This is a genomic window from Klebsiella sp. 28 (genome assembly GCF_018223905.1).
GTDB lineage: Bacteria > Pseudomonadota > Gammaproteobacteria > Enterobacterales > Enterobacteriaceae > Klebsiella > Klebsiella pneumoniae.
Genome location: NZ_JAGRQY010000047.1, coordinates 1 through 44,322, shown reverse-complemented (window position 1 = coordinate 44,322; position 44,322 = coordinate 1). Strand labels below are relative to the sequence as shown.

General features: G+C 48.5%; 52 protein-coding genes, 2 tRNA genes and 1 pseudogene. 14 read left to right on the top strand and 41 right to left on the bottom strand.

Annotation, left to right across the window (positions count from 1 at the left end; all coding sequences use genetic code 11):
- From KHQ28_RS08775 to KHQ28_RS08595, 38 genes and pseudogenes are all read right to left on the bottom strand, one after another.
- Positions 1-426 (bottom strand): annotated as a pseudogene (locus tag KHQ28_RS08775) (hypothetical protein); the annotation flags it as partial.
- Between the two features lie 61 nt (positions 427-487).
- Positions 488-3,571: a host specificity factor TipJ family phage tail protein gene (locus KHQ28_RS08770; RefSeq protein ID WP_032418750.1), complete on the bottom strand. Its 3,084-nt coding sequence runs from the start codon at positions 3,569-3,571 to the stop codon at positions 488-490.
- Positions 3,568-3,948, bottom strand: a complete 381-nt coding sequence (locus KHQ28_RS08765; RefSeq protein ID WP_021313617.1) for a hypothetical protein — start codon at positions 3,946-3,948, stop codon at positions 3,568-3,570. Before KHQ28_RS08765 ends, KHQ28_RS08770 begins: the two co-directional genes overlap by 4 nt.
- Before the next feature lie 9 nt (positions 3,949-3,957).
- Positions 3,958-4,443: a DUF1833 family protein gene (locus KHQ28_RS08760; protein ID WP_021313618.1), complete on the bottom strand. Its 486-nt coding sequence runs from the start codon at positions 4,441-4,443 to the stop codon at positions 3,958-3,960.
- Positions 4,430-4,903 carry a hypothetical protein gene (locus KHQ28_RS08755; protein WP_023301979.1) on the bottom strand — a complete coding sequence of 158 codons (474 nt, stop codon included), beginning with the start codon at positions 4,901-4,903 and terminating at the stop codon, positions 4,430-4,432. Before KHQ28_RS08755 ends, KHQ28_RS08760 begins: the two co-directional genes overlap by 14 nt.
- 20 nt (positions 4,904-4,923) lie before the next feature.
- The gene (locus KHQ28_RS08750) at positions 4,924-8,310 is read right to left on the bottom strand and encodes a phage tail tape measure protein (RefSeq protein ID WP_032418749.1); all 3,387 of its coding nucleotides are present in this window, start codon (positions 8,308-8,310) and stop codon (positions 4,924-4,926) included.
- A gap of 60 nt (positions 8,311-8,370) precedes the next feature.
- Entirely contained in the window at positions 8,371-8,604 is a 234-nt protein-coding gene (locus KHQ28_RS08745) for a YebO family protein (protein ID WP_016530182.1), read from the bottom strand.
- 73 nt (positions 8,605-8,677) lie between these two features.
- Positions 8,678-8,983, bottom strand: coding sequence for a DUF4035 domain-containing protein (locus KHQ28_RS08740; RefSeq protein WP_032418748.1), 306 nt, complete (start codon positions 8,981-8,983; stop codon positions 8,678-8,680).
- Positions 8,984-8,985: 2 nt separating this feature from the next.
- Positions 8,986-9,390, bottom strand: coding sequence for a phage tail assembly chaperone (locus KHQ28_RS08735; RefSeq protein ID WP_029497345.1), 405 nt, complete (start codon positions 9,388-9,390; stop codon positions 8,986-8,988).
- A 30-nt stretch (positions 9,391-9,420) separates the two neighbouring features.
- On the bottom strand, positions 9,421-10,125 hold the full coding sequence (locus tag KHQ28_RS08730) for an immunoglobulin domain-containing protein (RefSeq protein ID WP_021313623.1): 705 nt from the start codon (positions 10,123-10,125) through the stop codon (positions 9,421-9,423).
- A gap of 56 nt (positions 10,126-10,181) precedes the next feature.
- A complete protein-coding gene (locus KHQ28_RS08725) occupies positions 10,182-10,529 on the bottom strand; it encodes a DUF3168 domain-containing protein (protein ID WP_016530186.1) in 348 nt (115 codons plus the stop codon).
- Positions 10,526-10,975: an HK97-gp10 family putative phage morphogenesis protein gene (locus KHQ28_RS08720; protein WP_019705270.1), complete on the bottom strand. Its 450-nt coding sequence runs from the start codon at positions 10,973-10,975 to the stop codon at positions 10,526-10,528. The genes KHQ28_RS08725 and KHQ28_RS08720 overlap by 4 nt, the downstream gene beginning before the upstream one ends.
- Positions 10,972-11,310 carry a phage head closure protein gene (locus KHQ28_RS08715; protein WP_032408655.1) on the bottom strand — a complete coding sequence of 113 codons (339 nt, stop codon included), beginning with the start codon at positions 11,308-11,310 and terminating at the stop codon, positions 10,972-10,974. Before KHQ28_RS08715 ends, KHQ28_RS08720 begins: the two co-directional genes overlap by 4 nt.
- Before the next feature lie 8 nt (positions 11,311-11,318).
- Positions 11,319-11,639 carry a head-tail connector protein gene (locus KHQ28_RS08710; protein WP_021313626.1) on the bottom strand — a complete coding sequence of 107 codons (321 nt, stop codon included), beginning with the start codon at positions 11,637-11,639 and terminating at the stop codon, positions 11,319-11,321.
- A complete protein-coding gene (locus tag KHQ28_RS08705; protein WP_021313627.1) occupies positions 11,636-11,839 on the bottom strand; it encodes a hypothetical protein in 204 nt (67 codons plus the stop codon). The genes KHQ28_RS08710 and KHQ28_RS08705 overlap by 4 nt, the downstream gene beginning before the upstream one ends.
- Positions 11,840-11,877: 38 nt before the next feature.
- Positions 11,878-13,086: a phage major capsid protein gene (locus tag KHQ28_RS08700; protein WP_021313628.1), complete on the bottom strand. Its 1,209-nt coding sequence runs from the start codon at positions 13,084-13,086 to the stop codon at positions 11,878-11,880.
- Between the two features lie 14 nt (positions 13,087-13,100).
- Positions 13,101-13,754 (bottom strand): HK97 family phage prohead protease, encoded by a 654-nt coding sequence (locus KHQ28_RS08695; protein WP_004884313.1) that lies wholly within the window; start codon positions 13,752-13,754, stop codon positions 13,101-13,103.
- Positions 13,741-14,970, bottom strand: a complete 1,230-nt coding sequence (locus KHQ28_RS08690) for a phage portal protein (RefSeq protein ID WP_004899640.1) — start codon at positions 14,968-14,970, stop codon at positions 13,741-13,743. Before KHQ28_RS08690 ends, KHQ28_RS08695 begins: the two co-directional genes overlap by 14 nt.
- Positions 14,970-15,155, bottom strand: a complete 186-nt coding sequence (locus KHQ28_RS29160; RefSeq protein ID WP_021313630.1) for a hypothetical protein — start codon at positions 15,153-15,155, stop codon at positions 14,970-14,972. Before KHQ28_RS29160 ends, KHQ28_RS08690 begins: the two co-directional genes overlap by 1 nt.
- Positions 15,156-15,164: 9 nt before the next feature.
- Positions 15,165-16,895: a terminase large subunit gene (locus tag KHQ28_RS08685; protein WP_032418747.1), complete on the bottom strand. Its 1,731-nt coding sequence runs from the start codon at positions 16,893-16,895 to the stop codon at positions 15,165-15,167.
- Complete coding sequence (locus KHQ28_RS08680; protein ID WP_004884285.1) at positions 16,892-17,386, bottom strand: phage terminase small subunit P27 family; 495 nt, start codon at positions 17,384-17,386, stop codon at positions 16,892-16,894. Before KHQ28_RS08680 ends, KHQ28_RS08685 begins: the two co-directional genes overlap by 4 nt.
- A gap of 131 nt (positions 17,387-17,517) precedes the next feature.
- Positions 17,518-17,868 (bottom strand): HNH endonuclease, encoded by a 351-nt coding sequence (locus KHQ28_RS08675; RefSeq protein WP_032419453.1) that lies wholly within the window; start codon positions 17,866-17,868, stop codon positions 17,518-17,520.
- Positions 17,869-18,379: 511 nt separating this feature from the next.
- Positions 18,380-18,625 (bottom strand): DUF2560 family protein, encoded by a 246-nt coding sequence (locus KHQ28_RS08670; protein ID WP_022065473.1) that lies wholly within the window; start codon positions 18,623-18,625, stop codon positions 18,380-18,382.
- A gap of 128 nt (positions 18,626-18,753) precedes the next feature.
- Positions 18,754-18,996: a hypothetical protein gene (locus KHQ28_RS08665; RefSeq protein WP_032418745.1), complete on the bottom strand. Its 243-nt coding sequence runs from the start codon at positions 18,994-18,996 to the stop codon at positions 18,754-18,756.
- A complete protein-coding gene (locus KHQ28_RS08660) occupies positions 18,983-19,177 on the bottom strand; it encodes a hypothetical protein (protein ID WP_032418744.1) in 195 nt (64 codons plus the stop codon). Before KHQ28_RS08660 ends, KHQ28_RS08665 begins: the two co-directional genes overlap by 14 nt.
- Positions 19,128-19,403: a hypothetical protein gene (locus KHQ28_RS08655; RefSeq protein WP_032418743.1), complete on the bottom strand. Its 276-nt coding sequence runs from the start codon at positions 19,401-19,403 to the stop codon at positions 19,128-19,130. Before KHQ28_RS08655 ends, KHQ28_RS08660 begins: the two co-directional genes overlap by 50 nt.
- Positions 19,400-19,747, bottom strand: a complete 348-nt coding sequence (locus KHQ28_RS08650) for a hypothetical protein (RefSeq protein WP_032418742.1) — start codon at positions 19,745-19,747, stop codon at positions 19,400-19,402. The genes KHQ28_RS08655 and KHQ28_RS08650 overlap by 4 nt, the downstream gene beginning before the upstream one ends.
- Complete coding sequence (locus KHQ28_RS08645; protein ID WP_032418741.1) at positions 19,744-20,283, bottom strand: glycoside hydrolase family 108 protein; 540 nt, start codon at positions 20,281-20,283, stop codon at positions 19,744-19,746. The genes KHQ28_RS08650 and KHQ28_RS08645 overlap by 4 nt, the downstream gene beginning before the upstream one ends.
- A complete protein-coding gene (locus tag KHQ28_RS08640; protein WP_057182115.1) occupies positions 20,280-20,579 on the bottom strand; it encodes a phage holin family protein in 300 nt (99 codons plus the stop codon). The genes KHQ28_RS08645 and KHQ28_RS08640 overlap by 4 nt, the downstream gene beginning before the upstream one ends.
- Positions 20,580-20,749: 170 nt before the next feature.
- Positions 20,750-20,989 carry a hypothetical protein gene (locus tag KHQ28_RS08635; RefSeq protein WP_032418739.1) on the bottom strand — a complete coding sequence of 80 codons (240 nt, stop codon included), beginning with the start codon at positions 20,987-20,989 and terminating at the stop codon, positions 20,750-20,752.
- A 151-nt stretch (positions 20,990-21,140) separates the two neighbouring features.
- The gene (locus KHQ28_RS08630) at positions 21,141-21,719 is read right to left on the bottom strand and encodes a DUF1133 family protein (RefSeq protein WP_032418738.1); all 579 of its coding nucleotides are present in this window, start codon (positions 21,717-21,719) and stop codon (positions 21,141-21,143) included.
- A gap of 13 nt (positions 21,720-21,732) precedes the next feature.
- On the bottom strand, positions 21,733-22,713 hold the full coding sequence (locus tag KHQ28_RS08625) for a DUF968 domain-containing protein (protein ID WP_032418737.1): 981 nt from the start codon (positions 22,711-22,713) through the stop codon (positions 21,733-21,735).
- Positions 22,714-22,725: 12 nt separating this feature from the next.
- Positions 22,726-23,103 (bottom strand): RusA family crossover junction endodeoxyribonuclease, encoded by a 378-nt coding sequence (locus KHQ28_RS08620; RefSeq protein WP_032418736.1) that lies wholly within the window; start codon positions 23,101-23,103, stop codon positions 22,726-22,728.
- 9 nt (positions 23,104-23,112) lie between these two features.
- The gene (locus KHQ28_RS08615; protein WP_032418735.1) at positions 23,113-23,937 is read right to left on the bottom strand and encodes a Dam family site-specific DNA-(adenine-N6)-methyltransferase; all 825 of its coding nucleotides are present in this window, start codon (positions 23,935-23,937) and stop codon (positions 23,113-23,115) included.
- Positions 23,938-24,142: 205 nt separating this feature from the next.
- On the bottom strand, positions 24,143-25,111 hold the full coding sequence (locus KHQ28_RS08610; RefSeq protein ID WP_032418734.1) for a helix-turn-helix domain-containing protein: 969 nt from the start codon (positions 25,109-25,111) through the stop codon (positions 24,143-24,145).
- Positions 25,101-25,280, bottom strand: a complete 180-nt coding sequence (locus KHQ28_RS08605; RefSeq protein ID WP_001208720.1) for a DUF4222 domain-containing protein — start codon at positions 25,278-25,280, stop codon at positions 25,101-25,103. The genes KHQ28_RS08610 and KHQ28_RS08605 overlap by 11 nt, the downstream gene beginning before the upstream one ends.
- Positions 25,281-25,517: 237 nt before the next feature.
- A complete protein-coding gene (locus KHQ28_RS08600; RefSeq protein ID WP_004213338.1) occupies positions 25,518-25,979 on the bottom strand; it encodes a YmfL family putative regulatory protein in 462 nt (153 codons plus the stop codon).
- A gap of 25 nt (positions 25,980-26,004) precedes the next feature.
- On the bottom strand, positions 26,005-26,202 hold the full coding sequence (locus KHQ28_RS08595) for a Cro/CI family transcriptional regulator (RefSeq protein ID WP_016530206.1): 198 nt from the start codon (positions 26,200-26,202) through the stop codon (positions 26,005-26,007).
- A 92-nt stretch (positions 26,203-26,294) separates the two neighbouring features.
- Between KHQ28_RS08595 and KHQ28_RS08590 the strand changes: the two genes are divergently transcribed.
- From KHQ28_RS08590 to KHQ28_RS08555, 9 genes are all read left to right on the top strand, one after another.
- Positions 26,295-26,954 (top strand): LexA family transcriptional regulator, encoded by a 660-nt coding sequence (locus KHQ28_RS08590; RefSeq protein WP_016530207.1) that lies wholly within the window; start codon positions 26,295-26,297, stop codon positions 26,952-26,954.
- 446 nt (positions 26,955-27,400) lie between these two features.
- Positions 27,401-28,318, top strand: coding sequence for a recombination-associated protein RdgC (rdgC, locus tag KHQ28_RS08585; protein WP_032418732.1), 918 nt, complete (start codon positions 27,401-27,403; stop codon positions 28,316-28,318).
- 87 nt (positions 28,319-28,405) lie between these two features.
- On the top strand, positions 28,406-28,705 hold the full coding sequence (locus tag KHQ28_RS08580; RefSeq protein WP_032418731.1) for a hypothetical protein: 300 nt from the start codon (positions 28,406-28,408) through the stop codon (positions 28,703-28,705).
- Positions 28,705-29,490, top strand: coding sequence for a hypothetical protein (locus KHQ28_RS08575; protein ID WP_032418730.1), 786 nt, complete (start codon positions 28,705-28,707; stop codon positions 29,488-29,490). The genes KHQ28_RS08580 and KHQ28_RS08575 overlap by 1 nt, the downstream gene beginning before the upstream one ends.
- Positions 29,487-29,621: a hypothetical protein gene (locus tag KHQ28_RS29475; protein WP_254913183.1), complete on the top strand. Its 135-nt coding sequence runs from the start codon at positions 29,487-29,489 to the stop codon at positions 29,619-29,621. The genes KHQ28_RS08575 and KHQ28_RS29475 overlap by 4 nt, the downstream gene beginning before the upstream one ends.
- On the top strand, positions 29,618-30,694 hold the full coding sequence (locus KHQ28_RS08570) for a DGQHR domain-containing protein (RefSeq protein WP_055314381.1): 1,077 nt from the start codon (positions 29,618-29,620) through the stop codon (positions 30,692-30,694). Before KHQ28_RS29475 ends, KHQ28_RS08570 begins: the two co-directional genes overlap by 4 nt.
- Positions 30,687-31,595 (top strand): DUF550 domain-containing protein, encoded by a 909-nt coding sequence (locus KHQ28_RS08565; RefSeq protein ID WP_050598702.1) that lies wholly within the window; start codon positions 30,687-30,689, stop codon positions 31,593-31,595. Before KHQ28_RS08570 ends, KHQ28_RS08565 begins: the two co-directional genes overlap by 8 nt.
- A gap of 307 nt (positions 31,596-31,902) precedes the next feature.
- On the top strand, positions 31,903-32,130 hold the full coding sequence (locus KHQ28_RS08560) for a DUF4224 domain-containing protein (protein ID WP_032418728.1): 228 nt from the start codon (positions 31,903-31,905) through the stop codon (positions 32,128-32,130).
- Between the two features lies 1 nt (position 32,131).
- Positions 32,132-33,124: a tyrosine-type recombinase/integrase gene (locus KHQ28_RS08555; RefSeq protein WP_004184758.1), complete on the top strand. Its 993-nt coding sequence runs from the start codon at positions 32,132-32,134 to the stop codon at positions 33,122-33,124.
- 112 nt (positions 33,125-33,236) lie between these two features.
- On the opposite strand, the gene KHQ28_RS08550 is transcribed toward KHQ28_RS08555, so the two are convergent.
- Positions 33,237-33,326 (bottom strand) — tRNA-Ser (locus KHQ28_RS08550).
- Between the two features lie 90 nt (positions 33,327-33,416).
- Between KHQ28_RS08550 and mtfA the strand changes: the two genes are divergently transcribed.
- The 3 genes from mtfA to KHQ28_RS08535 all read left to right on the top strand — a co-directional run bounded on the left by mtfA (position 33,417) and on the right by KHQ28_RS08535 (position 35,848).
- Positions 33,417-34,217 carry a DgsA anti-repressor MtfA gene (gene mtfA / locus KHQ28_RS08545; protein WP_004227143.1) on the top strand — a complete coding sequence of 267 codons (801 nt, stop codon included), beginning with the start codon at positions 33,417-33,419 and terminating at the stop codon, positions 34,215-34,217.
- A gap of 100 nt (positions 34,218-34,317) precedes the next feature.
- Positions 34,318-34,393 (top strand) — tRNA-Asn (locus tag KHQ28_RS08540).
- A gap of 180 nt (positions 34,394-34,573) precedes the next feature.
- Positions 34,574-35,848 (top strand): integrase arm-type DNA-binding domain-containing protein, encoded by a 1,275-nt coding sequence (locus KHQ28_RS08535; protein WP_064147891.1) that lies wholly within the window; start codon positions 34,574-34,576, stop codon positions 35,846-35,848.
- 46 nt (positions 35,849-35,894) lie between these two features.
- Here the strand turns inward: KHQ28_RS08535 and KHQ28_RS08530 are convergent, their stop codons facing one another.
- The gene (locus tag KHQ28_RS08530; protein WP_064147892.1) at positions 35,895-37,283 is read right to left on the bottom strand and encodes a hypothetical protein; all 1,389 of its coding nucleotides are present in this window, start codon (positions 37,281-37,283) and stop codon (positions 35,895-35,897) included.
- Positions 37,284-37,477: 194 nt separating this feature from the next.
- Between KHQ28_RS08530 and KHQ28_RS08525 the strand changes: the two genes are divergently transcribed.
- Together KHQ28_RS08525 and KHQ28_RS08520 are read left to right on the top strand one after the other, a co-directional pair.
- On the top strand, positions 37,478-39,472 hold the full coding sequence (locus KHQ28_RS08525) for a site-specific DNA-methyltransferase (protein WP_211777589.1): 1,995 nt from the start codon (positions 37,478-37,480) through the stop codon (positions 39,470-39,472).
- Between the two features lie 9 nt (positions 39,473-39,481).
- Positions 39,482-42,442 (top strand): type III restriction-modification system endonuclease, encoded by a 2,961-nt coding sequence (locus tag KHQ28_RS08520; RefSeq protein ID WP_064147893.1) that lies wholly within the window; start codon positions 39,482-39,484, stop codon positions 42,440-42,442.
- A gap of 159 nt (positions 42,443-42,601) precedes the next feature.
- Here KHQ28_RS08520 and pilV read toward each other — a convergent pair whose 3' ends face one another.
- Positions 42,602-44,308, bottom strand: a complete 1,707-nt coding sequence (gene pilV / locus KHQ28_RS08510; protein WP_074181075.1) for a shufflon system plasmid conjugative transfer pilus tip adhesin PilV — start codon at positions 44,306-44,308, stop codon at positions 42,602-42,604.
- Positions 44,309-44,322 lie beyond the last annotated feature (14 nt).

The window sequence follows — 44,322 nt, the reverse complement described above, 5'->3', positions numbered from 1 at the left end:
ACCCAGGTTTGAGCGAAGAGCCGCGTCACCGATGTTCGACCATTTCCCCGTGGGGTTAGCAGCCGACCACACACCGCCATCGTTCTCAGGAGAATCTCCGGCAATGACGTGCTCAAGCTCACCAAGGTATTTGTACCAGGAGCCATTGTAGTAGACGATTTGCTGGCGATTATCTACAGCCAGACCAACAGCCCAGTTGCCAAGCTCCTGCCAGCCGATAGCTGCAACTGCCTGCTCGCCGCGACCAGTGATGTAGTCTATAAAGCGGCTGAAGATCATCTCCATGCCGTGCCAGGTTTTGCGCAGTACACCAAAGCGATCAGGTAATGATTCCGATTCCCGGCCATTGACTAACTTATCGAGGTTAGTTGCATTCTTAAGCAATACCTCTGGTGATGACGAGCCAAGTTTTTCGATGTTGGCCATACATTGTGCTCCAAAAATGAAAAAACCCGCCGAAGCGGGTGAATTGATTTTTTTGAAATTGCTAAGCTACGTCGCCAGGGTATGTAGCGTCGTCGTATGCGTAAAAGATTTCTTTATATTCCGGGGCTGTGACCTGGCAAGTACAGTCATCAGACGGGACAATTTCCTGAACGATACCGTGCCGCGCCCCCTTCTCACTGTCACAAAACAACAGGCGAGGTAATTCAACATCCGGATCATCCATTATCCAGTCTTCCGGGTGTAGGTCGTCGTTGAACGGTATAGTAAGGGTGAAGTCATCGACACGTGTCGGCGTTAGCAAACGAGTCGACGGCCGTCCCCCCTGAAACTGAATCCAGCAGCGAGGATTAGCATAGCTCCAGTCAAGAATCTCAGTGACTGTTAACGTGATAACTTCATCATCAAATGTCACGCGTTCAATCAGACAGCTGATTGTTTTACCCGTCGGAATATCATCAGAAAGAATGATGTGATCGCCAAACTGATAGCACCAGCCAAGAAGCTCAGTTGTGCATTCATAGGTCCTGCGCTGGTGCAGATATTTCATGAGCCTGCGCATACCTATCCGGTAAGCACGATCTGCAGTCATTACAATGCCCAGAGAGTACGACTCCACTTTGCGTGGCACAGGATTATCAGCAGTCCGACACTGAACGATTTCTTCTGCCCAGGTAACCGGATTGATATATGTGACGTCAACACCGTCATAGTCATCATCAGAAGGGGCCCTGAATGATGTCTGCATTTCCTCTACCGTATCCTGGGGAGTGATGATCCCGGTCCAGGTTTTGATACCTTCGCGCCCGGCAGATAAGAGCCCATCTGATAGCAAAAAATAGCTCATGCCTGCTTCGGTGATTTTGTCGAAAATATCTTTCGCTGAAGCACTGTCGCTGCTTGCCTCATAGTCAAAATATTCTCCCCTCGGCGTCCACCAGGCAGTTTCAAGAGCATTTATTGCAGAGGTGTCGAGCTGATTAGCATTAAATCCAAGACTATTTGCCACATGACGGAATGCGCCGCTTATAGTTCTGTTACCTCCCCCCTCATATTCACGGGTAGCGACCACGCTGACGCGCCTGTCAGACTGTGCCGCCAGCTTCCCTCCGGTTTCAACGGTAATTGCCCAGGTTGTTACACCTGAGTAGGATACCGGTCTTGCCAGAAGCCTCCCTCTCAAAGCCTGCCAGTACATATTGTCGCGCGCGTTATTACTGCCCTGCTCATTGCGTCGACGACAGCGAACTTCCACCAGCCCCGGAGAACTGAGGGTGATCCGCTCAGTGAAACCTAACCCGTTGATGTTTTTCAGCGCGTACTCGCCCTGGTGACTCACCCATCCCGATCCGGAACCGTAGACGCGATACTGAATCTCCCACTCAACATGGCGAATCCGTTTTTTGCCCTTACTGTCAAAGCCGCAAATACCGTTCGGGAAAGAGAAATTCACCTCGAACATATCGACGGTCTCATTTTCAGGGCAAACCAGGAACGGCCCCAGCCAGCTCAGCGTGTCGTTAAGACCAGTGGCCTCATAGTCGATCATCGTCCTGGCGGTGAATCCCGGCCATGACTCATCAATAGCACCGGAAACCAGGCGCTCCACTGTCGCCGTTGTGCCGTCGGACGAGACGATCTGGTATTCGTTGCCTCGGTGAGCAAGTGAAAGCCGTTGCACACCTTCAGGCATGCCCGAGAATGCGGTTCCCGTAGTGCTGTTATACGCAAGCGTCACGTTTGCCGTTACCGCCGGGCTGCCACCGGTTGATGCCGTGCCGGAGGTGTAAACCGGGGCATCACCGAAAACGGCTGCAGGCAGCGAGGAGGATGTGATTGCCCCACCAACGAACGGACTGGCCGCCTCGGTTATCAGTACTGTACCGCCGTTGTCCCGCGCGACCAGGCCGGAGCCAGTGAGCCCCTCGGTGATAGCCGCCAGCAGTCCCGACATCGAGATGTAGTTCGCTACCAGCGACACCGTATAGGTGGTGCCCTGCCATGTGATCATGAACGTACTGGAGCTGGTCGAAAAGTCGTAGGTGACGGGAGCCGCACTGGCCTGAATTTTTGCCGCGCTGCCACCCTCGCCAGGCACTGCTTCCTGACCCGGGGTATAGGACGCAATGACGAGGTCATAATCAACACTGTTGAAACTCAGCGTCACCGGCATACCCGCTACGGGAGCAAGTTCGGTAAGCAACGAGCTGGCAAAGACACTGTAACCAGAAGAAGTGGAGATCAGATAATTTGTCGGTGCCTTAATTTCTACTATGGTCCCAGTTACCCAGCTGTCCGGGAGAGAATTATCATCCTCGTCGTCATCGTCACCATCATCCGTGTCCAGCCCTGTGAACGTTACGGATGCACCAGAAACAGTCATGCTATCAGCAATAATATCGTCGGAATCAGGCGACGTCTGGGCCATATCCAGTCCTGTTCCGCTTGATGTTCCGCCGACTTCTGTCGAGTTGAACCAGTTTTCACTTCGCGGATCAGAAGATACGTCTTCTCCTGGCTGGTACACCTTATCGCTGAAACCATCACCCAGCGAGGCTGCCGGGGTTTCTCCAATCCGTTTATCTCCTCCCGTAAACGAAAATCTCCCCTGCCCGACACAAAGAAACATTTCGACCGTCATTCGCGTTGGATCATCGGGGTCAAAACGGGTAACCGGCTGCACCAGATAATCAGGATAGATGCGGCATCGACCAAACACCTCACGTATCGGGTCACCTAGTTTTGCCGTGTTAGCTTTTGCTGGATTAAGCTCAAGTGAGCGACCACTCCCCGATGAATAACCACCGAGATCGACTTTCGGCCCGAAGAACAACGAGTAGGCTGCGCTGGCAGCTGATATCGCAACAGAAACCCAGACAGCAATTTCCAGCCCCGTTCCGTAGGGAACAGGATAAATTCTGACATCACTGTCAGGGCTCAACTGGCAAAGCGGCCACTCATCGGGAGGAAGTGTGCGGCCATTTAATTCAACGGCAACTGGGTGCGATCTGTCCTGGCTGTACCCAGGAACATTTCTGACCATCCATTGATGCAGCGTAATATTGCCGTGCTCATGAGTTTCAAGCGGTTCTCCGGGGAGCCGGGAAGGGTAGATTCTTATCGTCATTGCCAGAACTCCACACGGTTAAACCGACGGACAAATCGCGGAAGAGGTAGAAAGGTGACATTGGTTCCCGGATTACATTCGGCAACCTGCAACTGGCCATCCAGCAAAACAACGATACCAACATGCGTCACGGTTGATCCTGAATAACAAGCAACCCCGGCCCCGATACAAGGCTCACAGCGTGTGAGGGATTTCATAAACTTCCTGGCCTCACGATCGAGCCCTCCCTCATCTTTCGTCACGCCGGAAAAATCCGGCCATAACGGGAGAAGGAGATCGCCGCGGATTTCATTGATAATGCCGAAACAGTCGAGCTCAGGATAAACGCGTCCGCCCTTCAGCCATTTGACCGAAAGGTATTTATCAGAATGGAACATGTGAATACCTCAGGAAGACATATAACGAAGACCGGGATGTTCAGCCAGGTTATAACGATTACGCGGCCAGGCCGTTTTAAGGATGTTCATATATCCGGCAGTTACCTGCACCGCAGTTGCCGTCCACGATCCGGATTTCACATCAAGGGTGTAAGGCGATGCCGCTGGTGCAGATAAATCAGAGGAGATATACCGCCGAAAAGTCAGTGTTGCCGATTTCATTTCGTCCAGAATTCTGTCAATCGCATCGGATACGACACCATCGATGTTACTGATGGAAAATTTCAGATCTTGCGTTCCGTCGGCATTCCTGGCAGGCAATGCTATATCGATAGCACACCCTTCAAACGTTACCTGCTGCCCGTCTTCTAACGAGACAGTAATATTGTCCCACCCGCGGGTAAGCCAGTAGTTCTGATCACCTGCCGTGATCTGCAGCGTGTCGTGAATGACTTCAGAGCCGCTGCTTGCATAAAGTTGCTCAAGAATTGTCATGCTCAGGCCACTCTCTGTTTAGCGCAATATCCAGTAACGACTGACCAGCCAGCCATTCCGGGTAATTCCCCCATCCTGTAGGCGGTAACGGACGCTCCCATAACTCCAGCGTTGCGCTGTACTGCCAGTATTTTGGCGCGACAAGTGTCGGACCTTCGTAAATATCAATGAACCTGGCTTTGTAGGGCTTTACCCCGATCGGAGTCTGGAGCCTCAGATAGAACCAGGACTGTCCGTCTTTCAGTGCGTCCCTGAAAAAGGCCTCAAACACCTGCGCCAGCGCATCAGTCTGAAAAATCCATTTAACCGAGGCATGGGTGGGTGTTGAGGTGTATCGCCGCCTTTGCCTTGCTCGACCGGACGTCATTTCCGTTCGCAGTAAAGGTGAGATGGGCTTAAAACCGTACCCGTCCATAAGAGGCATGGGCAGGTACTCATCCGGATAGATAATATCCGCCATTAACTTTCCCTCCGGGCAGTCTATCTTGGTTTTTTGGGCTGTAGATTAGAGTAGATGGCGCGTCCGAATTTCTTCTGGGGGTTATTTACTTCAGCAGTGAGTGTGTTGATGATGCGTCGTTCCAGTGCAGCATTCCTTCGATCTACTGCCAGCATTGTTGCGTCGTCAGGTTGCCCGCTAAACGTGCTACGGGCATCAACACTGACCGCGATTCTTGGTTGCGCCTCAATCTGCCTTGCAGCATCCTGGACTGCCGGTGACTCACGTCCAACCGCACGAACCCCCAGCGAACCATCAGCGCCACGGGTAAGCGGCATGATGGCTTCGGGCCCGGCCTCGCCGAATACACCTGCCCCTTTCGCAAACGCAAAATATTGGGGAGTGCTGTAAACACCATTGCTGTAGGCAGAAAGTGACGGAGAATCGTAAACGCCTCCGAGAGCGTTAAATGAAAAATTAGCTCCCGCGCTTTGAATAGCGGTACCACTACTTGCCGCACCGCTGGCACCGCCAAAAAGACTACCGAACAACCCACCCGCTCCGCCGCCAAATGACGCCATAATTGCTTTGGTGATTAACGCCTGTGTTGCCATCTGGATCAGCGTCTTAATCACCGTTTCGCCCAGGGAAGAGAAAATATTAGACATCCCATCTTTAAAAGAAGCAGCGCCTGTCAGGACGTTTGTCAGGTTGTTAGAGATAGAGTTTGTGGTGGCATCCAGAATCTCGCTGGTTGCAGTGGCAGCCATTGAACTCAGATCAGAAGCCTGATCGGCATAGTTCATCAGGGAATCGCTGATTCCCGCGCGCCAGTCTGACTGCTGTTCATCGGTTTTTTTGTAATACTCCTCCTGAATATCCAGGCGTTCGGCAAGCGCCGTTTTAAGCGCTTCCGTTTGCTTTTTATACAGGTCTTCGGAAATCTGCCCACGACTGAAATCACGCTGTAAATCACGCTGCTGCCTCAGAAAATCAGCGCGAATATCCGCCATTTCCTTCATTCGATCACGGGCTTTATCCCCTTGTCCCGCGCCGAGGAAATCGATATTCCCCCTTTCCCGGGCGGCAGCATTACTGTCGGCCAGACCTTCGCGGAATGTTTTTAACTGTTCAGCGATATTTTTCTGATCAATAAGCGCAGCATTGTGTAGCAATGTTTCCTTTTTGGATTTTTCAAGCGAAGATAATTCCCCCTGAGTAACCTGATATTTCATCTTTGCCAGTTCAGTGTTTTGGCTGGAAAGAGCAATTTGCTCCCGTTGCTGTTTAATCAACCGGGTATAGGTATCTTCGGTTTTCTCCGCCTCGGTTTTCCCATGCCTTCCTTTTGGCTTGGGTTTATTTTCCTGGTTGTTTCTCCATTCATTCAGGCCGTTATTAATCAACTCCTGCCGTCCGGTCTGAAACTGAGGATCGTTAGTTAACCCCAGGTCATCCGCAGCGTAACCCAGTCGTGCGCGTTCTTTGTCCTCTCCTTTGAGTTTTGAAAGCGCCAGGTCACGGCGGCTTTTTTCCAGTGCAGCCGTTTGCTGGGTTGTCAGGTCTACCTGTGGTAAGCGTAGTGGTGCGTTTACCAGCCCCTGCCGGGCCATGAGGAGATTATTTCCGAGACCCAGCAAACGGTTAAATTCAGTATGCTCACCGTTCATCATTAATAACGATTGATATGCTGAATTTTGTTCTGCGGCCTGCTGCCGGATTAATGCTATTCGCCTGTTCTCTATCCCTTCCAGTACCGACTGGATCGACTCAGACTTAGCCTGCATCTGAGTCAGCCTCTCCTGTTCAACGGCCAGAGCGGAAGTCGCTTCTTCCAGACTATGGGTGACCGTTTCAACCGAAGTAAGGTGGTTTATCATGAAACCGCCACTGGTTGTCGGCCCGGGGTTGGACAGAACATACTGATAGCCCGCGATCTCTTCCTTCAGGCTTTTTACTTTTGATGCCTGTGCATCAACAAGACGGTTTTGCTCCTCCAGCGCCTGACGGGTTTTGGTCTCATTATCAGAAACTTCGGGCAGGGACATTGATTTTGTTTTTTCACGGACTGCATCAATGGTGTTTGCATATTCCTGAGCGGATAATCTGGCCTGCTCCTGATTCTGGTACATCGTGTACCAGGCACCGGCACCAAGCAAAACCAGCCCTGGAATACCGCCAACGAGGCTTAATGCTCCACCCATGAGCCGGGAACCTACAGCAGTAACCGAGTTCAGCGCAGTCTGAGCGGATACTCTGGCCTGAATATTACGGTTAAGTGACTCCTGCGCCAGTGAGAGCCGTTTTTCTGCGGCGGCCTGCGCGTCTGTACCCCGCGCCGCTGCCAGTGCCTGCTGAGCACGATAAACTGCAGCACGCGCGCGAGCTGTCGAAACCTGCGTCCCTCTGACCTGGGCTTCAGCTAAAGCTACTTCACTTTTTGCAGCGTTAATAATCCCAGCCGTTGCAGAGCTGGCACCAAGAGCCATATTTCCCAAATATCGGGCTGCACCAACGGCAACAAGCGCTCCGGCAGCAGTGGCGACCTGATCAATATTGTTGGCTACGCCATCAAGTAATCCGGTTAGGGTATTTGTCGCGCCACTAGCTTCATTAGCTCCACCGACCCATTGCATAAAAGCGTTTTCAACTTTTGTTGCCGACGATGAAACAGTCTGCGGCAATTCACCATATTCATTCCGTAGCTTACCAAGCTGGCTGATGAGGGCTGGCACTACTTTATCAATGGTTAACTGCCCCTGATCCGCCATAGATTTAAGGTCTTTACGCGCAACCCCCATCCCTGCCGCAAGCGCCCGTATAACCCTGTCGCCGCTCTCGTTGACGGCATTGAATTCTTCACCTCTCAGCACGCCCTGCGCCAGAGCCTGGCTAAACTGAGTGATGACCGAACTGGACTCCTGAGCATTCGCGCCAGAAAGTTTTAAACCAGTAGAAATAGCCTCAGTAATATCCAGCACCTGGCTGGAGCTGTAACCATATTCCCGCATTGAGGCTGCTGAACGGGAAAATAAATTAGCGTTGTCAGAAAAAGATGTACCCGTTTTCTGACTGATATCCATCAGCTGTTTTTGAGAGCTGGTAAAATCATCAGTTGATTGAGATGCCTGTTTTAGGCGAGCGTTTACTGAATTCCATTCATCAGCCAGGGCTATTAAATGCCCCGTAGCAAAAGCACCAGCAAATGCCCCGGTTAACCCCAGTGCGGTAGCCTTTGCTGACTCCATCTGGTCAGTTAGCTCAGCAATAGAACGGCGAGTTTCCCGAGCTGAAGCCGCAGCCTGCCTGCCGCCATTCTGCATTGTCTTATAATAATCAGCCCCCATACGTGACGCGCGGGCTATCTCGGTCTGGAATGACTGAGAGTTAGCAGAAACTTTAATGATAAGTTCACGCAGGGTTGCCATTTCATTTCCTCAGAAACAAAAAGCCCCACATTGTGGGGCTTTTTTATGATTTCAATATTATTAAATTAAACCAGCTTTTTTCCTTGCTTCTTCCAGATAATCTTTTTCTGGTTCCTCTTTTTTATGAGCAAGTGCAATCAGAAGATCAATTTGAGCACTTTGCTTTTCAGAGATTTCTTTAAGCATAGCGATCTGATCATTAGCTCTTACGCTTCCTCTGTTCAGGAAATACCAGATAACAAGATCAATAAGGCGAGCAAAAACAAATAATAATATCCAGCCAGTAGTAGTCATTTAAAGCACTCCGTGTGTCAAAAAAAACAACATAACACCTGTTATGAGTGGCATCCACACGAATTATTACTGGCTATGCTGACGCAGCCAGCAGCGCCGCTTCCAGCCCTGTAAAGGGATCGCCGCCGTCGTTTACCTCAATCTCTTCTGTGCTCCACTGAAGCTGAGCATCCTCAATGGTGACTTTACCGCCCTGCGCTCCGTAAACCGCAGATACCAGCTGAGCATTGAGGATATCGCCGCGAATATCGCCGATTGGGCTGATACGGTCGTACTCAGCCCACATCCTGAATTCGCCAACCGTCATTGTTTGTCGCAGTTCGCCCAGCGTGCGGCCCATCCGGAGCGCCAGCGCCATCAGGAACTGCATGCCAGGCATTTTTACTTTGCTTTAGCATCATCCGCGTCACGAATGAGATCAAGTGCCTGCTTCAACAGCCGGGAATGCACAGGGCCATAGATCGCTTCAACCTGTTCGGTGTCATCGACAGTAAAGACGGGATGCAGGTCGGTATCCAGCAAAATATCGATGAAAAGCGTGACGTCGGCCCGCATCGTGCGGAAGGCTCGTTCTGAAGGGGTCAGTTCTGGTGCCTCCTGGGGCTCCTGCCCTTCCGGTAGTTTGGGTGGTTCCGGGCTGGCAATGCCCTGCCAGCGAATCCAGGCTTCTGCTGATGGCTCACGAATGATGACTTTGGCGTTATCCCACTCCGGAACGGAGACTTCTTTTTTACGAAAGCCCGCCATCGGTGCCAGTGCCAGTGCTTTAAGACTCGGTTTTGACATTAATTTTATCGCCGGTCTCCCGGCGCTCCGTTAATTGATGGTGACGGTGCAATCAGAAGAAGTGATCACAGTGCCATCGGCATCAGTAACCACGCAGGAATAAACCCCGGCATCACCGGATACAGCGCTGGCTTTCGTAAACGTTGCGCTGGTCTGGCCGCTGACCGTCGAGGTGCCCTTTTTCCAGGCGTAGGTATAAGGTGCCGTACCGCCCTGGACGACCACGCCCATGGTCAGGGCGCTTCCTGCCGCGACCGTTTGGGACGCCGGAAGGTCAGTAGCAAAGGACAGGACTCCTGGGGCGTTAATATTGGTGGGTTTACCTTTCAGACGCAGCGAGAACGTTGCAGCAACCACGCCATTGGTTTGAGAATCCCAGGTGTGCTGTCGTACCTCAGCGCGCATCAGGAATCCATTACCAGACGGGAAAATAACCTTAAACCCATAAACCCCGTCGTTATCATATGCGGCACGAAGTGCATCCTGCGCCGGGTTGCGGTAGAAGTTACCGGAAAGTGACATTTCAGACGGAGCAGGAAGGCCGTTGATATTTTCCGTTTCATCCGAACAGAGCGTTGTCACGTCAATATCGTTTTTCTGACCAGCGGTAAAGCTTGCCTGTTTGATAGTGCAACTCAGGTTTAACCAGGTTGCGGTATCCAGCTCTGCCTCGGTGACCGGCACAGAGGTAATCATTACTACCGTTTTTTGGGCACGTTCAAATAGTGCTGACATCGCAGCCTCCATAAATGAAAAAACCGCCAGTGGCGGTCGGATTGGATTGGTTTTTGTCAGGCAATGACCGTTATTTCGAGGGTTGCCCGATGAAGATGGGTTGTCGTGTCGTAGCCAGGAATTTTTGTCACCTCGACAGGTGAAAGTACCTGCAGGCGAGCCAGGGCGTCCAGGCGTAACGCTCTGGCTTCGTCATTCGTTTCAGCCCATACATCAACCTGAATGCGCAGTGTCGACTCTGCCTGGCCGCAGAAAACATCCCCGGCAACATCAGTCGGTATCGAGAAAATGACATAGGGAGTGGAAACTGCAGGAAGTCCGTCGCTGCCTAGCGGCACCACATACGGATAAACCCGCCCGTCTGCCAGCGTCGACAGCAGGTCATAGAGATCATCCTCTGTCATTTTGATAACACCTCATCGATAGCCTGATTCATCCGCTGCATCGCCACCTGCGTAGCTTCTTCCATGCGGGTATCAAAAGCTGGGCGAACAAACGGATGTGCAGGCGCTGTAGATGTTCCCAACTCCACGAAGCGCCAGTAAAACGCATTCCGCTTGTTGCTGGCCTTCATTGTATTGTCGCTATTCCCCGTTCGCGGGTTAACGCCACGAATATGCACCCCAGATGAAATTTCACCGCGACGGCGACTTTTCTGGGTGACGACAACAACGTTTTTCTTCAGTTTTCCGGATTTCTCAGGAGCGCGATCAATCACCTCCTCGCGGAGCAATTCGGCACCAGCACGGGTCGACTCCCGGAGAACTTTATTATTTTCGGCCTTGCTGAGCGTTTGCAGATCGCGGGCAATATCCTGCAACCCGGAAAAATCCAGATTCACATCAATCATTTTTCGGTCCCCTGTTTGCAGAGAATTTCCAGCCGGGTACCTTTGATATCCGGAACCGGAGGGCCGGTAACGTTAAGAACGGCACCTTTAAACGGGCCGGTGCGTACTTTCAGGCGGGAAGAAGCTGAGATATCTGTACGAAAACGCACCCAGACTCGAATGGTGGCATCGGCACGCTCAGCGCCAGCGGCTAAAAGTTCACGACCGCTTATACCCTTAACCTCGGCCCAGATGGTTTTCCCATCTTCCCATTTTTCAACCGGCTGACCTGAAGGCGTTCTGGAGGTTGTGAAGTTTTGAATGGTGACCCGGTGCCGTAATCGCCCTGCCTGCATAAGTCCCCCTACGTCCCAGGAATTTTTCGATGCTGTTCCAGAATTGATTTAACGCCAAACGGAATAGTATTAACGCTGTCGCTACTAACAGGCTCCCGGTTTTCATACCAGTGCGAAACCAACAGCATCAGGGCCAGTTTGATATCGTCCTCGATTACCAACCCGTCAGGGTCGTCGTCTGGAACAGCGTTATCATAAAGACGGCAATTTGTGATTTTTTCAGCGTGCTTCAAGGAGGCATTGAGGTAGAGAGTTAACATCACATCCTCTGTATCGTCATCGCTGTCGATACGGCACTGGTAACGAAGCTCATTTACAGAGGGCTTCATTTGCCTTCACCCCGCTTATTACCGACTTTAGGCTTAACAGTTGTTTCAGTTTCCGGTTGTTCAGTGCCGTCAAGAATCCCCATTTGAGCAGCAACCTCAAGAGCGCGCTCAGGAAGTGATCCAGACTCATATTCACCGGCGGGAATGTTTATGATCTGAATGCCATCAGGTGACCATTTCAGGTCTTTTTTCAGCAGCATAATGACCTCCATAAGAATGGGGCCGAAGCCCCATCAGATTATGCGCCAGCACCGATCTGCAGCAGTTTGATGGCCTGAGAATCGGCAAGCATTCCGCCGGTACGTTTGGTGGTGTAGAAACCAACGAATGGTTTGTTGGTGTACGGATCGCGGAGGATGCGGGTACCAATACGATCAACGATGGTATAGCCACGTTTAAAGTTACCGAACGCAATGGCTTTCGCATCTGCTGCGATATCCGGCATTTGCTCATTCTCAGCAACACCATAACCTGCCAGAGAAGAGGGTTGGCCCAGCTCAAGGCCCGGACGCCAGAGATAGTTACCCTCGGAGTCCTTCAGAATGCGAACGGCAAACAGGCTGTTGTTGTTCATCATGAATTTAGCACCGTTGCGATGAACCTTGCGCAGGGTGTAGACCAGTTTGATAATCGCATCGGCAGTCACACCCGCCGCCGCACCGGAAAGAATGTGCTGCAGCGTGCCAAAGGCACGGGTTTTATCGTCCTCCAGAGTGGAGGCGTAGGCCAGGAAGCCTTTCGGTTTTTTCGTACCGTTACCGCTGGTAAAAGCGATTTCTTCCTGTTCGGAGAACTCAACCGCCAGTTCGCTGTTGATCCAGTCCTCTACATTGAAGAAGGCATCATCCAGCATCGTTTGGGTTGCCTGAGGGTTTCCGTAGATTTCACCCATGAACGGTTCAATCTGACCGAGTTTAGACGCATCAGTAGCCGGACGGGGATCGGTTTCACCGACCCAGCCGGAAGCGGTGCCGCCAAGGTTAACCAGCTTTTTATAGTTGGCACCGCCAACAGTGATAGTTGTGGCCTCCTGGCGCATCACTACTTCATCTTTCAGAAGATTAAGAATGGTGCGGTCCAGCTCTTCTGGGACAGCATATCCGCCGTCTTCATCCACGCCAACCTGCAGGGCTTTACGCTCCAGATCACGCAATCCGTCATCCTTACCCTTGCGCATAAAGTCGATGAAAGCGGTTTTGTGCTCGGTTGCGGCCTTGCTTTGAGTGCCACCAGCTGGACGTTTAACCTGTTTAAGCTCATCCTCCAGCGCGGTTTTAAGCTGATCCAGCTCGGTCAGCTTGCCGTTAAGTGTTTCAACTTCTCCGGCCAGCTTGCCTTTTTCAGCTTCGATAGCTTCAATGCGCTTATCATTTTTCGCTTTAAAATCATCGAATTTTTGCTGCAAATCCTGCGCGACCTGCTCAACGTCTTTAATTTCGACTGCCATAATTCAACTCCTGATTAAAATTTGATGTTTTTCAGTGCATCCAGTGCGGCATCCACACCATCAGCGTCACGCTGAGAGAGGTTGCCATAGCCCCCGGCCATGAATGCTTTGGCCTGGGTGCGGGAGAGCCCAACATCGCGCAGGACCCGTTCAATACTTTTCTGGGATGGTGTTTCGCCACGGGCAAACGCGCTTTTAACATCGCTGACCCGCGCCTCGTCATTCGACGGAAACGTTACGGGACTGACCTCCCAAAGGTCGATTTCCTTTAGGAGAAACACGCCTTTCTCACGGTCGTATTCCCAGTCTTTGAGCATGTAACCAATAGAAAGGCCGGTTAAAGAACCGGCCTTCATGTGGGCATGCGCTCGCTTTGAAAGAGGATCATCATCAATGAGTAACCGGCCTTTGACATATAAGCCGACGTCATCCTCTTTCATTTCGGTATAAACACCGATAGGTTCATCCATCTGATGCTGCCAGAGCATAGCTGGCAGCGCGTTTTTCTCCCGCCATGACTGAAGCGATTTACTGAAAGCGCCGGGAACAACTACATCGTCGTAACTGTCCTTAACGCCAAACACAGAGCCATAGCCTTCAAATTCCCCGCTGTCGCTGACAGACTTTAGCTTCAGCGGAATATCCAGCCGCTGTTTAGTCATCGGCATCATGTTGTTCCTCGGTTGTTTTGCTCTTATTGCTGTCAGACGGTTTGGTCGTCATATTCATCGGCGTCAGATAAACGTCACCGCCAGAGCGTGGGTTCATATCCTCCAGTTCACGGCAGTCATTTGGTGAGTAAATGCCCCAGTTAATACCGGTTGAATACGATTCAAATCTTGATTTCATATCCCCACGCAGCAAAGCACCGGCATTAAACTTGGCATAATAGGTGCCCTGCTTCGATTCCTTCACCAGCCCCACGTTGATTCGCTGCTCAATACGGGTCATGTACGGAACGAGTGAATAGTTGATGAAGCCAATGCCAAGGTTTTCAATATTGTTGAAGGTGGCGCGGTCAGTGTTCTGCACCATATGCATCGGCACCCTGTACAGGCGGCAGACTTCCTCCAGCTGAAATTTTCTGGTCTCAAGAAACTGGCTGTCTTCGGCGTTGAGTCCCATCGACTTCCAGTCAAGACCCATTTCAAGAATCATCGGACGATGCGCATTGCTGAGCCCAAGGTGGCGATCTTCAAAATCTTTTCTCAGCCGTTCATAGGCTGCATCAGTCAGCGTTTGCTCAGTACGGAGAACGCCAGAAGTGACCGCGCCATTTGCGAACAATCGGGCGCCGTGTTCTTCTGTCGCCATACCCAAAGAAATGGCCTCCCTTGCGTATGCGATTGGGTTCAGGCCCACCAGCCCGTCAAAGGTCAACGTCCTGACGTGCCAGATATCATCCTGACCCAGCACATCCGTAGAACCATCAGGGAACGTGACCTGATATACCGGTTGCCACTGACTGTTAAGCTTAGGGTCAACGCAGCCCGGATCAATGGGTAAAAGCTCGACCACTTCACCCAGCGCTTTGACCTTGTAGGCATAAAAATTACCGCGCAGGCAAAGACACACAATGACCAGCTCCCAGAACTCCTGGGGGGTCATATAGTCATTTGGCTTCATGGTCAGTAATTTATGCAGCCTTTCAGAGGTCGCTTTTTGCTTGCTGTTACCAGTGATTTTGTACAGGTTGCAGGGAAGCATCCCCATAGACTCAGCCAGAACTCTTATGCAACCAAAGACTGCTGTAAGTCGCATCGCTTTCTGGCTGCTAACGCGCTTTCCAGTGTAGGTGTCGTAAGTCATCCCTACAGCTTCCGCCAGTTCCGCTGGCGTCGTGACCGATGCGGTGCTTTTCGTAAACATTCCGGGAAAAAACATTAGCCACCCTCCCCGGATTCAATTTTCCAGTTACCGGAAAGGGAGCGGGATACAAGCCATGACCAGAGCAGGCACAGAATACCGCCAGTAATGTAGCCAGCAGGGGGGTAAATAACCCAGGCACCGAATGAGAGCAGAATAGCCCCCAGCACACCAACAAGTGGCGCGAGTATCATCAGGATCATAATTGCCTCTTAAAGTGAGCGCACGCCATAGCTTTCGAGATGATTTGAAAGGGTTTCTTCCTTTTCAAATAACATTGCCCGTCCAATCGCCATAATCAGAGCAACAGCCCCATCTATTTTATTTTCGTTTTGCTCTTTAATTGGCCGAACAACATCATCATTTCCAGGCAGGTGCTTACCCACCACGTTTGAAATACACCAGGTCATTATCGGATTACCGTCATGATGAAATCGACCGGACTCTACAGCGGCCTCAAGCTCTTTCATCGGGTCAGACATGTTGGTGTAGTTCTGGATAATGGTTATAGGGTTGAGCTGTTCATCAGCAAGCTGATGAGAAAGGTTTGTTGCACCGTGCGGGTCAATTGGGCTTTGTTCAACCGGAGTTTGCTGATTATCACGCTTGGCATCTTCAAGTATTACTCGGTAATCAATTTCCGCACCATCAGTCACGGTGATATATCCTGCTTCAACCCATTTACGGTAACGCTCAGCGGTGCGGTGATCGTCAACATCGTTGCTGTATACGGTGTCATACGGAACATAGAAGCGCGGAGATATACAGTAATAATGCCGTTTCCCATCTATTTCACGGGTAAATAGCCGAACCATAGAGTTCATATCCAGCTTGCGCGCAAGGTCAAAAGACAGAATGCAGGGCTGTCCTTCAAACTGCTCAATGGTGAGCGTCTCATCCTCACATTTTCGCCAGCTTAACAGGTTGAAATAAGCAGCACGTGCGGCGACCCAGATATTCAGGTGTTTCGTTTTGAATATCCCGGCCATGCGGGGATTATTTTTGGCCCTGCTTTGCTGGCTTAAGAGGAAATCCGAGTAAACCGACACCCCCATATTGGGATTGGCTTTGTGAAGAACAGCGGGATCGGTCCAGTCATCACCCTCATCAACGGTGTAAATGACGCCAAAAAGCTCATCATTCGGCACGGTTCCGTTCAGCATTTCGATAACTTCACGACGCTTATCGTAGCAAGGCCCCTCAATGTTATAACCAGCAGTGGTTATAGCCCACATAATCGGCTGTCTGCGGGCCCCCATGCCGGTGATCATTGTGGTATACAGCGCATCGCTTTCGTGCTCGTGATATTCATCAACAATAGCGCAATGCGGTGACTGCCCGTCACCAGGATTACCGATCAGCGGTTCAAATCTGGCGCCATCTTCAGGACGGCTAAGGTTCTTGGCGTTAACCTCTATTCCAAAGGCTTCAACGAGTAGTGGCGTGCGTTTGCACATCAGCCGCGCAGGTCGAAATACTTCCCATGCCTGCTTTTCAGTGGTTGCACCGGAATACACCTCCGCACCAAATTCACCATCACAGGTGAAACAAAAAAGCGCCACACCGGCGCTTATCGCTGACTTCCCGTTTTTCCTGGGGATTTCTGTATAGACCTCTCTGAATCGGCGCAGCCTGCTGCCTTTATGAACCCATCCAAAAGCGCAGCAAATAATAAATAATTGCCAGGGTTCAAGGGTAATAGGCATCCTTTTAAATGCCCATTCACCTTTGGTGTGCGGGAGAAGTTGAATAAACCGTGCGGCACGCTCAGCAAGGTCTTTATCAAAGCGGTATCGAAATTTCTTTCCCTGCGATTTTGACAAATCGTCGATATGTCGCTGGCAGGCATCAATGACATACTGGCATGCCGGAATCTTTCCGGCGACAACATGCCTTGCGTACTGATTTGCAGCGTTAACGTTTGGATAGGCTTTTCGGCTCATGGCGTGATCATCTTCAGGAATGGGTTTTCGTTCTTTTTCTTTCCGGCCAGACCGACCAGGCGCTGTCGGCTGCTGGGGTCCAGCCCCAACATTGAACCGGTAGAACTCATTTCCGATTCCTGTTCTTTTTTAGCCGTAAGTTCAGGGTTTTTAATTTTCCCGCCCATTGCGCCAGTGATGGATAAACCATCAACAGCTATATTTTTTACCGCCCTGCGCCAGAACTCATAGGCAACGCACCAGCGCTCCAGTACTGCAAGATCGGTCACGCAGAGCAAGCCCTGTCCGCATAATTCTTTGGTCGTCAGCTCCCACATGATGGATGCTAACGGGAGTTCCTCTTCTGCAAACCAGTCCGGAGGTGCTACGCCATTGATGGGGGTGAATACTGGTTCTTCTTTATTCAGGGCTCGCTTGCCGGGGTTTCCGGCCAGCTCCTTGCGCGCCGTTGGCTTTGGTCTACGCCCGGAACGCCCCGCCGTTCCAGCCATAAGCGTTACTCCTGGTTAAATTTCATTTTTCGCGGGTATAAAAAATTGACTGAGGCGGCGGTCCTTTGGGCCTTCGCCGTCAGGGATTTGACCCCGCCCCCCCTCTGCCTCGACTCAAATGGGAATCGATATCACTTGAAACGTTCACGTCCGGTTTTCGTTCTGTGACAGGGCCAGCACAGGCTTTCGAGGTTCGAATCATCATCGGTACCCCCATGAGCTTTAGCCTTGATGTGGTCAACGGTCTTGGCTGCAACGGCTCGCCCAGTTCGAAGGCAGTTCTGACACAGGTGATTATCACGCTTAAGAATGCGGGCTCGCTTAATGTCCCACTGGCTACCATAGCCGCGCTCATGCCTACTCTTGCCTTGCTGATGCTGTTGCCAGCCTTCATTGCGGTGCTTCTCGCAGTATCCTGAGCGGTCGGTTGTTGTGCCCGCGCATCCACGCTTACGGCATGCACGGGGAATTAGTGCGGGCATCCTTATCATCTCCAATAAAAAAGCCACCGTTTAAAAGGTGGCTTTCATAAATTACAAAGGGATTCTATAGAAGGTTTTCCTTTGCCATTCTTAGCTTATGTTCGAGATTTCTTATTGTTATCCCTAGCTCATTAACTTTCTGCTTGGTATATCGATCTGAATATATCCAGTAGTCTGATTTCTGCTCACATAAGTATGACAACTCAGGAGAAATATCTTGAAATAAGAGACCGACACGTCTCCACTCCTTTGCAAGTTCAAGTTCCTTTTGAGCGTCTTTAATACCTTGATGTGCGAAATCCCTCAGGTAGGCCCGATTATCTATCAATAAATTTGATAGTGCTTCTAACTTGGATATTGTTAGCTCACGTTTCTGTTTGGACCATGACAAATAGCATTCCCATAATCCATTAATAGTAGCGCTTATATATTCGACCATATTTAACGACCTGATTGTGTGCAAGTAGTTAAACATTATCACAGGCACTCAGTGAATGCCTGCTGTAATGCCTTAGCTCGCCTGTTCTGCGATGGTATCAAACAGCGCCAGCGCCTCGGTCGCTTCCTGGATGGCCTTACGGGTCTTCGAGACAATCTCGCTTTCCGTGAAAACACGATCAAATGAGTCTGCGAAAAGCTCAGACTTCAGATAGCTGTCGCCTACCCAGTCAATGGCCAGCTTGGCCGCTGCGGTGTCGTAGTTAACTTTCTTGATGATATCCAGACGGATTTGCTCGGATGCGGTGATCTCTGACATGTCTTACCTCTATGCGATGTGGGGAGCATTATCGAAGCCACTAACACAGTGGCTTCTGTAATATCCTCACATGGGGATGAAGGTTGATATATCCCTTAGTGGGGTTAACGCTTAGGAAAGTTGAATGCCTACTGCTCTTTGGTAAATGACGTTATGCCTAATTCAGTAAGCTGATGCTTTACCGCTCCAATGCGTCGGCTAAGTTCTCCGGTAACACTCCTGCGTACCGCATTAACAAAATCATCATCCTGATAACGACTCTGAATCGCGATGCCTAACCCTTCCCCGCGTGCGACGAGTGAGTATTGCCCTTCAAGTTCCTTAAGCTTTTCGCATAAGATTGAAGCGGCGTTAACATTATGTATGTTCATTTCCGTTTACCTTGCCGCAGTTAGCCAGCACCGATATGTTGTGCGCCAGAATGTCGCGCTTGGTCTGCTTATCCAGCACGTCGATATCGTGGTCAGTCAGGTAAATGATCCGCACCCAGTTGCAGGCGGTATCAACGACTACCGGGGCGGGTAAACTTTTCGCGCAGCTCCCGATCAACATAGTCATCAGGCATACGGCTAACAGTCTGCTGTACATCACTGGCCCCTTTCATGACTTCCGCCTTACGTTCTGCCGCGGCGACGGTGGCGGCGGCGTTCTCTTCGGTACGCTGCTTATCGGCTTTGGCTTCTGCCTTACTGGTCCCGCGAGCATGACCAATGCCAAACGCGCCAGCGATAGCACCCAGGATGACGACCACCAGCCCCGCGATAATTTCGAAGCTCATTTCTGCGGCTCCTTCAGTTCGTCGGCCTTTTCTTTCAATGCTGGCTGACGTACGTATTGCGATAGCACGGCCAGCACCACCAGCGCAGGGCTAATCAACGCAACGATGTTTGGCGGCAGGATATTTTTGATATCCGGCGGCAGCATCGCCCAGGCGTGCAGCGCAGCATCCGGGAACGACTGCGCCCATACACCAACCAGCGCGCCGATAGCTCCAAGCTTTACAGACCAAGTTTTCAGCAGCAGGCTGGCATGGCCTACGAACTCCAGCCGGGTATATTTGCGCAGAAGTAACAGAACGAGCACAGCCACCAGCACGAGCAAAGCGAAAATGATCATCTTCACAGGACGCGCTCCTTAACCCAGCCGTAGAGAAAATCCTCGTTGGCTTCGCGGCCCTCCGCCAGTTCGAGGTATCTGGCACCCTGGCTGCAGTTCAGCGCGCGCAACAGAACTTGTTCACCCTCTTTCCCGCGGGCTGAAAGATATCCCTTAAGCGCGGTGATGGTTCGGGGGCCAATGGCACCATCCGGGATCAGATCGGGATACAGCTTTCCGCGCATATTCATTGCCGTCAGCCAGCGCTGAAAGAACTTACTGGCGACGCTGGGCCCCATGTTCACGCCAGTGTCGCAAAGCTCATCTGCAAGTAACGTAGACAAACTCGCCACCTGGTCGAACCGGGGGCCGGTCCAGTAATCGCTGAGCAGAATTTGCTTTGCTGTTTCCCTGGGCAGGTCTCGCATATCACCGGTGTAGCCATGTGCACGGGCGGTGGTTTGCGTGATGCCCCAGCGGGTCGGCCCACCTTTATCAGAGGGGTGATCGACATAACCACCTTCTTTTCCGAGAATGCCCTCAATAATCTGGTCTGCTGTCATTGTGCTTTCACTCCGGTGATTCGTTCCCAGAAATACGTGAGTGCTACGGAACCCATAGCACCACTGATACCGGCTGTGGCCAGTATCATGTAAATACTCAGCCCACTCTCAATGCTGATTAGCCCACCAATGACGCCAGTGAAAGCAGAGACCACAATCTGCGCAAAGGCATTTATCCAGCTCCATTTTGCTTTACCCTGCTTCACATCCATCAGGAATCGGACAAGGCCGCCCCAACCAGCAATGATCAGCAGAGCCAGCCAGGTGATTCCGGCCATGCTCTCTTTGTCTTGCATATGCTTTGCCATAGGTTCACCTCCGGGTTAACGGGGTGCTGTGTGTTTAAAAGGGGTCAGGCCCGTCGGGCTGATTTAACAACGATCCGTATCGAAGATGATTCCCGTGAGCCTGAAATGAAAAAACCCCGCCGAAGCGAGGTTGGATAAAAACAGTTGCTTAATTTCTTTTAAATTAATCCTTCCTCTTTAAGAAAGGAGAGGCCTTTTGAAGTAATAGAAGTGGCGATCCAATGAGAGTCAGCTTTTGATTGCACTGCTGTAATGTATCCCAGTTGGTATAGCTGTTCTATAGCCGAATCAATTTTGTAGGGATGCTCAAAAGGGAAGCTGGTATGTTGGACCGGCACTTTTAAGTTGGGGTCCGTCATGAGAATCATGATTTCTTTATGATGCAGGGTAATAGCCATGTCTAACTCCTCTTTGTGGGGTTAACACGTATTTTACCATGCTTTAATGGGCCATTTTGGAGTGGCTATTTTTCGCACAAAACCCGCCTTTAAGCGGGTTTTTTTTGGTTCTGCTGCTCAGTTCGCTTTAACGTCCCGAGCCTATCACAATTCAAGCAGTTTCTGGCTCACTTTGCAAGTAAAATCTGTCGCCATTTATGCCGAATGTGTCACACATTGGTGCGTACAGCATCGATTCTGCCAAACTTAGCCACGTATCAACTCTGCGTCTACAGGTCATAAAGCACCAGTCGGGATGCTTTTCATAGAGCTCTTCCGCTATGCGGCGTTTGCTCTTCCGTAACCGGTAATGCTCCACCAGCAGGTGGTATAGCTCTTTGTGACCACCCGTAATGAGGACTGCCCCCAGTACCTTATCAATCAGCAGTCCCTCATCGTCTGTGCAGAAAGCCAGGCCGCTTTTGTTTTTCCCTGAGAGTATTTCACGAAAAAACGCCTCTAGTTCTGGCTTCGAGATACCCGATTTCTTCATTCGGCGTAATGCTTCGTTGATGGCTGTTTTGGTAACTTTCCCGGAGGCCAGTAACTGGTTGAACATATTTCCACCACTACCGCCGCCGATGTAGGACCAGCGGCCCCACATGCGCAGCTTCCCCTGAATCCAGATGGCCTCCAGCGTTTTCAGCCTGACCATTTCACCAGCTTTTCCAACCTCGGACGGGTTAATCATTATGCGTTCTCCACTATGCCAGCACGCCAATTGCCAGCGAACGATCCAGAAATCGAAACAGCAGCTCCAGCTGTGAGCCGTGCTTCTCCTCAAATGCCACGGTGTCAGCGTGCAACTCGTCGTGATGCGCTCTGCAAAGCGGCAACACAAACAGGTCGTGCGCTTTCGTTCCCATTCCACCTTGTCCGTGGCCTATCAGGTGATGGGGATCATCTGCTTGTTTGTTACAGCAGACACACTGCTGGGACTTAACCCAGCGCGTCCAGCTCTCGTTTACCCAGCGGCGGCGCTTTGGTCGCAGCATGAATGATTCAGGCGTTTCAGGATCTACGCGAAGACCGAGAATCTTTTTCTGCACCACTTCGCTCGCCGCTGGCTCCGGCACAATATCGCTCTCCTTCATCACCGGCTGATGCTTAATTTCCGGCAATCGCAGGGCTTTTCGGGCCAGCGATTCAGGGATGACGTGCGCCAGATTGTTTATAACCAGCCACCAGCACAACTCGGGGATCGTCAGTTGATGGTCTTCGTTGAACCCCAGCTGTGAGCGGATGACCGTTATCAGCCAGGATACCAGGTTCTCACGCGCAATGCCTGCCAGCGTCTCTGTGTACTGATCACGCAGCAGATTATCGCAGGCCCAGCAAAGGCGGATGCTGCCAGGCTCATGCCGGAACAGCGTAAAATTTTCGCTGTGCCACGAGCCGTGCGGATACTGGCATTCAAAACGACGCTCCAGCTCAGCCTCCAGCGCGCTGATACCGCCCGCGCGCAGAATGACGTCTTTGTTTTCGAATACTGGTTTTAAAACCGGGTCTCCTGCCAGTGGCTGCGTGGCGGGAGGGATAGCGCCAGTTGCGTAGTCGCTGTATTTTTCCGGTGCAGGCTCAATCAGTACCCGCCCTCTCCTGAACATCGGCATGAGATCAGCACCTGGGCGAAGAAGAACAACGCCCATGCGTGGGGCAATCTCAGGGGTTAGTAGTGCTCTCATATCATCTCCACGTCAGGCAACTGCACGAAAACGTCGTATGGTGATTTCTACTTTCCCTTTCTTCACGATGTTCCCCCACTCCACCAGCATGCGCTTAACCTGACTGTCGTCTTCCCAGACGCCTGTTAGAGTCAGGGCATCGAACAGCGCTTTGTTGTAGTTATCGATATCCCGACGGCACTGATCCGGCGGATACAACACTATGTGAACCTCGGCCAGATCAGAGGATGGCCGGGGAACGGCCCGCAGTTGCTCAATAATCGCCGCTCTCGCTGCCTGCTGGAACTTGCGCCCTGTCTCGCTTACCAGATGCCTGCCTTTCAGCGGTCCCTTGCTCGGGGCGCGCCAGTAACTATTTACGCTCGGTGGAAATGGTAAAGTCAGTTTCATTTAGCCCCCTTAAAGGATCGCTACAACGTCTTTTGCAACTTCCCGCGTACTGCTTTTGCAGGAGATCGAACGGCGCGCGTTGATGAATTGCAGGTTAAAACCATGCTCCCGGTACAGGTCGAGAACCTTCGGTGCAGATGAGTTTGAAATTACTACCCGAGCCCCACGGTGAAAGGCTGATACGCATTGCTTCGCCAGGTCTACCTGGTTCTCCCAGCTAAAACCACCAGCGGCGTAGGCGGTGAATCCGGTTGTTCCCGGCATCGGTTCGTAAGGCGGATCGCAGTAAACCACATCCCCTTTCCCGGCCAGGCTGATAGTTCGGCGATAGTCAGCAGTCATGAAGACGCAGTTATGCGCCATAGCCGCGAAGGCTTTCATCTCATCCATCGGGTAATACGGGGCCTTGTAGCCTCCCCAGCCCACATTGAACTTATTCGCCTGGTTGTAGCGCATCAGGCCATTGAAACAATGCCGGTTGAGATACAGGAATGCAGCTGCGCGTTCAGTAGCATCCAGCGTCTGAGCGTTGAACTCGGAACGGATCAGTTCATAGCCATCTGGTGACCGCATGTGCTCGAACATCCAGCGGGCCTTTAATTCCACTTCATCCGGCACCACCGCTAACATCTGATACAGATTAATCAGGTCCGGGTTAACGTCCGCCAGCAGGTAATCTGCGTGCTTATCGCTGTTCAGGAATACCGACCCACCACCAACGAATGGCTCTATCAGGCGTTTCCCTGCCGGGATATGCACGAACAGGTCAGCCAGCTGGGTATACTTTCCACCAGCCCACTTAAGGAATGGACGTTGCCATGTTTTCGAGGTCATAGCTCACCTCTCTGATGGCAACACGCTACAAGCAGCTTCAGGAATCGATAACGGCTTTCAAAACTAAAGTAGTCTCGGGTGCAAATAGCGGTTTGGCGACGAAAAAATACATCATCCTTCCACCAGGAACGCCAGTAGCGCACCCTGCGCCAGCGAATGAATTCGTAGACAACAACAACCAGAGGTTTAATTACGGGGATATTTTTCATGACCGGAACCCCGAGTTTTCTGGCAATGAGTAATCAACCCCTTCGAAGCTGGCTCGCGAAATCGACGCCTCCTGGCGGGAGCTATTGAGTGGAACAGAAAGTTTTAACGACAGCTCATCCCATTTTTCCCGAAGTTTCGACGGGCTAAGCACGTTTTTGCACCAGAACGAATCTTTGTTGGCGCGTTTGAAAAGTGAGCAAATTTGTTTATGGGTTCGCCCGTCCTGCATCACCATCAGGCGCACCTCATTCGCCCATGCGGTCCAGTTTGGTTCTTTAGGCCGAACTACCTCACCATCACTTTCAGCGGCCAGTTCGTACATGCTGATAATTTTCCCCCAAATGAACTCGGCGCAGGTTAAATCGTCCTGGCTTCCCCACTGCCGCTTTGCAGCGCTGTACACCACCGCGTCAGGATGTCGTGACAGAAATTCATCAGCAGAGCCCTGTTCGTCCGGTTGCGAAGCGTCCGGACAAGAAGGATTTATATCTGATGGATCAGTAGTTGATTTTACTGACGGATCCCCCCCAGATTCTGACGGGTCAAAACTGGTTTTTTTGGTGGATTCCGACGCCTCAAATTTTGAGGGGTCAATTTTTGACGCATCAGATTTTGACGCATCAGATTTTGACGTGTCAGATTTTGATGTGTCAGAAACTGACAGGTGAGAAAATGCCGCTTTCTGTAGTTTGGAAACGTTGAGCTGGTAGACGTTCGATGCATTACGGTTGCCGTTGCGGCGCTGTGTGCGAGTGAGCCACCCCTCTTTCTCAAGTGCAGCTATCGCCGTTCTGACAGTACTTTCACCAGCGCCAATCTGACGGGATATGGTCGCAATAGAAGGCCAGCAAACACCCTCATCGTTGCTGAAGTCAGCCAGGCGCGCCATGATTGCCACGCTGGATAGCTTCATCCCCGAAGATGCACAAGCATCCCAGACGTATCCTGTTAATTTAGTGCTCATGATCGTCCTTTATTTCTCTGAATTTACGTCTGAATTGCTCGAGGGGGCTAAAGCATTCATGCTCGTACCCTTCACGCAGGTATATAACGCGCTGTGTTTGGGGCTCCCAGCGTATGACCCTGACCGGGACACCGTAGTGATCTCTGAACCATCGGTTAAGCTCTCGCATACTTTCTCCGCCTGGCCGTTAAAGTCCCCTACCACCCACTGAGCAAACTGGTAGCAGACAGGCTCGAACCCGCCTGGTACTCTTACCCCATACACGAACTGCACCGGCCCTGCTCCACCAGGAACCGGACGCGCTACAAGTTGCGACCTGCGGTATTGTGTTGATAAACTGTTCATGCGTTAGTAATCTCCACTGATAACGACACGCCACGACGCCAGGAGCTGCAACTCGCTGGCGTCACTTCTTTTTGCGTGAAAAAAGCGTGATGATTGCGGCAATCTCTTCTTCGCGAGCTGCCAGGTGGCGGCGGTGATGCACCATGATTTCTTCGGCCTCATGCCTTTCAATAACGCCATCTTCAAGCGCCTGTTCGATAATCTGATCAACCTGCCCCCTGGCGGCTGAGGTACGCATTGCCCGGCTGAACAAGTCCACGCGATCGAGTTCTTCCAGGTGCGGCACATCCACCAGCAGCGCACCACGGCGGCGAGCGAAGTAGTCAGCCAGTAACGACGTGTTGGAAATGTCTTCCATCGCTTCCAGCTCGCTGACTTCGAAGAAACGACAGCCGTTTTTCTCGTAAAGGTTGTTGTTAAACTGTGTTACCGTCATTCCCAGTGCGCCAGCCATTGCTTCGCGCCCACCAGGATATGCTTTGCACATCGCTTTGACGGCTTCTTTGAGGTTTGGCTCTACCATATTGATTTTCCTTTTGTAGTTACTTTCAAGCAGCTGAATCTGTAGCCTTTTGGTAAAGGCTGGCGTCGTACTTCAGCTTGCCTTTCGTAATTCGTTCGATGACGAATGCTTGTTTTTGAGGGATGACTTCACCCCATCGGCAAACTGCCGGGTGGGAAATACCAAGAACACTTGCGGTTTTTGATACACCTCCGAAGTGTTCGATAACTTCTGATTTACGCATGGTTCCTCCTGGTTAACTTACGCCTTAAAGGTAACAAAAGGTACATTAAATAGCAAACAACAGTTACAAGGAATCCATGTAACATTGGTTACATGAAAACAGAGATGAAAGACCGAATAAGATCCCGTCGAGTCCAGCTCGACATAACACAGCAGACCCTAGCTAAACGCTTGGGGGTAAGCCGTGTTTCCGTAACAAAATGGGAGAGCGGCACTACTAAACCTGATGGTGAGAATCTCCATCAGCTGGCGGTGGCGCTGCAGACAACTCCAGAATGGATTCTTTACGGTCGAGGTGAGGAAACGCCGGATGATACAAAAGTTATTCCGTTCCTTAAGCCACCCACGGCAGTTCCTATTATCTCCGCTGTTCAAGCTGGGATGTGGACTGATACTTATGCATGCTCAAGGCTTTCTGATGTGATTTCATGGACGCAAACCACTGCAAACGTTTCTAATGAAGCATTCGGACTGGTAGTTCGCGGGGAGTCTATGACTAACCCTCATGGTCTGCCATCCATCCCAGAAGGATCGATCGTTATTGTTGAACCGCACTATGGTCAATTGGATGACCTTTACGGAAAAATTGTAGTGGCAATACTCGACGGCTCTGCTGAAGCTACCGTTAAAAAGCTGGTATGGGATAGCCCTTTCGCATACTTGATGCCACTTAACCCTGCCTTTAAACCCATCCCGATAGATGGTAATTGCCGGATTGTTGGTAAAGTGGTTCAGATTACCCAAAACATTTAAGTTACTCATTTCTAAAGCCAGATCTCCTTCTGGCTTTTTTTTCAATCCACAGGTAACAAAAAGTACATAGCTCTCTTGACCATATTGGTAACTAAAGGTACATTTAAATCACATTACAAGTACCGGTAGTTACATACTCTGGTGTGGTAGTGAGCATTACGGCATATGGCACATGTGCCGCAGCGGCCTGAGAGTCCCTTTATCCATGCCTCTCAGAACAACCGGAATGTGCAAGCTAAGTGTTCAGGCACGACGTGCGCCCCACCAGCGCGGCGAAAAGGTGTGACACCTTGGAAGAGACGAGGACACAACCAAAAGAGCGCTGGCATGCAAAAAATATCTCGCAGCCGTTGCGGTACCAAAAGCCAGGATGGAACGGCAGAACGCGGTAGTGCTCTTTTTGTTGTGTGGAGATAACTAACTAATCCTTTGCAGAGGACACAGAAATGAAATTATCAAAGTTACGTAACGCCATTGTCTATCGGGCTACTTTGCCCAGTATTGAAGCGGTTGAAGGGCACCTGCAGGAATTGCCCTACTCTGAACTTACAGAAACGGAGTTCGCGCAGGCTTCCTTCGTCCCTAACCCGATTACCGGTGAGCTGGTTACGCCAATTACTGGCGGTTATGCAATCGTGGTTCGCCGCGATGAGAAAATAATACCCCAGCACGTCGTAATGAAAGAAGCCAATGAGCGTATCCAGCGCATCGAAAATGCGTGTGGTCAAAAATTGAAGCGCGCTGACCGTAACAACATTATCCAGGATGCTAAGGTTCAGCTCTGCAAACAGGCATTCATCAAGTCGTCTCTGATCCTGGCCCTGTATAACACTGAAGAAAATCTGCTGATCATTAATTCCGCCAATAAAAATATTGCCAATTTAGTCGGGGCGATGCTGGTTAAAGTGATTGGCTCAGTAAAAACAGTCACGATCAACATCAGTGATATCAAAAACGGCCTGACAACGCGCCTTAAAAACCATCTGGACGGCGAAGAATCAGCCTTTGCCGGGTTTGAGGTCGGTGATTATGTCCAGCTATCCCGCCTGGCAGAACAGAAAGAAGTTATTCGCTACTCTGCGGAACACACTTCCGTTACCAGTGAAATTCTGGAGAGCCTGAACACAGGTTTTATCGTCGATAACATGGAATTAAGAGGCTGCGGCGTCTCTTTTCTGCTTACAGATAAGTTCCATTTCCGGCGGATCGATACCAAGGATAATGATTATTCTGATGATGACGACAAAGCCTACCGCTGGCGTCACCAGGCAGGTACGGACATGTTCCAGTTCTGTAAAGTAATTAACCAGCTTTGTGATCTGCTCGCCTACAAAGAGCCCGAAGAACAAAAACCAGCAGCCTGATTAGAACAGCAGCAATTACCCCATTCTCATGGGTTGGGTTGCTGCACCCTAAAACGCGTTGCAGCGCGTCAGTTGGAGAAATAAAAAATGGGAAAAACAGTACAGCAGTTAATTAAAGATGCCTTTGAGGCAGCTAAAACAATGCCTCCTGCAAATTCAGAACTTATTAAAGAGCTGGCAACAATGCTCGATGTTTCGAATATTACCCTTCGGCAGGCATGTAAAGAACGTGACGCTATGAAGGAAGAAGTTATTTCCTGGGCGAAAGAATGCGATCGAATTGTTGAGCGTCACACAAAAAACCGCAGCAATATGCACGTACTGGAAGCAATGCGCGATCTGAAGAGTATCTCAACGACATCCACCAGCAATCCGGAGGCTGTCTAATGGCTAAAGACTCAAAGCTGGTATATGGCGCGAGTGGCAAAACGAACGTTTTGACGTTCGAACCTGAAAACCTGCACCTGGTTACCGACAAAACGCACCCGCTTTACGATGAGCGTATCCACCTGCCTATCAGCGAGGCAATGGTGCTGAACATCATGGACCAGGGCGTTCTTGAGCCGATTATCGTCTGGAAAGACCCGGAGACAGGGCTGTCTTGTGTAGTCGATGGTCGCCAGCGTGTGCGCCATACACTGGAAGCCAACAAGCGTCTGTCGAAAGAGGGCAAAGAACCGTTACTGGTTCCAGCAGTCGCTAAACGTGGCTCCGCCGTTCGCATGGCGCAGGCGATGGTAAGTGCTAACGAAATCCGCCAGGCAGATACGCCACTGGGCCGAGCAAAGAAAATGGCTGATGCGCTGGAACGCGGGCACGACGAGGACGATTTAGCGCTGATGTTTGGCGTGAGTGTCCAGACCGTACGCGCAACTCTGTCACTGCTGGATGCCACCCAGGCTGTTCGCGATGCAGTGGAGTCCGGAACGGTCACCGTTACCCAGGCGCGTCAGCTGGCATCGCTTAAACCAGAAGAGCAGCGGGAGAAGGTCTCTGAAATCGAAGCGGCAACTGCTGGCACAACCGGCCATGAAAAAGCCCGGCGTCAGCGTCAGATCCTCGGCGAGGCAAAGCCGCGCCTGAAAACCCGCAAAGAAATCATCAAAGCCCTTGAATCAGCCGAGGGTGAGTATGCAAGCGCACTTCGTTGGGTGATTGGGGAGGCGGTATGAATATTGATCATGAGAATTATAGCAAATACACCCTACGTCGGTTCGCCGCCTTGTTCGATGTGATCTGCTGGGTGCTTATTGCCGTAGTAACCGTTGGTATCTGCATGTTTATTGAGTGGTGGGTAGCATGAGCATAGTTGGAGATTATTTCTTTGAGTTCCCTGCGTCTCGCGGCGTTCAGGGCGGAGCGATTGTCCTTATGATGACAGTGCCAGCACGAACCTTGGCACGCGTCCTCGCCAGTGATAATTACGGAGATACTTTAGAACGTTCTCAGCGTGAAATTAACCCAGCGCGTGCTAAGAAATTCTATGAATATCTGGTTAATGCTCACGAAAATAAAGAGCCCTTCATTATCCCACCGCTGGTCGGTAACTGTAACTCTGAGATTGAGTTTCAGGAATTCGGCAATACCAACGTTGGTGTTGTGCGCTTCCCTATGGATGCAGAAATTAAGCTTTTCGACGGCCAGCACCGTGCAGCGGGGATCGCCGAATTTTGCCGCACAGTTGGCGAACCAATCCACGTACCACTAATGCTCACACATAAGCTCTCGTTGAAAACACGGCAGCAGTTCTTTTCCGACATTAACAACAATGTTTCGAAGCCATCTGCGGCTATCAACATGGCCTATAACGGGCGCGATAAGAACGCGCAGGAGATGGTCAGTTTTATCAGTTCACACGACGTCTTTTCTGAAGTCACCGATTTTGAGCATAACGTCGTTCCTGCGAAAAGTGATAAGTGGGTCAGCTTCAAAGCCCTTAGTGATGCCACGGCAAAATTTTCAGATTCCTGCTCACAGGATGATCTTGAGGGGTTGTGGAATGCTTGGCTGATGCTGACTGGTTTAGATGATATTCGCCGCGGTACGAATCAGGCCGAATACAAACGCGAGTATATCCAGTTCCATGCCGTGATGATTAATGCCTTCGGTTACGCCGTCCAGCGGCTAAGCGAAGGCCGGGGAGTTCGCGGGGTCACCCTGATGATTGAGGACCTGGTAATGAATACTGGCATTGCAGAACGTGAAGATTTCTTCCTCATTTCATCATGGGATGGTATTTGCGCCAGCTGTGAGAAAACCAGGCCAACGGTCATTGCGAATGTCTCGTCTCAGAAAGCTGCAGCATCACGCCTGATGGATGCCATCGTGAATAAAAACTTGTCTGTCAGTAGAGGTAAGGAATCAGCCCATGACTAATAACCTGTTAACCAGAGAACGTCTGGAAAAAATTAAATCATGGCGTGACGCCTACGGTGCCGGAAGCAACGTAATGCTGCCAGCTGAAGAGGCTGAGGAGCTGGCTCGCATGGCGCTGGCCGCAATGGACAACGAGCCGGTGGCGCTTCAACCTGAGCTGGCAAAAGTTATCTATCACTTCCGTGACTGGAATGAAGGATTTCCGGTTGAGCGGTTCAAGGCCGACTACGTCATTAGTTGGATGCTGGCAAATTATCCGCCAGCGCAACCAGCAAAGGACCGAGAGCAGGTACGCCGCGAGCACGCAGAGTGGTCACAGGCAACATTCGGTAATGTCGGCCCGGTTGGCCCGCTGAAGCACCTCAGCAAAGAAGCACTGGAAGCCGCTGCCGAGCCTGGCGACCTGTCGGAGTGGGCTGATATGCAGTTCCTGCTGTGGGACGCCCAGCGCCGTGCAGGTATTACAGATGAGCAGATTACCCAAGCGATGATCGAAAAACTGGCGGTGAACAAACAGCGCTCATGGCCGGAGCCGAAAGACGGTGAACCGCGGTTGCACATCAACGAGCAGCCAGCGCTTACTGGCAACTTTCCCATAATCGGCATTGACCTGGCATCCGGTCCGGATCGCACTGTCGAGGTTAGTTACGTTGCACCTCCCGGTTACGTTATGGTGCCAATGAGGTTAACGGCTGAGAACGGCGCAAAGGGGGCGCTATCAGGTGAGTTTTCAGAAACCAAGTTCGTAAACTGCTCGGAATGCTTTGGTGATGATGAGTGCGAAACCTGCGACGGCAGCGGGAGAATTGAAATCACGGTACCTGTCTCCTGGACAACCATCAAAGAAATCTGGGCTAAAGGTGTTGAGCATTTCGCAGCCGCCCTGCAGGAGGTGAAGTGAAAGCGAACAAGCTGAAGCGTCGCCGCTGGCGGCGCATGCGGGATGCTTTGACCGCATATAAGACTGAAGCAAGTGACTGGAAATCGTTGTACCTCGAACGCACTGCAGAAATCGCATCACTACGGAGTCAACGTTTATTGGTTCCTATGCCGGTAATTGTACCAGCGGAAATTTATAACCAGTTTAAAGGGGTAAGGGAGGACCACCAGCTGTGTAAAAGGTGTAATGACGGACTGCGTGGTGGCTGTTCGTCTTGTTCATATAGTGGCAGATAACCGGTTGCAGCCGGTTCAGTGGAGAACAACTCATGAGCGATCGCTTCCTGACTGATGAAGAACTGACAGAGGCCACGGGTTCGCCCCAAAAGTCACTGCAGAAAGAGGTATTAACCCAGAACGGGATCTTTTTTATTGAACGCCGGGACGGAGCAATCAAAACGACCTGGTTTCATATTAACCATCCCGTACAGCGCATACTTCCACCAGCAGGCCATATGCCTATTCCAGGCATGAACTTTGACGCTGTAGAGAGATAATATGGGCCGCAAAAGAGCGCCTGGTAATGAGTGGATGCCGAAGGGTGTGTTTTTCCGCCCTTCCGGTTACTACTGGAAGCCAGGAGGTACTACCGAGAATCTAGCCCCAGCAAACGCTTCTAAAGCGGAGGTTTGGTTAGCTTACGAGAAAGTCGTTGAAGGTCGAAAAAAACTACTCACCTTTCAACAATTGTGGAAAAAATTTTTGAATAGTGCTGACTATGCAGACCTTGCCCCCAGGACACAAAAAGATTACCTGGCACATGAAAAATACTTGTTAGCGGTTTTCGGCGATGCAGAAGCAAAGGCCATTAAACCTGAACACGTCCGGCGCTACATGGATGCACGTGGTAAAAAAAGCCGTGTTCAGGCTAATCACGAGCATAGTTCAATGTCTCGTGTATACCGCTGGGGGTATCAGCGTGGTTATGTACCAGGTAATCCGTGTGTTGGTGTCGATAAGTTTCCTAAACCCCAGCGCGACCGCTACATAACTGATGAAGAGTACATCGCTATCTTCACTCATGCGACGCCTGCAGTTAAAGCCGCGATGGAAATTGCGTATCTTTGCGCTGCAAGGGTATCTGATGTTCTTAAAATGAACTGGAATCAGATTCTTGATAAAGGAATTTTCATACAGCAAGGTAAAACTGGTATTAAACAGATCAAAGCCTGGACTGAGCGTCTCAGTGCGGCTGTTGATATTTGCAGGGAATGGGGACAGGATGGTCCTGTTATCAGGACAATGTATGGTGAGCGTTATTCATACAAGGGATTTAATGAAGCATGGAGAAAAGCGAGAAACGCGGCTTCTGAAGAACTTGGTAGGCCACTTGATTGCACCTTCCATGATCTAAAGGCTAAAGGTATTTCAGACTATGAAGGATCTGGCAGAGATAAGCAAAAATTCAGTGGTCATAAGACAGAATCACAGGTACTTGTTTACGACAGGAAAGTTAAAATCAGCCCGACTTTGAACAAGAAAATGAGATGATTCTTTGGCGTCGGAGCATGCTTCGGCGCTAGAATTTTTCTCAGTGGATTTTCTCAATTTTTCTCATCGGGAGACAGGTCACTGAAATGGAATGCTGTAAGTGTTTGAATAGTGGCGGAGAGAGGGGGATTTGAACCCCCGGTAGAGTTGCCCCTACTCCGGTTTTCGAGACCGGTCCGTTCAGCCGCTCCGGCATCTCTCCGCTGTGATGGTTGCTATAATGCCAGGATCTTTGGCATTTTAATAGCTCCCGTTTCGGTAATTATGTTCAAGTGACGACTTTGCGAGCAATATGATGTTTAAATGGCCCTGGAAAGCAGATGATGAGTCCGGCAACGCAGAGATGCCCTGGGAGCAAGCGCTTGCCATTCCGGTTTTAGCCCATCTTTCGTCCACTGAGCAGCACAAGCTCACGCAGATGGCTGCCCGTTTTTTACAGCAAAAGCGGCTGGTGGCATTGCAGGGGCTGGAGCTGACCCCGCTGCATCAGGCGCGCATTGCTATGCTCTTTTGTCTGCCGGTGCTTGAGCTGGGCATTGAGTGGCTGGATGGCTTCCATGAAGTGCTGATCTACCCTGCCCCTTTCATCGTCGATGATGAATGGGAGGATGATATTGGTCTGGTCCACAACCAGCGGGTGGTACAGTCGGGACAAAGCTGGCAACAGGGTCCTGTAGTGCTGAACTGGCTGGATATTCAAGACTCTTTTGATGCGTCAGGCTTTAACCTTGTGGTGCATGAAGTGGCGCATAAGCTTGATACGCGGAACGGCGACCGGGCCAGCGGCGTGCCGCTTATCCCGTTGCGTGAAGTTGCCGGCTGGGAGCATGATCTCCACGCCGCGATGAACAACATTCAGGATGAGATCGATCTGGTAGGCGAAAGCGCCGCCAGTATTGACGCCTATGCCGCCACCGATCCCGCAGAATGCTTTGCTGTCCTCTCGGAATATTTTTTCAGTGCGCCTGAATTGTTCGCGCCTCGCTTCCCGGCCCTGTGGCAGCGTTTTTGCCACTTTTACCGCCAGGATCCGCTGGCGCGTAGACGTGAGAATGGCCTGCAGGACGAAGGCGATCGGCGCATTGTTCACTAAAACAACGTGTTGAGCTAAATTTAGCCATTTGAATCAGCAGGTTAATTTTAGTGTTGACACAAAAATGCGAGGCCAGTAGTATGCGCCTCGTTCACACGATTCCTCTGTAGTTCAGTCGGTAGAACGGCGGACTGTTAATCCGTATGTCACTGGTTCGAGTCCAGTCAGAGGAGCCAATTTAAGGGAAGCAGACGTTCACTGACGTCTGCTTTCTGCATTTCTATCAATTGGTTATCCCCTCTCAGTCGTTCACCCTCGTTCATTAAAAACCACTCGAAGCCATATCATTTTGATGGTAAAAATGCTGGTAATGCTGGTTCGATTTCCCTTTTACCAACAAACGAGGGGGCGTTTTCATGTCACTGACTGATATTAAAGCAAAAAATGCAAAACCCCTTGAGAAGGAATATAAGCTGACTGATGGCTTTGGTATGTTCCTTCGTGTTACCCCTAAAGGTTCGAAATACTGGCAAATGGCCTACCGTTTCGAAGGAAAGCAAAAACTTTTCTCTATCGGTGTTTACCCTGCTGTTTCTCTTTCTGACGCAAGACAACGCCGTGACGAGGCCAGAAGGCTTCTGGCTCAGGGTATTGACCCTAATGCAAAGAAACAGGCAGAGGCTAAAGAGCTTAAAGCCAAACGTGATAATACACGCTCCTTCAGAACAGTAGCCAAAGCGTGGTTCGCCACGAAAACAAAATGGTCTGATGATTATGGTGATGCCGTATGGAAGCGCCTTGAAACTTATGTCTTCCCGGTAATCGGTGACAAAGATGTTGCCGAACTGGATACGGGTGATCTGCTGGTTCCGGTGAAAAAGGTTGAGGCACTTGGTTATCTTGAAGTTGCCATGCGCATTCAACAATACATTACGGCAATCCTGCGTCATGCCGTCCAGCAAAAGCTGATACGCCATAACCCAGCCTATGATATGGAAGGTGCAGTTCAGAAACCACAAACTGAACACCGCCCTGCACTTGAGCTGGAAGAAATACCCCAGCTACTGAACAAAATTGCCGAATACAAAGGCCGCAGGTTAACCATACTGGCAATACAGCTCAATCTGATGATTTTCATTCGTTCCAGTGAGCTTCGTTTCGCTCGCTGGTCTGAAATTGATTTCAAAAGTAAGTTATGGGTGATACCCGAACAGCGTGAAGCAATTGAAAACGTCAAACATTCGACTCGTGGTGCCAAAATGAAGCGTAAGCACTTCGTTCCCCTTTGTAAGCAAGCTATGAGGATACTAAAAGAGATCCGACAACTGACTTATGAAGAAGGCCATGATGATGGATTAATCTTCACTGGCTGTTATGAATCGTTTAAGCCCATGAGTGAAAACACCATCAACAAAGCCCTCCGCAATATGGGCTATGACACGAAGCAGGACATCTGTGGACACGGTTTCCGAACACTGGCCTGTAGTGCCTTAATTGAGTCAGGGCTATGGTCAGAAGACGCTGTAGAGCTTCAAATGAGCCATAAGGAAAGCAATAGCGTCCGTGCTGCTTATACCCACAAGGCAAAACACCTTGACCAGCGCCGCCTGATGCTTCAGTGGTGGGCTGATTTCCTTGATGCTAACAGCAACGATATGGTCAGGCCGTTTGAGTTTGCTTCAAATAAATAAAGGGAAAGGCCGTTCGCGGCCTTTCAACTTCATGCTTAATTACAATCTATGCTGAATATGATACTGAATCTTTCTCTATCGCTAAACCAGCGATTTTTTCCAGCATTATTTCCCAGAGTGCGTATTTTCTTTTGTGCTCAATAAACAGGGATTTTAAATACTCTTCTGTTGAAGGGATTTTTTCAGTCCATGTAATATCTTTACTGTAATCAATGCTTTTTTTCATATCAGATGCCGCATAGGTGTAGTATTTACTCTGAGAACGACTGATACTGTCCTCTGCCAGAACTCTACGGAGCAAAGTTGCAGAACATGCATAACCATGCCTGTAAAGTTCACTCGATAAAGTACGAACAAAAGAACCGCGTAATAAAGACATCATCTCTGCGATTTCATTTTCACTCGCATTCATGACTTCAGAATCAAGTTTTCCATAACTATCTGTCCCGGACAAGAAAAGAATAACAAACGGAAAGCCTTTTTTCTTTGCTATGCCAGAGAACAAATCCAGTGAGTCATTATTTTTCTCCACCCGATTATAGATATTATAAAAAATAACATCACACCTGTTCTTAAATCCGTCTATACAAATTGTTTTTGCCTGCTGAATCTCGCCTTCTTCAATCAACGCCAGAGCCAACACCTCAGTCCATTTATCACGAAGCCCTGCCTGATCAACTGATTTATCTTCTTTGATTTTATTGAGAACCTGAATGGCTTCCTCAGTGCACAGTTCATCAACCAGCAACTCAGCAAACTTAATGATGTATTCTGGCTGGTTCAGTTTTCTTTTCTCAAAGCATTGCCTGATGAAATCAACATCCCTGATATACAGACTTAACTCAACAGCATAATTAACATCACCTGTCTTAAGAAGACTTTCCCTTAAAGCACGAATAACATTGTATCCCAGCTCTTTTTTATACTTATCAAAAATATCAAAGTTAAAATATACATCACCTTTAAGCACGGAAAGTATTTTATCCGCTATAACATCAATGCTTTTGTCTTTTTGTAGGGACAGGGATTTCAACCATATTTCGACAGCACCTTTATAATAGTCCATCCATGATCCATCTGATGTATCAGCAATTTCGCTGATTTTATCAAATGAGAGCAGTAAATCATGGCAAAACGCCTCGGTTTTTTCAGGCAGCGTTGATACCGTCTTTTCAAGTGGAAATATGATATTCCTGTATAGCCCCTCAAAAAAAACCGCTGCTTCATAATAATCATAAAAGCGTTTTGTTTTAATTACCCTTTTGTATTCAGCCTCAGCCTTTTTCAGTGATTCTTCTGGAGTTAACAGATATTTATTAATAATAAAGGATTTTGCCTGACCATTATTCTCTGCAATATCACAAATTATTTGCATGAGTTGATCGGCAGGCATTTCCTTGAGTAAAGCAAGTTGTTTCTTGTTAAGTTTAGCCATCATCACATCCTGATAATGTTTGGTAGACGCATAAAAGCTAATTGTACTAATACAAGGACAGGACATTCAATAAATGCATTAACATAATGATTTAAAAAGAAATCTGCAGCACACTGTTCATTGATGAAATGCACTATTTACCGTAAAATATCCCCCATCACACAGTAACCTGATACAGATACGTGGAATGGTCAATGAACAAACTTTCGCCTGAAATGCCCGAACTGCAATCAATGAATATCACTGCCGATAACATCACCAAACTTAAATCATTGTTTCCTGAAGCTTTTAATGAAGACAGTGTTGATTTTGAGGTTTTAAAGCAGCTTTTGGGTGAAAATGTAGACGACAAAGAAGAACGCTATGGCCTGAACTGGCATGGTAAACGTCAGGCTCGTCAGCTTGCTCTGACGCCTTCCCGTGGCACCTTGCGTCCATGTAAAGGTGAAAGTGTTGATTGGGATAACACCAAAAACCTAATGATTGAAGGTGATAACCTTGAAGTATTGAAGCTTCTTCAAAAAAGTTATGCCGGAAAAGTTAAGCTTATTTATATCGATCCACCTTACAATACCGGTAAAGATTTTGTTTATTCTGATAACTTCCAAGATAACATGAAAAATTATCTTGAAATGACAGGACAAACAGAAGATGGGGTACGAATCACCACAAACGCAGAAACCAGTGGGCGTTATCACACAGACTGGTTGAATATGATTTATCCACGTTTAAAACTTGCTAAAAATTTACTTAGGAATGATGGNNGCATTGATGACTCAGAACTAAGCAATATCAAAATCACTCTTGATGAAATATTTGGAGGAGAGAATTACCTAGCTACATTAGTTTGGGATAGAAATAGAAAAAACGACGCAAAATATTTTTCCGTCGGACATGAATACATGTTGGTTTATGCCCGGAATGAGTCTTATTTAACGGACAGCGAAATTATCTTTAGGGGCGCAAAAGAAGGTGTTGACTATCTCCAAGATTTATTTAATAAATCAAAATTAAAACATGGTGACAATTGGGATCTAATTAAGGAAGATGTTTTTGATTACTATAAATCAATTTCTAAAGATGACCCGAGAGCACCACTTAAAAGGTTTACTAAAATAGATGAAAAAGGTCCATATAGAGATGATGGTAATATTAACTGGCCCGGTGGAAATGGTCCAACGTATGAGATAGTTCATCCTACAACCGGAAAACCATGTAAATTACCAACCAGTGGTTGGAGATACCCAACAGAAGCTCGCTTTTGGGAAGAGTACGAAAAAGGTAAGATTGTATTTGGAGATGATGAAAAAACAGTCCCGAGAATTCGGACCAATCTGTTTGAAAATAGTAATCAAGTAATGACTTCTGTTCATTATAGTTATGCTCAAACTGCTGCCAATGAATTTTCGACATTATTTGATGGTGAAAGAGTTTTCTCTCACCCTAAACCTGTAAATGACATTAAATCTTTAATTGCTTATTTAAGTAATACAGATGATTTAATTGTTGATTTTTTTGCTGGCTCAGGCACATCTGGGCATTCAGTTTTTTTACAAAATGCAAAAGATCATGTTAATCGCCGATTTATTTTAGTTCAACTACCGGAACCTTTTAATCATAAAAATAAAGAACAAGAAATAGCTTTTAATTTTTGTGAGCGTATGGGCACACCCAAAAATATTGCTGAAATCACAAAAGAGCGCCTACGCCGTGCAGGTAAAAAGGTTAGTGAAGATAATCCAGACTGGAATGGTGACATTGGGTTCCGTGTATTTAAACTTGACACATCCAATATTCGGCCTTGGGAAGCAACAGCGGAAAGTCTTTCACTACAACTTGATGCCTATATAAGCCCAATTATTGAAGGCCGTAGTGAAGAAGACCTACTTGCTGAATTAATACTTAAGCGTGGCATTGATCTGTGTGTTAACGTTGAAACCCGTCAGTTTGATGGATTAACCGTTTCTTGTGTTGACGGTGGCAAATTGTTTACCTGCTTTACCAGTCAAATCCCAGCCTCTTGTGTTGAGGTACTGACCAAGGGGATCATCGACTGGCATAAGAGTTTGAAGGCTGGCAAAGATACTGTCTGCTATTTTCTTGATGACGCATTTGAAAATAACGTTGCTAAAACAAATCTTTGCGCCATTCTGGAACAACATGGCCTGACTAACCTGCACAGCCTGTAAGGGAATGAGATGAAACTACATTTTGAATCTGACCTTACCTATCAGCAAAACGCCATAACTTCGGTCTGTGATTTGTTTGAAGGGCAAGAGAAATGGGAAAGCGAAATGACTGTTCTGGCCCCAGCTCAGGGTGCACTCTCATTTGAAGGCGCAACAGGTTCAATGCCTGTTAACCCACAAATACCCGAAGATGATGTACTGCTTAAAAAGCTGAACAATGTTCAGTTAAAAAACCAGCTTCCACCTTCACCTGTGCTCGACAGCCATGATTTTACTGTTGAGATGGAAACAGGGACAGGTAAAACGTATGTTTACCTTCGCACCATGCTTGAGTTGAACAAACGCTACGGCATGAGTAAATTTATTATTGTTGTTCCTTCCGTTGCCATCAAGGAAGGCGTGTATAAAACACTACAAATCACTGAAGAACATTTCAAAAGCCTGTATGCGGGAGTTCCATACGAATACTATCTGTATGATTCGGCAAAACCTGCGGATGTTCGAAATTTTGCAACCAGTTCTGTTATGCAGATCATGGTAATGACTGTGGGTGCGATTAACAAAAAAGATGTTAACAAGCTCTATCAGTCCAGTGAAAAAACAACTGTGGACGATCTGGATAAGCCCATTGATTTAATCCGTGCTACACGTCCAATTATTATTGTCGATGAACCGCAAAGTGTTGATGGTGGCTTGAACGGTGCGGGTAAAACCGCACTTGATGCTATGCACCCCATGTTCACCTTACGCTATTCAGCAACACATATTCATAAACATCATATGGTGTACCGCCTTGACGCCATTGATGCTTACAACCAAAAACTGGTCAAACAGATCGAGGTTGCCGGGCTTGAAGTCCAGAATGCAAGCAACAGCCCTTATGTGAAACTGGTCAGTATTAATAGTAAGAAAAATGTTATCAGCGGTACTGTTCTTGTTGATATAGCCGATAAAAAAGGGAACGTAGATCGTTCAGAGATTACCGTATATGACGGTATGACACTTGATGACGAAACAGGACGTGATATTTATCAGGGTTACCGGATAAGCGAGATCCGAACGGGCAAAGAGGGTTATCTTACACTGGAAACACCTTCTGATACCTACTATATGAAAGTCGGTGATGTCGTGGGGGATATTGACCCTATGCTCATCCAGCGTCATATGATCAGACGTACAATCCGTGAACATCTGGATAAAGAACTTCGCCTGAATACTCAGCAAATCAAGGTTCTTACCCTGTTTTTCATCGATAAGGTTGATTTCTACCGTCAGTTCACTGAAGAAGGACAACGTGAACCGGGTGAATATGCCCGTATCTTTGAGGAAGAATATCTTAAAGCAATCAAAAGCCCTGCATATAAAGATTTACTCCCTTCTCATCCAGAACATGCTAAAGACGTTCATGATGGTTATTTCTCCATTGATAAAAAAGGTGCGTGGGCTGAAACAAGCGAAAGCAATAATACAGGCCGTGAAAATGCTGAGCGTGGTTATAACCTCATCATGAAAAATAAAGAGAAGCTTTTGAGTTTCTCGAATCCGGTGAGGTTTATTTTTTCACACTCTGCTTTGAAAGAAGGCTGGGATAATCCCAATGTGTTCCAGATCTGTAGCCTTCGAGAGATGGGAAGTGAACGAGAACGCCGCCAGACTTTAGGCCGTGGTCTTCGCCTGTGTGTTAACCAAGATGGTGAGCGTGTCCGGGATGACAGCATTAACATTCTGACCGTCGTTGCCAGTGAAAATTATCAAGCCTACGCTGAGCGCTTACAGTCTGAAATTGAGAATGAAACAGGCATCCGTTTTGGCATCGTCGAAAAAGATGCGTTTGCCCATCTGATCTTCTCTGATTCCTCACAAGTTGTAGGTATCATGGCTTCACAGGAGATATGGTCTGAACTACATGCTGAAGGTTATCTGGAAAAAACCGGGAAAATCACCAAAACACTGAAAGAGACTCTTTTCGATGGCACTTTTACTGTTAGCGAAAAGTTCCTTCCCCTTCAGGAGCAAATTGAATCTATCCTGCGTAAATCATCAGGACGACTCAATATAAATAATGCTGATGAGCGTAAAGTAATCAAATACCGGAAAGAGGTCTTAAACAGCCCGGAATTTGAAGCGTTATGGCAACGCATTAGTCAAAAAACATTGTATCGTCTGGCATTTGATGAAGATTTATTGATCAAATCCTGTACGAAATCACTTTTTGAAATGCAGCCTGTAGCAAAAGCAATGGTCAGTTTCAGTAAAGCCACCATAAAACAAAGCCAGTCAGGTCTTGGTGTTGAAGTTCAGTCAAATGGAACGACAAGCTCTGTAATAGATGTTGCAGAGCAGCCACTGCCAGATATTCTTGGTGTTCTGCAGGAGAAAACGGGCCTGACAAGACGCAGTTTATGCACCATCCTGAAAGAAAGTGGAAGACTCGCTGATTTTGCTAAAAATCCACAGCAGTTTATCAGTGAAGCTATCACCAGAATAAACTACTGCAAGCGCCTGTCTATTGTTGATGGTATTAAATATTATCCACTAAAAGGAGAGGTGTATGCGCAAAGCCTGTTTATGGATAAAGAACTGACGGGATATGCCCGTAATCTTTTTGAAACTTCGGCTAAGTCAGTTTATGAATACGTTCCAAAAGATTCTGAAGTCGAAAGCCGTTTCGCTCAGGAACTCGAAGAACAGGATGAAGTTAAGCTTTATGTGAAGCTGCCGGGATGGTTTAAAATCCCGACACCATTAGGGACTTATAATCCTGACTGGGCCTTAGTCATTGAGGATAATGGTGAAGAACATATCTATTTTGTTGTCGAGACTAAAAGTAAACACATTGGTCTTGGTAATGAAGAAGATGCGAAGATAGCCTGTGGAACAGCGCATTTTAGTACTTTAAAAGCAGAAAAAATCAATGCAGCAAAATATGTTCGAGCCATAGATCTTACAGAAATAATGAGCAGCCTATAAATTATATAAAATGGCCTTTTAGGAGGCCAGTTTATAATTTAAAAATTAAAACATAAAAAATAAAAAATACATATTCAGTTTTATTATGTCTTCCGTGGTTAGCAGCAGGTATAGTAACACCATGCTCAAAAAATTTTCATGAATATGGGATATAAGGTTTTAACCTTTTTTAATTATATACATTAGCACTACGTTTTTTGGTCTATTTTCTGCTGCTGTTGGCACTTGTCTTGAAGCATCCAACTTCTGAGGAATCCATCTATTTGCTTCTGTATGATTATTCAAAGTTAAATTATTACCAAAATCTCTATTTACAACACTGGTATCATAATATGTAGCTCCTGATTGAAGATTTGAAGGTAGACTACTTATCGAGACATCACCATCCAAACCGAAAAATAAACTACCAGTTATGTTCCTTATAGCATCACTTTGCGAAGATAGTATTGCCCTATTTGATTCAGAATCAACGCCAGCACCATGATCCCAAGCTCTGACAAATTGCCCTCGTATATCTGGAACCACACCAGAAGGATACAGAGTTGCCAATGTTGGATTTTTGCTCTTATCAAAAGCCTGTCCGTTTAATTCCAACCAGCCAACCGGAGCATTGGATGTTCCCCACATTTTTATTGTTCCGGGCTGTTCACCAGAAAAATTCCACACACCATTAACACAAGATAAAATCTGACCATCTACTGTTCGTCCCTGTAATCCATTAGATTGACATTCTTTGCCAACCTCAGCCTGTCCGTTCAATTGAACAAATTCTCCCACCGTAGCGCGTCCAGTGGATTCTAATGTAGCACCTTTGACGTTTTGGGATGATTCTATGTTACCCGTTCCAATTGTATTTATTGAACCATCATAATTAACATTGACACCAACAGCCCCACTTTGAGGGTTTCTAAGTTCAATCTTTCCATTTACTGCGAATACAATACTGGTATAGTCATCTGAGAGCACATCGATTTGTTTCTGACCTGATATTTTTATCTCAAAATCATCACCACCAGCATCTCCTCCTAATCCAATATTATTTCCATAACCATTTTTAGCATAAACCCAATTTCCTGCTGAAATATTACCTCCAGCATCAATTTTTCCAGTAGCTTTAATGTTTCTTGCTTGTAGGTCGCCTGTCGTCGTAATGTTGCCAGTGGCATTAAGTGCGGCGACATTGTTGATATTGTGTCCGTCAAGATTTAGATCGCCAGTCATAGGCAAAGTTCCATCTCGTCTTAAATAAACAGAATATAAAGCACTATTAAAACCTACGCGGAAAGCTAATTGCCCTGCAGAGGTAATATTATTGAAATTGGCAGAAGTTTCTGACCATTGACCACCATAACCAAAAGCATTTGATGTAGTTCTGGTCATTCCGCTATCAATACCCGCTGTTTGCATGGCTTTCCCTAATAAATCATAACGTGTTTTTCCGCCTTCAATCCATGCCGTCGATGTCGTTATAAGACCATTAATAACATAGTTAGGTGTAGTTCCATCACGTTTTAATATGATTTTATACGAGGATTTATTAGCATTAGTGCCTGTATAGGCTGAAGGTAGTAAACCTTCATTAATCAATGTCTGGTAAGTAATTTCACATACTGAACCTGAACAGGTTCTTGGTCCCGGATCGGTTCCTGTTCCGGCAGCATTGGATAAGGTTGATAATTTATCATAACGGATATTTATATAGCCATTAACTGCTTCACCGATCTGTTTCATTTGTTGACCGACAGTAGAAGCCATTATACTCTCCTGTTCATTTTTCATATCCTGAAACTTCATAAAAGCCACCATCGTCCCAACACCTAAAACAAGAGTTAATTCTAGTAAAGAGAATCCTTTTTTCATTTTCATCGTCCTTTTTATTT

What these genes read in the sequence shown, in the direction of transcription:
- KHQ28_RS08770 (WP_032418750.1), bottom strand. Translation starts at nt 3,571, where the DNA reads ATGACGATAAGAATCTACCCTTCCCGGCTCCCCGGAGAACCGCTTGAA.
- KHQ28_RS08765 (WP_021313617.1), bottom strand. Translation starts at nt 3,948, where the DNA reads ATGTTCCATTCTGATAAATACCTTTCGGTCAAATGGCTGAAGGGCGGA.
- KHQ28_RS08760 (WP_021313618.1), bottom strand. Translation starts at nt 4,443, where the DNA reads ATGACAATTCTTGAGCAACTTTATGCAAGCAGCGGCTCTGAAGTCATT.
- KHQ28_RS08755 (WP_023301979.1), bottom strand. Translation starts at nt 4,903, where the DNA reads ATGGCGGATATTATCTATCCGGATGAGTACCTGCCCATGCCTCTTATG.
- KHQ28_RS08750 (WP_032418749.1), bottom strand. Translation starts at nt 8,310, where the DNA reads ATGGCAACCCTGCGTGAACTTATCATTAAAGTTTCTGCTAACTCTCAG.
- KHQ28_RS08745 (WP_016530182.1), bottom strand. Translation starts at nt 8,604, where the DNA reads ATGACTACTACTGGCTGGATATTATTATTTGTTTTTGCTCGCCTTATT.
- KHQ28_RS08740 (WP_032418748.1), bottom strand. Translation starts at nt 8,983, where the DNA reads ATGCCTGGCATGCAGTTCCTGATGGCGCTGGCGCTCCGGATGGGCCGC.
- KHQ28_RS08735 (WP_029497345.1), bottom strand. Translation starts at nt 9,390, where the DNA reads ATGTCAAAACCGAGTCTTAAAGCACTGGCACTGGCACCGATGGCGGGC.
- KHQ28_RS08730 (WP_021313623.1), bottom strand. Translation starts at nt 10,125, where the DNA reads ATGTCAGCACTATTTGAACGTGCCCAAAAAACGGTAGTAATGATTACC.
- KHQ28_RS08725 (WP_016530186.1), bottom strand. Translation starts at nt 10,529, where the DNA reads ATGACAGAGGATGATCTCTATGACCTGCTGTCGACGCTGGCAGACGGG.
- KHQ28_RS08720 (WP_019705270.1), bottom strand. Translation starts at nt 10,975, where the DNA reads ATGATTGATGTGAATCTGGATTTTTCCGGGTTGCAGGATATTGCCCGC.
- KHQ28_RS08715 (WP_032408655.1), bottom strand. Translation starts at nt 11,310, where the DNA reads ATGCAGGCAGGGCGATTACGGCACCGGGTCACCATTCAAAACTTCACA.
- KHQ28_RS08710 (WP_021313626.1), bottom strand. Translation starts at nt 11,639, where the DNA reads ATGAAGCCCTCTGTAAATGAGCTTCGTTACCAGTGCCGTATCGACAGC.
- KHQ28_RS08705 (WP_021313627.1), bottom strand. Translation starts at nt 11,839, where the DNA reads ATGCTGCTGAAAAAAGACCTGAAATGGTCACCTGATGGCATTCAGATC.
- KHQ28_RS08700 (WP_021313628.1), bottom strand. Translation starts at nt 13,086, where the DNA reads ATGGCAGTCGAAATTAAAGACGTTGAGCAGGTCGCGCAGGATTTGCAG.
- KHQ28_RS08695 (WP_004884313.1), bottom strand. Translation starts at nt 13,754, where the DNA reads ATGCCGATGACTAAACAGCGGCTGGATATTCCGCTGAAGCTAAAGTCT.
- KHQ28_RS08690 (WP_004899640.1), bottom strand. Translation starts at nt 14,970, where the DNA reads ATGTTTTTTCCCGGAATGTTTACGAAAAGCACCGCATCGGTCACGACG.
- KHQ28_RS29160 (WP_021313630.1), bottom strand. Translation starts at nt 15,155, where the DNA reads ATGATCCTGATGATACTCGCGCCACTTGTTGGTGTGCTGGGGGCTATT.
- KHQ28_RS08685 (WP_032418747.1), bottom strand. Translation starts at nt 16,895, where the DNA reads ATGAGCCGAAAAGCCTATCCAAACGTTAACGCTGCAAATCAGTACGCA.
- KHQ28_RS08680 (WP_004884285.1), bottom strand. Translation starts at nt 17,386, where the DNA reads ATGGCTGGAACGGCGGGGCGTTCCGGGCGTAGACCAAAGCCAACGGCG.
- KHQ28_RS08675 (WP_032419453.1), bottom strand. Translation starts at nt 17,868, where the DNA reads ATGCCCGCACTAATTCCCCGTGCATGCCGTAAGCGTGGATGCGCGGGC.
- KHQ28_RS08670 (WP_022065473.1), bottom strand. Translation starts at nt 18,625, where the DNA reads ATGTCAGAGATCACCGCATCCGAGCAAATCCGTCTGGATATCATCAAG.
- KHQ28_RS08665 (WP_032418745.1), bottom strand. Translation starts at nt 18,996, where the DNA reads ATGAACATACATAATGTTAACGCCGCTTCAATCTTATGCGAAAAGCTT.
- KHQ28_RS08660 (WP_032418744.1), bottom strand. Translation starts at nt 19,177, where the DNA reads ATGTTGATCGGGAGCTGCGCGAAAAGTTTACCCGCCCCGGTAGTCGTT.
- KHQ28_RS08655 (WP_032418743.1), bottom strand. Translation starts at nt 19,403, where the DNA reads ATGAGCTTCGAAATTATCGCGGGGCTGGTGGTCGTCATCCTGGGTGCT.
- KHQ28_RS08645 (WP_032418741.1), bottom strand. Translation starts at nt 20,283, where the DNA reads ATGACAGCAGACCAGATTATTGAGGGCATTCTCGGAAAAGAAGGTGGT.
- KHQ28_RS08640 (WP_057182115.1), bottom strand. Translation starts at nt 20,579, where the DNA reads ATGCAAGACAAAGAGAGCATGGCCGGAATCACCTGGCTGGCTCTGCTG.
- KHQ28_RS08635 (WP_032418739.1), bottom strand. Translation starts at nt 20,989, where the DNA reads ATGGCTATTACCCTGCATCATAAAGAAATCATGATTCTCATGACGGAC.
- KHQ28_RS08630 (WP_032418738.1), bottom strand. Translation starts at nt 21,719, where the DNA reads ATGATTAACCCGTCCGAGGTTGGAAAAGCTGGTGAAATGGTCAGGCTG.
- KHQ28_RS08625 (WP_032418737.1), bottom strand. Translation starts at nt 22,713, where the DNA reads ATGAGAGCACTACTAACCCCTGAGATTGCCCCACGCATGGGCGTTGTT.
- KHQ28_RS08620 (WP_032418736.1), bottom strand. Translation starts at nt 23,103, where the DNA reads ATGAAACTGACTTTACCATTTCCACCGAGCGTAAATAGTTACTGGCGC.
- KHQ28_RS08615 (WP_032418735.1), bottom strand. Translation starts at nt 23,937, where the DNA reads ATGACCTCGAAAACATGGCAACGTCCATTCCTTAAGTGGGCTGGTGGA.
- KHQ28_RS08610 (WP_032418734.1), bottom strand. Translation starts at nt 25,111, where the DNA reads ATGAGCACTAAATTAACAGGATACGTCTGGGATGCTTGTGCATCTTCG.
- KHQ28_RS08605 (WP_001208720.1), bottom strand. Translation starts at nt 25,280, where the DNA reads ATGCGAGAGCTTAACCGATGGTTCAGAGATCACTACGGTGTCCCGGTC.
- KHQ28_RS08600 (WP_004213338.1), bottom strand. Translation starts at nt 25,979, where the DNA reads ATGGTAGAGCCAAACCTCAAAGAAGCCGTCAAAGCGATGTGCAAAGCA.
- KHQ28_RS08595 (WP_016530206.1), bottom strand. Translation starts at nt 26,202, where the DNA reads ATGCGTAAATCAGAAGTTATCGAACACTTCGGAGGTGTATCAAAAACC.
- KHQ28_RS08590 (WP_016530207.1), top strand. Translation starts at nt 26,295, where the DNA reads ATGAAAACAGAGATGAAAGACCGAATAAGATCCCGTCGAGTCCAGCTC.
- rdgC (WP_032418732.1), top strand. Translation starts at nt 27,401, where the DNA reads ATGAAATTATCAAAGTTACGTAACGCCATTGTCTATCGGGCTACTTTG.
- KHQ28_RS08580 (WP_032418731.1), top strand. Translation starts at nt 28,406, where the DNA reads ATGGGAAAAACAGTACAGCAGTTAATTAAAGATGCCTTTGAGGCAGCT.
- KHQ28_RS08575 (WP_032418730.1), top strand. Translation starts at nt 28,705, where the DNA reads ATGGCTAAAGACTCAAAGCTGGTATATGGCGCGAGTGGCAAAACGAAC.
- KHQ28_RS29475 (WP_254913183.1), top strand. Translation starts at nt 29,487, where the DNA reads ATGAATATTGATCATGAGAATTATAGCAAATACACCCTACGTCGGTTC.
- KHQ28_RS08570 (WP_055314381.1), top strand. Translation starts at nt 29,618, where the DNA reads ATGAGCATAGTTGGAGATTATTTCTTTGAGTTCCCTGCGTCTCGCGGC.
- KHQ28_RS08565 (WP_050598702.1), top strand. Translation starts at nt 30,687, where the DNA reads ATGACTAATAACCTGTTAACCAGAGAACGTCTGGAAAAAATTAAATCA.
- KHQ28_RS08560 (WP_032418728.1), top strand. Translation starts at nt 31,903, where the DNA reads ATGAGCGATCGCTTCCTGACTGATGAAGAACTGACAGAGGCCACGGGT.
- KHQ28_RS08555 (WP_004184758.1), top strand. Translation starts at nt 32,132, where the DNA reads ATGGGCCGCAAAAGAGCGCCTGGTAATGAGTGGATGCCGAAGGGTGTG.
- mtfA (WP_004227143.1), top strand. Translation starts at nt 33,417, where the DNA reads ATGATGTTTAAATGGCCCTGGAAAGCAGATGATGAGTCCGGCAACGCA.
- KHQ28_RS08535 (WP_064147891.1), top strand. Translation starts at nt 34,574, where the DNA reads ATGTCACTGACTGATATTAAAGCAAAAAATGCAAAACCCCTTGAGAAG.
- KHQ28_RS08530 (WP_064147892.1), bottom strand. Translation starts at nt 37,283, where the DNA reads ATGGCTAAACTTAACAAGAAACAACTTGCTTTACTCAAGGAAATGCCT.
- KHQ28_RS08520 (WP_064147893.1), top strand. Translation starts at nt 39,482, where the DNA reads ATGAAACTACATTTTGAATCTGACCTTACCTATCAGCAAAACGCCATA.
- pilV (WP_074181075.1), bottom strand. Translation starts at nt 44,308, where the DNA reads ATGAAAATGAAAAAAGGATTCTCTTTACTAGAATTAACTCTTGTTTTA.